This is a genomic window from Neoaquamicrobium microcysteis, from assembly GCF_008180155.1.
GTDB classification, from domain to species: domain Bacteria; phylum Pseudomonadota; class Alphaproteobacteria; order Rhizobiales; family Rhizobiaceae; genus Aerobium; species Aerobium microcysteis.
Genome location: NZ_VSZS01000057.1, coordinates 1 through 56,846, shown reverse-complemented (window position 1 = coordinate 56,846; position 56,846 = coordinate 1). Strand labels below are relative to the sequence as shown.

55 protein-coding genes and 1 tRNA gene (1 of these 56 running past the window's edge) are annotated in these 56,846 nt (G+C 64.2%); 38 read left to right on the top strand and 18 right to left on the bottom strand.

Features of this window, described 5'->3' with window-relative positions:
- From FY036_RS05835 to acnA, 3 genes are all read right to left on the bottom strand, one after another.
- On the bottom strand, positions 1-369 hold the 5' portion of the coding sequence (locus tag FY036_RS05835) for a DUF2794 domain-containing protein (protein ID WP_148913776.1). 18 nt of this gene lie to the left of the window's left edge; only the first 369 of its 387 coding nucleotides appear in the window; it begins with the start codon at positions 367-369; the stop codon falls past the left edge of the window.
- Between the two features lie 413 nt (positions 370-782).
- The gene (locus FY036_RS05830; protein ID WP_235897557.1) at positions 783-1,538 is read right to left on the bottom strand and encodes a DUF1223 domain-containing protein; all 756 of its coding nucleotides are present in this window, start codon (positions 1,536-1,538) and stop codon (positions 783-785) included.
- 301 nt (positions 1,539-1,839) lie between these two features.
- Entirely contained in the window at positions 1,840-4,530 is a 2,691-nt protein-coding gene (acnA, locus tag FY036_RS05825) for an aconitate hydratase AcnA (RefSeq protein WP_148913774.1), read from the bottom strand.
- Positions 4,531-4,809: 279 nt separating this feature from the next.
- On the opposite strand from acnA, the gene ccmA reads away from it, so the two are divergent.
- The 6 genes from ccmA to FY036_RS05795 all read left to right on the top strand — a co-directional run bounded on the left by ccmA (position 4,810) and on the right by FY036_RS05795 (position 7,978).
- Positions 4,810-5,418, top strand: coding sequence for a heme ABC exporter ATP-binding protein CcmA (gene ccmA, locus FY036_RS05820; RefSeq protein WP_148913773.1), 609 nt, complete (start codon positions 4,810-4,812; stop codon positions 5,416-5,418).
- 25 nt (positions 5,419-5,443) lie between these two features.
- Positions 5,444-6,109, top strand: a complete 666-nt coding sequence (gene ccmB / locus FY036_RS05815; protein WP_148913772.1) for a heme exporter protein CcmB — start codon at positions 5,444-5,446, stop codon at positions 6,107-6,109.
- An 18-nt stretch (positions 6,110-6,127) separates the two neighbouring features.
- Complete coding sequence (locus FY036_RS05810) at positions 6,128-6,382, top strand: toxin-antitoxin system YwqK family antitoxin (protein WP_148913771.1); 255 nt, start codon at positions 6,128-6,130, stop codon at positions 6,380-6,382.
- An 83-nt stretch (positions 6,383-6,465) separates the two neighbouring features.
- Positions 6,466-7,233, top strand: a complete 768-nt coding sequence (locus FY036_RS05805) for a heme ABC transporter permease (protein WP_148913770.1) — start codon at positions 6,466-6,468, stop codon at positions 7,231-7,233.
- The gene (gene ccmD, locus FY036_RS05800) at positions 7,230-7,400 is read left to right on the top strand and encodes a heme exporter protein CcmD (RefSeq protein ID WP_148913769.1); all 171 of its coding nucleotides are present in this window, start codon (positions 7,230-7,232) and stop codon (positions 7,398-7,400) included. The genes FY036_RS05805 and ccmD overlap by 4 nt, the downstream gene beginning before the upstream one ends.
- Entirely contained in the window at positions 7,397-7,978 is a 582-nt protein-coding gene (locus FY036_RS05795) for a DsbE family thiol:disulfide interchange protein (protein WP_148913768.1), read from the top strand. Before ccmD ends, FY036_RS05795 begins: the two co-directional genes overlap by 4 nt.
- Positions 7,979-8,052: 74 nt before the next feature.
- On the opposite strand, the gene FY036_RS05790 is transcribed toward FY036_RS05795, so the two are convergent.
- The 3 genes from FY036_RS05790 to FY036_RS05780 form a co-directional block, all read right to left on the bottom strand.
- Entirely contained in the window at positions 8,053-9,117 is a 1,065-nt protein-coding gene (locus tag FY036_RS05790; protein ID WP_235897549.1) for a Glu/Leu/Phe/Val family dehydrogenase, read from the bottom strand.
- A gap of 226 nt (positions 9,118-9,343) precedes the next feature.
- Positions 9,344-9,769, bottom strand: a complete 426-nt coding sequence (locus FY036_RS05785) for an OsmC family protein (protein WP_148913766.1) — start codon at positions 9,767-9,769, stop codon at positions 9,344-9,346.
- A gap of 66 nt (positions 9,770-9,835) precedes the next feature.
- Positions 9,836-10,294 (bottom strand): YbaK/EbsC family protein, encoded by a 459-nt coding sequence (locus FY036_RS05780; RefSeq protein ID WP_148913765.1) that lies wholly within the window; start codon positions 10,292-10,294, stop codon positions 9,836-9,838.
- Positions 10,295-10,442: 148 nt separating this feature from the next.
- Here FY036_RS05780 and FY036_RS05775 point away from each other — a divergent pair, with 148 nt between their 5' ends.
- The gene (locus FY036_RS05775; protein WP_148913764.1) at positions 10,443-10,640 is read left to right on the top strand and encodes a hypothetical protein; all 198 of its coding nucleotides are present in this window, start codon (positions 10,443-10,445) and stop codon (positions 10,638-10,640) included.
- Positions 10,637-10,990 (top strand): YciI family protein, encoded by a 354-nt coding sequence (locus FY036_RS05770; protein WP_148913763.1) that lies wholly within the window; start codon positions 10,637-10,639, stop codon positions 10,988-10,990. The genes FY036_RS05775 and FY036_RS05770 overlap by 4 nt, the downstream gene beginning before the upstream one ends.
- Here FY036_RS05770 and FY036_RS05765 read toward each other — a convergent pair whose 3' ends face one another.
- A complete protein-coding gene (locus FY036_RS05765) occupies positions 10,991-12,235 on the bottom strand; it encodes a ubiquinone biosynthesis hydroxylase (protein WP_148913762.1) in 1,245 nt (414 codons plus the stop codon). It lies immediately after the preceding gene.
- Positions 12,236-12,340: 105 nt separating this feature from the next.
- On the opposite strand from FY036_RS05765, the gene tesB reads away from it, so the two are divergent.
- The 3 genes from tesB (at position 12,341) to FY036_RS05750 (ending at position 15,203) form a co-directional block, all read left to right on the top strand.
- Complete coding sequence (tesB, locus tag FY036_RS05760; protein WP_148913761.1) at positions 12,341-13,216, top strand: acyl-CoA thioesterase II; 876 nt, start codon at positions 12,341-12,343, stop codon at positions 13,214-13,216.
- A 222-nt stretch (positions 13,217-13,438) separates the two neighbouring features.
- Entirely contained in the window at positions 13,439-13,777 is a 339-nt protein-coding gene (locus FY036_RS05755) for a P-II family nitrogen regulator (protein WP_148913760.1), read from the top strand.
- Positions 13,778-13,805: 28 nt separating this feature from the next.
- Positions 13,806-15,203 carry an ammonium transporter gene (locus FY036_RS05750; RefSeq protein ID WP_148913759.1) on the top strand — a complete coding sequence of 466 codons (1,398 nt, stop codon included), beginning with the start codon at positions 13,806-13,808 and terminating at the stop codon, positions 15,201-15,203.
- 77 nt (positions 15,204-15,280) lie between these two features.
- On the opposite strand, the gene FY036_RS05745 is transcribed toward FY036_RS05750, so the two are convergent.
- The 5 genes from FY036_RS05745 to FY036_RS05725 form a co-directional block, all read right to left on the bottom strand.
- A complete protein-coding gene (locus FY036_RS05745) occupies positions 15,281-15,616 on the bottom strand; it encodes a winged helix-turn-helix domain-containing protein (RefSeq protein WP_148913758.1) in 336 nt (111 codons plus the stop codon).
- A gap of 75 nt (positions 15,617-15,691) precedes the next feature.
- Entirely contained in the window at positions 15,692-16,798 is a 1,107-nt protein-coding gene (locus FY036_RS05740) for a molybdenum ABC transporter ATP-binding protein (protein ID WP_148913757.1), read from the bottom strand.
- Complete coding sequence (modB, locus tag FY036_RS05735) at positions 16,798-17,466, bottom strand: molybdate ABC transporter permease subunit (RefSeq protein WP_148913756.1); 669 nt, start codon at positions 17,464-17,466, stop codon at positions 16,798-16,800. Before modB ends, FY036_RS05740 begins: the two co-directional genes overlap by 1 nt.
- A complete protein-coding gene (gene modA / locus FY036_RS05730) occupies positions 17,467-18,255 on the bottom strand; it encodes a molybdate ABC transporter substrate-binding protein (protein ID WP_148913755.1) in 789 nt (262 codons plus the stop codon).
- A gap of 81 nt (positions 18,256-18,336) precedes the next feature.
- Positions 18,337-20,853, bottom strand: coding sequence for a heavy metal translocating P-type ATPase (locus tag FY036_RS05725; RefSeq protein ID WP_148913754.1), 2,517 nt, complete (start codon positions 20,851-20,853; stop codon positions 18,337-18,339).
- A gap of 146 nt (positions 20,854-20,999) precedes the next feature.
- On the opposite strand from FY036_RS05725, the gene FY036_RS05720 reads away from it, so the two are divergent.
- From FY036_RS05720 to FY036_RS05675, 10 genes are all read left to right on the top strand, one after another.
- Positions 21,000-21,197 carry a heavy-metal-associated domain-containing protein gene (locus FY036_RS05720; protein ID WP_148913868.1) on the top strand — a complete coding sequence of 66 codons (198 nt, stop codon included), beginning with the start codon at positions 21,000-21,002 and terminating at the stop codon, positions 21,195-21,197.
- Positions 21,198-21,214: 17 nt separating this feature from the next.
- On the top strand, positions 21,215-21,610 hold the full coding sequence (gene cueR / locus FY036_RS05715; protein ID WP_148913753.1) for a Cu(I)-responsive transcriptional regulator: 396 nt from the start codon (positions 21,215-21,217) through the stop codon (positions 21,608-21,610).
- A gap of 315 nt (positions 21,611-21,925) precedes the next feature.
- A complete protein-coding gene (locus FY036_RS05710; RefSeq protein WP_148913752.1) occupies positions 21,926-22,618 on the top strand; it encodes a GntR family transcriptional regulator in 693 nt (230 codons plus the stop codon).
- A gap of 6 nt (positions 22,619-22,624) precedes the next feature.
- Positions 22,625-23,485 (top strand): isocitrate lyase/PEP mutase family protein, encoded by an 861-nt coding sequence (locus FY036_RS05705; RefSeq protein ID WP_148913751.1) that lies wholly within the window; start codon positions 22,625-22,627, stop codon positions 23,483-23,485.
- Complete coding sequence (locus FY036_RS05700; RefSeq protein ID WP_148913750.1) at positions 23,482-24,204, top strand: SDR family NAD(P)-dependent oxidoreductase; 723 nt, start codon at positions 23,482-23,484, stop codon at positions 24,202-24,204. The genes FY036_RS05705 and FY036_RS05700 overlap by 4 nt, the downstream gene beginning before the upstream one ends.
- Complete coding sequence (locus tag FY036_RS05695; RefSeq protein ID WP_148913749.1) at positions 24,201-24,722, top strand: TRAP transporter small permease; 522 nt, start codon at positions 24,201-24,203, stop codon at positions 24,720-24,722. The genes FY036_RS05700 and FY036_RS05695 overlap by 4 nt, the downstream gene beginning before the upstream one ends.
- Positions 24,719-25,996 (top strand): TRAP transporter large permease, encoded by a 1,278-nt coding sequence (locus FY036_RS05690; RefSeq protein ID WP_148913748.1) that lies wholly within the window; start codon positions 24,719-24,721, stop codon positions 25,994-25,996. The genes FY036_RS05695 and FY036_RS05690 overlap by 4 nt, the downstream gene beginning before the upstream one ends.
- A 55-nt stretch (positions 25,997-26,051) precedes the next feature.
- Complete coding sequence (locus FY036_RS05685; protein ID WP_148913747.1) at positions 26,052-27,059, top strand: DctP family TRAP transporter solute-binding subunit; 1,008 nt, start codon at positions 26,052-26,054, stop codon at positions 27,057-27,059.
- 78 nt (positions 27,060-27,137) lie between these two features.
- Positions 27,138-28,562 (top strand): FAD-binding oxidoreductase, encoded by a 1,425-nt coding sequence (locus FY036_RS05680; RefSeq protein WP_148913746.1) that lies wholly within the window; start codon positions 27,138-27,140, stop codon positions 28,560-28,562.
- Positions 28,559-29,356 carry an HpcH/HpaI aldolase family protein gene (locus tag FY036_RS05675; protein WP_148913745.1) on the top strand — a complete coding sequence of 266 codons (798 nt, stop codon included), beginning with the start codon at positions 28,559-28,561 and terminating at the stop codon, positions 29,354-29,356. The genes FY036_RS05680 and FY036_RS05675 overlap by 4 nt, the downstream gene beginning before the upstream one ends.
- 237 nt (positions 29,357-29,593) lie before the next feature.
- Here the strand turns inward: FY036_RS05675 and FY036_RS05670 are convergent.
- Positions 29,594-29,683 (bottom strand) — tRNA-Ser (locus FY036_RS05670).
- A gap of 368 nt (positions 29,684-30,051) precedes the next feature.
- On the opposite strand from FY036_RS05670, the gene FY036_RS05665 reads away from it, so the two are divergent.
- The 6 genes from FY036_RS05665 (at position 30,052) to FY036_RS05640 (ending at position 36,265) form a co-directional block, all read left to right on the top strand.
- A complete protein-coding gene (locus FY036_RS05665; RefSeq protein ID WP_235897547.1) occupies positions 30,052-31,446 on the top strand; it encodes a hypothetical protein in 1,395 nt (464 codons plus the stop codon).
- Positions 31,447-31,604: 158 nt separating this feature from the next.
- Positions 31,605-32,909: an ABC transporter substrate-binding protein gene (locus FY036_RS05660; protein ID WP_148913743.1), complete on the top strand. Its 1,305-nt coding sequence runs from the start codon at positions 31,605-31,607 to the stop codon at positions 32,907-32,909.
- 78 nt (positions 32,910-32,987) lie between these two features.
- On the top strand, positions 32,988-33,869 hold the full coding sequence (locus FY036_RS05655) for a branched-chain amino acid ABC transporter permease (protein WP_148913742.1): 882 nt from the start codon (positions 32,988-32,990) through the stop codon (positions 33,867-33,869).
- On the top strand, positions 33,866-34,831 hold the full coding sequence (locus FY036_RS05650; RefSeq protein ID WP_148913741.1) for a branched-chain amino acid ABC transporter permease: 966 nt from the start codon (positions 33,866-33,868) through the stop codon (positions 34,829-34,831). The genes FY036_RS05655 and FY036_RS05650 overlap by 4 nt, the downstream gene beginning before the upstream one ends.
- On the top strand, positions 34,828-35,565 hold the full coding sequence (locus FY036_RS05645) for an ABC transporter ATP-binding protein (RefSeq protein ID WP_148913867.1): 738 nt from the start codon (positions 34,828-34,830) through the stop codon (positions 35,563-35,565). Before FY036_RS05650 ends, FY036_RS05645 begins: the two co-directional genes overlap by 4 nt.
- Positions 35,558-36,265: an ABC transporter ATP-binding protein gene (locus FY036_RS05640; protein WP_148913740.1), complete on the top strand. Its 708-nt coding sequence runs from the start codon at positions 35,558-35,560 to the stop codon at positions 36,263-36,265. Before FY036_RS05645 ends, FY036_RS05640 begins: the two co-directional genes overlap by 8 nt.
- Here the strand turns inward: FY036_RS05640 and pncA are convergent.
- Positions 36,262-36,861 (bottom strand): bifunctional nicotinamidase/pyrazinamidase, encoded by a 600-nt coding sequence (gene pncA, locus FY036_RS05635; RefSeq protein WP_148913739.1) that lies wholly within the window; start codon positions 36,859-36,861, stop codon positions 36,262-36,264. The two genes, FY036_RS05640 and pncA, sit on opposite strands and share 4 nt — an antisense overlap.
- Before the next feature lie 131 nt (positions 36,862-36,992).
- Here pncA and FY036_RS05630 point away from each other — a divergent pair, with 131 nt between their 5' ends.
- The 6 genes from FY036_RS05630 to FY036_RS05605 are packed head-to-tail and all read left to right on the top strand — an operon-like array spanning position 36,993 to position 43,979.
- The gene (locus FY036_RS05630; RefSeq protein ID WP_148913738.1) at positions 36,993-37,859 is read left to right on the top strand and encodes an FAD binding domain-containing protein; all 867 of its coding nucleotides are present in this window, start codon (positions 36,993-36,995) and stop codon (positions 37,857-37,859) included.
- Positions 37,856-40,591 carry a molybdopterin-dependent oxidoreductase gene (locus FY036_RS05625; RefSeq protein WP_148913737.1) on the top strand — a complete coding sequence of 912 codons (2,736 nt, stop codon included), beginning with the start codon at positions 37,856-37,858 and terminating at the stop codon, positions 40,589-40,591. The genes FY036_RS05630 and FY036_RS05625 overlap by 4 nt, the downstream gene beginning before the upstream one ends.
- A complete protein-coding gene (locus FY036_RS05620; protein WP_148913736.1) occupies positions 40,588-42,114 on the top strand; it encodes a 6-hydroxynicotinate reductase in 1,527 nt (508 codons plus the stop codon). Before FY036_RS05625 ends, FY036_RS05620 begins: the two co-directional genes overlap by 4 nt.
- Entirely contained in the window at positions 42,111-42,986 is an 876-nt protein-coding gene (locus FY036_RS05615) for a UPF0280 family protein (protein WP_148913735.1), read from the top strand. Before FY036_RS05620 ends, FY036_RS05615 begins: the two co-directional genes overlap by 4 nt.
- Positions 42,979-43,563 carry an amino acid synthesis family protein gene (locus FY036_RS05610; protein ID WP_148913734.1) on the top strand — a complete coding sequence of 195 codons (585 nt, stop codon included), beginning with the start codon at positions 42,979-42,981 and terminating at the stop codon, positions 43,561-43,563. Before FY036_RS05615 ends, FY036_RS05610 begins: the two co-directional genes overlap by 8 nt.
- Positions 43,560-43,979 carry a MarR family winged helix-turn-helix transcriptional regulator gene (locus FY036_RS05605; RefSeq protein WP_235897546.1) on the top strand — a complete coding sequence of 140 codons (420 nt, stop codon included), beginning with the start codon at positions 43,560-43,562 and terminating at the stop codon, positions 43,977-43,979. Before FY036_RS05610 ends, FY036_RS05605 begins: the two co-directional genes overlap by 4 nt.
- On the opposite strand, the gene FY036_RS05600 is transcribed toward FY036_RS05605, so the two are convergent.
- Positions 43,959-45,707, bottom strand: a complete 1,749-nt coding sequence (locus FY036_RS05600; RefSeq protein ID WP_148913732.1) for a hydantoinase B/oxoprolinase family protein — start codon at positions 45,705-45,707, stop codon at positions 43,959-43,961. The genes FY036_RS05605 and FY036_RS05600 overlap by 21 nt on opposite strands.
- Complete coding sequence (locus tag FY036_RS05595) at positions 45,704-47,764, bottom strand: hydantoinase/oxoprolinase family protein (RefSeq protein WP_148913731.1); 2,061 nt, start codon at positions 47,762-47,764, stop codon at positions 45,704-45,706. The genes FY036_RS05600 and FY036_RS05595 overlap by 4 nt, the downstream gene beginning before the upstream one ends.
- Positions 47,765-47,935: 171 nt before the next feature.
- Between FY036_RS05595 and FY036_RS05590 the strand changes: the two genes are divergently transcribed.
- The gene (locus FY036_RS05590) at positions 47,936-48,763 is read left to right on the top strand and encodes a ferredoxin--NADP reductase (protein WP_148913730.1); all 828 of its coding nucleotides are present in this window, start codon (positions 47,936-47,938) and stop codon (positions 48,761-48,763) included.
- A 9-nt stretch (positions 48,764-48,772) separates the two neighbouring features.
- On the opposite strand, the gene FY036_RS05585 is transcribed toward FY036_RS05590, so the two are convergent.
- Together FY036_RS05585 and FY036_RS05580 are read right to left on the bottom strand one after the other, a co-directional pair.
- Positions 48,773-49,912 carry a GGDEF domain-containing protein gene (locus tag FY036_RS05585; RefSeq protein WP_148913729.1) on the bottom strand — a complete coding sequence of 380 codons (1,140 nt, stop codon included), beginning with the start codon at positions 49,910-49,912 and terminating at the stop codon, positions 48,773-48,775.
- Between the two features lie 113 nt (positions 49,913-50,025).
- Positions 50,026-50,487: an Lrp/AsnC family transcriptional regulator gene (locus tag FY036_RS05580; protein ID WP_148913728.1), complete on the bottom strand. Its 462-nt coding sequence runs from the start codon at positions 50,485-50,487 to the stop codon at positions 50,026-50,028.
- 146 nt (positions 50,488-50,633) lie between these two features.
- Here FY036_RS05580 and FY036_RS05575 point away from each other — a divergent pair, with 146 nt between their 5' ends.
- From FY036_RS05575 to FY036_RS05560, 4 genes are all read left to right on the top strand, one after another.
- Complete coding sequence (locus tag FY036_RS05575) at positions 50,634-54,059, top strand: indolepyruvate ferredoxin oxidoreductase family protein (protein WP_148913727.1); 3,426 nt, start codon at positions 50,634-50,636, stop codon at positions 54,057-54,059.
- Between the two features lie 103 nt (positions 54,060-54,162).
- Positions 54,163-54,531: a YciI family protein gene (locus FY036_RS05570; protein WP_148913726.1), complete on the top strand. Its 369-nt coding sequence runs from the start codon at positions 54,163-54,165 to the stop codon at positions 54,529-54,531.
- Positions 54,528-55,787 (top strand): RNA polymerase sigma factor, encoded by a 1,260-nt coding sequence (locus tag FY036_RS05565; protein WP_148913725.1) that lies wholly within the window; start codon positions 54,528-54,530, stop codon positions 55,785-55,787. The genes FY036_RS05570 and FY036_RS05565 overlap by 4 nt, the downstream gene beginning before the upstream one ends.
- 292 nt (positions 55,788-56,079) lie before the next feature.
- Positions 56,080-56,846 (top strand): HAMP domain-containing protein (locus FY036_RS05560; protein WP_161601099.1); only part of this gene is annotated, 767 nt, incomplete at its 3' end.

Below are 56,846 nucleotides of genomic sequence, written 5' to 3'. Positions count from 1 at the left end.
GAGAGACTTGTCGAAGACGGTGAGCACGCGGGCGAGGTCGTGGCCGCGTTTCATGATAAGACCGCTTGCGGCTATGACGGAGAATGCGCCCTGCTTTCGCGCGAGAGCCGGCGTCTTGACGATCTGAAAGAGCGGCACTTCGCTGGTGCGCCGGAATACCGAAAATACCGCGCGGTCGCGCATGTGGTCGATCGCATAGTCGCGCCATTCGCCGGCACCGACCATCACGCTATAAATTTTGAGGATTTCGTCGAGCTCGCGCCGATGGAACGTTACAGGCAGATTCTCCCGGACACGCCTTGCCTCGTGCAGCGGGATCAGTATTGCGGAGTCGTCCCTATCCTCCGCGCCCGCGCCGTGATCGGTCATGCAGTGGCCTTTCGTGACAGTTCTACGACTGAAGAAAGGTCGTCCTTCCGGCGCTGAAATGCAAGCCCCTGACGGGTCGTCTATATGCGGATCTACCACCGGTTGCGGTGCGGCGACGCTACGTTTCCTCACGAACGATCACAAAGAGCCACAGCGTGTCGCCATTGGTGATGATCCGCCATATTTTGGCCGTCTTTTATCCAATCTCGCGCCCCAATGTGCCGCGACCATCCCCCTGTTGCCTGAGACGGTTCGGTCCGGCAAGGCCCTGTAACCCCAAGCCCCCCGCCCACGGGGCAAGGTCGGATCGAACCAACTCCAGGTCCAACCGGATCATCGACGGTACGACGATCCCAAAGCAATCACCGGTGCTGACTTCAGTGCCGGTTTTTGTTTTTGTGGGGCTGGCGACCTTACCAGTTTTGTGGACGGGTGATGATGGCTGCCCCGAGGATCGCGCCCGGCAGGCCGCCCTCCCGCCTTTCCTGCACCAGCACAGCGCAACCGCCGGCGCCTTTCTTGGCGATCTCGCTCATTGGAAGCTCGAAGCGCGCCTTGCTGCCATGCCACATGCCTGCGGTGTGGAAGCCCGCCACGGCGTTCCAGTAGGTGAAGCTGCGCCCCTTGTTCTCGCCGCGGGTGATCTCGACCTCGGTAGCCGAATTGAAATACACCAGCACTACATGGGCGTTATCGACCTTACGCTCCGCTGCTCCGGTCTCGATCACCACGGAGTCACCACTGTAGGAAACGTCCACGTCGATGACGAGGCCTTCCCGCGTGCCTTTCATGCGGTCGATCGCTGCGTGAACCTTGTAGTGCTTGGCTCCGTTCATCTGCTGGCGGCCGTTCACGACCGCCTGGGGCGTGTATACCGAGCGGTTGCCGAAGCTGCGGCTGTACTCCTGCTGCCGCGCGGTGTTATCGGGGCTCGCCAGCGTGTCGCGCCAGCCGAGGTAGTCCCAGTAGTCGACGTGATAAGCAAGGGCCACGACATCGCCGCTCGCGGCCAACTCGCTCAGCATCTCGTCGGCCGGCGGGCAGGATGTGCAGCCCTGGCTTGTGAAGAGCTCGACGACTGCCACGGGCCGCTTGACATGCTCCGCGGCTGTCGCGCCCCAGGGCAATACAAGGATAAGCAGAGCCGTCGCCAGCTTCAGGAGGTTCACGCCCAACGATCTTGTCCGAATGTCCTCACCGGGCCCGAAGGACCCGTCTTGATGCGCGCACATTAGGCAGGCCCAAGCTCAACGGAAAGTCACGTTGCGGTGAAAAATTTAGGCCAAACACCAATTTCGAGCGTCCAGTGCGAGGTTTGACGCTTCGAAGCTCAGCATCGGCGCCTTTGCAGGCCTGCGGAGCGTGGATTTTTGGACTCAAGAGCGGCCGGCTGGCGATTGGCTGCCAGTCAAAGAAAGGCCGCCGGCGTGATTGCGCCGGCGGCCTTCGATTTCGTGCTTTGCGGCGACCTTACGCGGCGAGGTCGCGGAGGACGTATTGCAGGATGCCGCCGTTCTTGAAGTAGTCGAGTTCGTCCAGCGTATCGATGCGGCAGAGGATCGGAACATCCTTTACCGAACCGTCGGCGTAAGCGACCTTCGCCACCATCTTCTGCCGCGGCGTGATGGTGTCGATGCCGTCGATCGTGACGGTCTCGTCGCCCTTCAGCCCGAGCGAAGCCCAGGTGGTGCCTTCCTCGAGCGTGTAGGGAACGATGCCCATGCCGACGAGATTGGAGCGGTGGATGCGCTCGAAGGACTGGGCGATGACCGCGCGAACGCCGAGGAGGTTCGTGCCCTTGGCCGCCCAGTCGCGCGACGAACCGTTGCCGTATTCGACGCCGGCGAAGATGACCAGCGGCACGCCCTCGGCCTTGTACCGCATGGCCGCGTCGTAGATCGACATCTCTTCCTTGGACGGATAGTGGATCGTGTAGCCGCCTTCCTTGCCGTTCTCGCCCAGCATGTGGTTGCGGATGCGGATGTTGGCGAAGGTGCCGCGCATCATCACCTCATGGTTGCCGCGCCGCGTGCCGTACTGGTTGAAGTCGGCAACGGCCACGCCGTTGTCAGTCAGATAGGCGCCAGCGGGTGATGCCGCCTTGATCGAGCCGGCAGGCGAGATGTGGTCTGTCGTGATCTTGTCGCCGAACAGGCCGAGGATGCGTGCACCCTGGATGGGTGCCACGCCGCTGGCCGAGCGGCCCATGCCCACGAAGTAAGGCGGGTTCTGCACATAGGTCGACTTGTCGTCCCAGGTGTAGGTCTGGCCCGACGGGGCCTGCACCGCCTGCCAGTTTTCGTCGCCCTTGAAGACGTCCGCATACTTCCTGGCGAAGATCTCGCGGGTGACGTACTTCTCGATGAACTCCTGGATTTCCTGTGTGGTCGGCCAGATGTCCTTGAGATAGACCGGCTTGCCGTCAGGCGTTTCGCCCAGCGGTTCGGTGGTCAGGTCCCGGGTCACTGTACCGGCCAGCGCATAGGCGACGACCAGCGGCGGCGAGGCGAGGTAGTTCGCCTGCACGTCGGGCGATACGCGACCTTCGAAATTGCGGTTGCCGGACAGCACGGCTGCCGCGATCAGGCCCTTGTCGTTGATGGTCTTGGAGATCGGGGCTGGTAGCGGACCGGAATTGCCGATGCAGGTTGTGCAGCCGAAGCCGACGAGGTTGAATCCGATCTTGTCGAGTTCGACCTGAAGGCCGGACTTTTCCAGATATTCGGCGACGACCTGCGAACCGGGGGCAAGCGAGGTCTTGACCCAGGGCTTCTGCTTGAGGCCGAGCCTGTTGGCGTTGCGCGCCAGAAGCCCGGCACCGATCAGGACCGACGGGTTCGATGTGTTGGTGCATGAGGTGATCGCGGCAATCGCGACGTCGCCGTGGCCGAGATCGAAGCTCTCACCTTCGACTGCATAGCGTTTGGCCGTATCGATGGTCTTCTTGTACTCGGTCTCGAGCGCGACGGCGAAGTTGGCTGCGATATCGCCAAGCGGCGCGCGGCCTTCGGGGCGCTTCGGGCCGGCCATCGAAGGCACGACCTCGCCGAGGTCGAGTTCCAGCGTGTCGGTGAAGACCGGATCCTCGATGCCATCCTCACGCCACATGCCTTGCGCCTTCGAATAAGCTTCGACCAGTGCGATGCGATCGTCGGCGCGGCTGGAGGTGGTGAGATAGCGGATGGTCTCGCCATCGACGGGGAAGAAGCCGCAGGTGGCGCCGTATTCCGGACCCATATTGGCGATGGTCGCGCGATCGGCAAGCGTCATGTTCGACAGGCCGGGGCCGTAGAATTCGACGAACTTGCCCACCACGCCCTTCTTGCGCAGCATCTGGGTTACGGTGAGCACGAGGTCGGTGGCCGTCAGGCCTTCCTTGAGCTTGCCGGTGAGCTTGAAGCCGATGACCTCCGGCAGCAGCATGGAAACCGGCTGGCCCAGCATTGCGGCCTCGGCCTCGATGCCGCCGACGCCCCAGCCAAGAACGCCGAGGCCGTTGATCATCGTGGTATGCGAGTCGGTGCCGACGCAGGTGTCGGGGTATGCGGTCGTTTCGCCGTCCTCTTCCTTCGTCCAGACGACCTGGCCGAGATATTCGAGATTGACCTGGTGGCAGATGCCGGTGCCGGGCGGCACGACGCGGAAGTTGCGGAATGCCTGCTGGCCCCACTTGAGGAACTTGTAGCGCTCCTCGTTGCGCTGGTACTCCAGCTCGACGTTGCGTGCGAAAGCCAGCGGCGTACCAAATTCATCGACGATGACCGAATGGTCGATGACCAGATCCACCGGAACCAGCGGGTTGATCTTCTGCGGGTCGCCGCCGAGCGCCGCGATCCCGTCGCGCATGGCCGCAAGATCGACAACCGCGGGAACGCCGGTGAAATCCTGCATCAGCACGCGCGCCGGACGATAAGCGATTTCGACGCCTGCGGTGCCCTTGTCGTTGATCCACGCCGCCACGGCGGAGATGGCGTCCTTGGTGACGGAGCGGCCATCCTCGTTGCGAAGCAGGTTCTCAAGCAGAACCTTCATCGAGAAGGGCAGGCGGCTTACGCCCTCGAGCCCGTTCTTTTCGGCTTCGGCGAGATTGAAATAGGTGTAATCCTTGCCGCCCACGGTGAGCGTTCTGCGGCAATTGAAACTGTCGAGTGAATTTGACACGTGCGATCCCTAACGTTCGGTTGCCGATTGGGTAACGGACGCCAGTGCATGCTCATCACGCGCAAAGGTGCGGGTACGGTCATTTCCGCTGTCCGTCCCCGTGCGACCCGGCCGTTCAAGGCGGCGCGCGCGCTGGTTCGGCGCAATATGGTTCCCGTGCCGACCGCTGGCACGGTTGCCCCGCATATAGAGAAATTCTTAAAATGATTCTAGAGCGGTTCTGGTGAAATTGCTGCGTGGCCCCTTCAGGTTTCGCGCCAAGACGAAAGCGGGACGGGCATGAGGCTGATTGCCGAAAATCTGTGCGGTGAACGCGGCGGCGAACAGGTCTTTCAAGGTATCGGCTTCGATCTGGGTGAGGGCGATGCGCTGCTCGTCACCGGGCCGAACGGATCGGGCAAGTCGACGCTGCTGCGTGTGGTGGCGGGGCTGCTGCCGGCATCGGGCGGGCTGATTCGCCTGGCCGGTGGCCGGGAGACATTTCCCGACGCGGCCTCCGCCTGCCACTATCTCGGCCATGGCAACGCCTTGAAGACCGCGCTGTCGGTGAATGAGAATCTGCGTTTCTGGCAGGAATTTGCCGGTGACCCGCATCTGTCCGTCGGCGAGGCACTCGATATGGTGGGGCTGCCACAGGTGGGCGACCTGCCCTACGGCTATCTTTCGACCGGGCAGAGGCGGCGTGTCTCGATCGCCAAGCTGCTGGTGAGCTATCGGCCGGTGTGGCTGCTGGACGAGCCCACGGCGGGACTCGACAAGGCTTCGGAAGCGCAATTCGCAGCGCTGATGGGCGCACATCTTGAAGATGGTGGCATCATCCTCGCCGCCACGCATATCCCCCTTGGGCTGGAAGGAGTTGGAGCGTTGCGGATGGGGGAAGGGCTATGATGCGCCGTCCGGGAACGAGCCCGACATGCTAGCCCTCTTCGTCCGCGACCTGCGCCTGGGCATCCGCGCCGGTGGCGGGGCGCTGGTGGGTGTCCTCTTCTTCCTCGCCGTCGTTGCCGTGGTTCCGTTCGGCGTCGGGCCGGACCTCAATCTTCTGGCGCGCATTGGCCCCGCCATCCTCTGGATCGGCGCGCTGCTTGCCTCGCTGCTCGGGCTCGACCGGCTATTTCAGGCGGATAGGGAAGATGGCTCGCTCGACCTGATGATCCTGTCCGATGCCCGCCACATGCTTGCCTTCACGGTGTTCGTCAAATGTCTCGCCCACTGGGCGGCCTCCGTACTGCCGCTGGTGATAGCGTCGCCGCTTCTCGGGCTGTTCATGAACATGGAGCCGACCGGCATAGCCGCGACGACGCTGACGCTGCTGGTCGGTACGCCTGCCATCGCCCTCATCGGCGCGGTCGGCGCGGCCGTTGCCGTATCGCTCCCGCGTGGCGGTCTGCTCGTCTCGGTACTGGTGCTGCCGCTGACCATACCCGTGCTGATTTTCGGGGTCACGGCTGCCTACGGGGCGGTCAACGATCCCAGCCCGTTCCTGCCGCCATTCCTCATTCTCGCCGCCCTGACGATGTTCTTTGCCGTCATCGGGCCGTTTGCGGCCGCGCTGGCGCTAAAGCATTTGTCGGATTGACCGCGAAGGAGGCATGGAATGCCCGACGCAAAGCAGCATATTCAGCGACACAGGGACGGATCGCTCTGGGCGCGTGGCCAGACGGTCGAAGGATTGGCGGACGGCTACTGGGAATGGTTTCGCAAGAATGGGACGAAGTTGCGTTCCGGACACTTCGACAACGGCGAGCAGGTCGGGGAATGGACGACCTACGACAAGGCCGGCGAACCCTACAAGGTGACCACGATCAAACCGGGCAAGGGCCAGAGTGCCAAAACCCTGACGCGCATTTGACCTCGATCACAATCGCTTCACCGCGAAGCTGCGACAAGAGCGGCGAATTGCGGACCAAAGCGACCGCGTTTATGTAGGCAGCCATGAGCGACACTGCGACACAACAAGGCGTCCGCTGGATCGACCTCGCCAACCCGACGCGCTTCATCGCGCTCGTGGATCGGGTTCTGCCCTGGCTTGCCGTCGTGACGCTGGTGACGCTCGCGGCAGGCCTGTGGATGGGCTTTGCCGCACCGGAAGATTACCAACAGGGCATCACGGTGCGCATCATGTATATTCACGTGCCGTTCGCGTGGCTGGCGATGATGTGCTACTCGGTCATGGCGCTTTCGGCGCTCGGCACGCTGGTCTGGCGGCATCCGCTGGCCGATGTATCGCTCAAGGCGGCCGCTCCCATCGGGGCCGCGTTCACTCTTCTTGCCTTGGTCACCGGCTCGGTTTGGGGCAAGCCGATGTGGGGAACGTGGTGGGTGTGGGACGCGCGCCTCACCTCCGTCTTCGTGCTCTTCATCATGTATCTTGGCATCATGGCGCTGACACGCGCGCTCGACGATCCGGGCAGGAGCGCCAAGGCGGCCGCCATCGTCACGCTGGTGGGCTTCATCAACATCCCGATCATCAAGTTCTCGGTCGACTGGTGGAACACGCTGCATCAGCCGGCGTCCGTCATCAGGCTCGACGGCCCGACGATCCACCCGTCGCTTTTGTGGCCGCTGCTCGTATGTGCGCTCGGCTTTACGCTTCTGTTCTTCACGCTGCACCTGATGGCGATGCGCACCGAAATATGGCGCCGCCGGGTGTCGGCCATGCGCCGCTTGGCTGCGCGCAATGCGGAGGCGACGGCCCCATGAGCGCACACGCCATCTACGTTGCTTCCGCCTATGGCATCTCTGCGATCGTGCTGGCCGGGCTGGCGCTGTGGATCATGATCGACCAGCGCGCGCGAAGGCGTGAGCTTGCCGCGCTCGAGGCGGCCGGCGTACGCCGCCGCTCCGACCCGCCGGCGAAGTCGACATGAGCACGCAGGCAGAAGGCGGCCAGCCGACGCGGCGGCCCCGCCGCTGGCTGGCGTTGCTGCCGCTGGCGCTTTTCCTTGCGCTTGCGGGCATCTTCATGGCGCAGCTTCTGTCAGGCCGCGACAGCTCGGTCGTGCCGTCCGCGCTGATCGACGCGGAGGCGCCCGATACGCCGCTGCCGCCACTGGACGGGACGGGCCTGCCCGGCCTCGATCCCGCGATGTTCGAGGGCAAGGTGACGCTGGTGAACGTGTGGGCATCCTGGTGCGCGCCGTGCCGGCAGGAGCATCCGCTGCTGATGCAGCTTGCCGCCGACGAGCGCGTCGAGATCGTCGGTCTCAACTACAAGGACCGCCCCGAAAACGCGCGCCGCTTCCTTGGCGAGTTGGGCAATCCCTACAGCGCGGTGGGTGTGGACGATTCAGGCCGTGCGGCGATCGAATGGGGCGTCTATGGCGTGCCCGAGACCTTCCTCGTCGGCAAGGACGGCAGGATCGCGTGGAAGCATGTCGGCCCCTTCACGCCGCAGAGCATGACGAGTGGCTTGATGCCCGAGATCGAGAAGGCACTCGCGCAATAGTCCGGCCGGGGCCGCATCTGTCGTGCGGTTTCCCGGTGCCGGCTCCCCTCAATTGACGGAACTGGGACGGTACGTCAGGCGGCGCAGGCGCGCCCGATCCGCTCCTCCGCCATCGCCTGTGCGATGTCGTTGGTCGGACGTCCCTCGGCGTGGGCGCGCTCGAAAATGTGCGTCAGTGTTTCAGGGATGCGCCGGACATGCGCCATCACCGCCTCGCGGTCATAGCCGTCGGCGTCAAGCTCCGCCGCCACGTTGATAAGACCACCGGCATTGATGACGTAATCGGGCGCATAGAGTACGCCGCGAGGCATCAGGTGGCCGGCGTCCTCGTGTCGGGCAAGCTGGTTGTTGGCAGCACCGGCAACGATCTTCGCACCGAGATGCGGGATCGTATCCTTCGATAGCACCGCGCCGAGCGCGCATGGGGCGAAAAGGTCTGCTTCCGCCGTCACGATGGTCGCGCTTTCCACGACGTCGGCGGCAAAGGCTTCCTTTGCCTGTCTGGCGCGTGTTTCGTCGATGTCGGCAACGATGAGCGAGGCGCCTTCCGCATGAAGCCGCTCGCACAGAGACCAGCCGACCGAGCCGAGACCCTGCACCGCGATGCGCAGGCCCTTCACACTGTTGCTGCCCAGCGCGTGCTTCAGCGCGGCTTTGACGCCGAGAAACGTGCCCAGTGCGGTGACGGGAGAGGGATTGCCGCTGCCGCCGGTGGTCGTTCCCGAAACGTTGGGCGTGCGCTCCCGCAGGAAATTGGCGTCGGCCAGCGTCAGGCCCACATCCTCGCCGGTGTAGTACTGGCCGTTGAGTGCCGCCAGCATCTCGGCATAGGCCTCCAGCATGGCGGGCGTCTTCTCGGTCTTCGGATCGGCCTTGATAACCGCCTTGCCGCCACCGAAGGGCATGCCGGCAATGGCCGACTTGAACGTCATCCCGCGCGAAAGGCGCAGCGCGTCGGTAAGGGCATCGTCGAATGTGGCGTGAGGCCAGACGCGGGTGCCGCCCAGTGCAGGACCCAGCGCGGTGTTGTGGATGGAGACGATGGCGGTAAGCCCGCGTGTCTCGTCCTCGCCCAGCCAGACATGCTCGTGGCCGTCGAACGCCGAAAGCCGCGCAGCCCTCTCCGTAATATCCGTCATTTTCAAGGTCGACGCTGTTTTCTGTGGGCGCAGCGTCCGCGCCTCGTGTGCGTGCAGCATGGCATTCCTCCCGAATGTTGCTCTGCTCGCGGATACTAGCGTGAAAACGCGGTTTTTGGTTTCGAAGTGTGCATTCCTCGCGATCTTCCGTTGCGGGTCCAATCGGTTCATCTTGCCTAATATGTCGCGGGCGGGTCTTTCGGCCCGCCCGCCCTAAACCTCAAACTCAGGCCAGCTTTGCGTCGAGAGAGACGTCGATCGCGCCCAGCGCCTTCGATACGGGGCAGCCTTCCTTGGCTTTGTTGGCAAGTTCCTTGAACTTGGCCTCGTCGATGCCTGGAACGGTTCCGACCAGGGTCAGCGCGCTACCGGTGATGCCCGTGCCCGGAACGAGCGTTACCACCGCCTTTGCGTCGAGCTTTTCGGCCGGTGTGCCGTTTTCGGCGAGAAAGTGCGAAAGCTGCATGGCAAAGCAGCCCGCATGGGCGGCGGCGATGAGTTCCTCCGGGTTGGTGCCGGATTTGCCGCTCTCGTCCTCGAAACGCGCCTTGAATGAGTATGGTTGGCCGGAAAAGACTCCGCTCTGCAGATCGAGCGTGCCGGCCCCTTCTTTCAGATTGCCTTTCCAGACTGCGGTTGCGTGGCGATCCATGATCGTCTCCCTGAATGGTGTTGAGGCTGCTGCCCGCCACCAAGATAGGGTACCGGCGCGGCGCGTCTACTGGCAGACGTCTACCCATTGCGCTCCGGTCAGCAATGCCAGTCGCTCCGGCGGGATGCGAACCGCCGCATTGGTTGCGCCCGCCGCCGGCACCACTTCATCGAATGCGCGTAGCGAGGCGTCGCAATAGACCGGCATGGGCGCGGGCAGGCCGAAAGGACACACGCCGCCGACGGGATGGCTCGTGATTTCGACCACCTCGTCTGCACCCAGCATCCTCGGCTTGCCACCGAACATCGCCTTGAACTTTTTGTTGTCGAGTCTTGCAGTGCCGCTCGCCACGATCAGCATCGTCTGCTCTCCGGAGCGCAGGCATATGGTCTTGGCGATCTGGGCCGGCTCGACCCCGTGCGCCTGCGCTGCAAGGTCCACCGTGGCCGAGCTTTGCCCGGTCACGATGACGGAAATATCCGGAGCTTTTTCGGCAAAGAAGGTGCGGACGGATTCGAGGCTCATAGGCCCGAACTAGCCGATGGCGTGGTGCCCGGCAATCCAACGCCAAAAATTTCGCATCCTGCGCCAGACAAAAATGTCGGCTCGGTGCGGTCGCGCCCGTCACTCCCGTGACAGCGCCATTTCGGCGCGTCAAATCGGAGTAACGATCATGGAACCCATGCTGATACTCGATCATCTGCGGCAGATGCCGCAGAGCCGTCAGCAGCGCACGGGGCTGCGCCTCGCGCGCGGCGCTTTCGCAATGCTGGTGGCTATACTGGCAGCGATTGCCGTAGCCTCGTTCGCGCACGATGCGAAGATGCGGCCATCGGTGGCCGACGCGCTGCTTACGGAGGCGCAGAGATGAAATTCGTCTGTCTTATCCATCACACGCAGGAAGCCTTCGCCCAGATGTCGCCGGCCGAACATGGCGCGATGGAGACCGATTCGGTGAGCTACGACCAGCAGCTCATGCGTGAGGGAAAGTTCGTCTTCGCCCATGCGCTCAAACTTCCTGGCGATGCGAAGACGGTGCGTACGCGCCGCAAGAAGCCTATAGTGACTGACGGGCCGTTTGCCGAGACTAAGGAGCAGATCATCGGGCTTATCGTTATCGAAGCCAGGGACATGGATGAGGCGGTCTCCATTATCGGCAAGCTGCCGCTTGCTCGCAGCGGCCATGTGGAAGTCCGCGAGGCCTACTCCATCCACGAGTAGTCAGATGGGCTCGCCTCGCAGAAGGCGCGGCGCTCGCTCGGAAAGTCCGGATGCCTGTCGGATGAAGAAATCCTTCATTCGCGGCATCCGCTCGACCAGCCCCAGCCCGAAATCGCGCACCGCCCGCAGCGGGCCGAAGTCGTTCGAGAACATGCGGTTGAGCACGTCCGTGGTCGCGCCCATCTGGAAGGTGTCGAACCGCCGCCACAGCTGGTAGCGCTCCAGCACGTCGATCGCGCCGATATCCTGCCCTAGCCGATCGGCCTCGACCACCACTTCGGCGAGTGCGGCGGCATCCTTGAAGCCGAGGTTCAGGCCCTGCCCGGCGATAGGGTGGATGCCGTGTGCTGCGTCGCCCGCCAGCGCGAAGCGCGGCTTGACGAAATCGCGCGCAAGGGTGAGGCCGAGCGGCCACGCGCGCGGCTTGTCGGCCACGCGGATTTCCCCAAGCTTGAAGCCGAAGCGCGTTTCGAGTTCTGCCTCGAAGACGATGTCGTCCTCGGCCACCAGCCGGTCGGCATCCTCGGTCCGTTCGGTCCACACGATGGACGAGCGGTTGCCGCCCTTCTCATCCGGTTTGAGCGGCAGGATTGCGAAGGGGCCGGCGGGCAGGAAATGCTCTTCGGCGCGGCCCATATGCGGCCGCTCGTGATGGACGGTGCAGACGATGCCGGACTGGCCATAATTCCAGCTCACCGTCCTGATGCCGGCCATGTCGCGCAGGCGTGACCGCACGCCGTCTGCCGCAACCAGCAGGCGCGTGCGCAGGCCGATGCCATCGGCAAGGTGAACGATGGTTTCCTGCACCCCTTCCTCGAAGCCCGAGACCCCGACGCCTTCTATCAGATCGATATCCAGTTGGACCGCGCGCCGCCGCAGCGCGGCGTTGAGATCACGATTGGCCACCATATGGGCGAATGCCTCGCCGGGCGCGACCTCGCCGTCGAAAGTAAGCAGCACCGGACGCACCGGATCGGCCGTTCGCGAATCGGTGACGATCATCTCGGTCATCGCCTGCGCGTTGGGAGCGATCTCCTCCCAGCATCCAAGCTGGTCGAGCATGCGCGTGGCGGCAGCGGCGATGGCAGAAGCGCGTGTGTCCTTCTTCCACACGCCCGCGGGCGCTGCATCGACCACGGCGATCGAAAGGTTCGGGCGTGCTTGCGCGATGCCGACGGCAACCGCAAGCCCCACATACCCGGCGCCGGCCACGATCACGTCGAAGCGATTGTCACGCGCATCCATCTTCAGTTCCTTTCTGTCGGTCGCCAGACCCCAACCTGCGCCGCCTTGACTTGTTCCGGCCTTATGTCGGAAACGAAGCCGGTTCGATATCCGGAGACATACCAGATGACGCAGGCGATGCAGGAACTTCTCGAGATACTCGACCTCGAGCAGATCGAACACAACCTGTATCGTGGTCGCAGCCACAAGGTAGGTTGGCAACGCGTATTCGGCGGGCAGGTCATCGGCCAGGCGCTGGTTGCAGCCCAGCGAACGGTCGTCGAAGAACGCCTCGTACACTCGCTCCATTGCTACTTCATGCGACCTGGCGACCCCTCAGTTCCCATCGTCTATCAGGTCGACCGGCTCCGCGACGGCGGCTCTTTCACGACGAGGCGGGTGACGGCAATCCAGCACGGACACGCGATCTTTTCGCTCGAATGCTCCTTCCAGATCGAGGAGGAAGGGCTGGAGCACCAGATGCCGATGCCGCTCGACGTGCCGCCGCCCGAGCAGCTGCGCTCGCAATTCGAGCTCTTGGAGGAAACCGGCCACGAAGTGCCGGAGACAGTGCGCAAATTCTGGGCTCGGGAGCGGCCGCTGGAGATCAAGCCGGTCAACATCGAGCACTATACCAGCCGCGAAAAGCTGCCGCCGCGCCAGAATGTCTGGGTGCGCGTCAACGGTTCCGTGCCGGACGACAGGCGGCTGCAGGCTGCGATCCTCGCCTATCTGTCCGACATGACCCTGCTCGACACCTCGACCTTCGCGCATGGGCGCATCGGGTTCGACCCGGAAATCCAGATGGCGAGCCTCGACCACGCGATGTGGTTTCACCGTCCTCACCGGCTCGATGACTGGCTGCTCTATACTCAGGACAGCCCCAACACGATCGGTTCCCGCGGGTTCTCGCGCGGGTTCCTCTACGCACGAGACGGGTCGCTCGTCGCTTCGACGGCGCAGGAAGGTCTGGTGCGCCTGCGTACGAGGCCTCCAAAATAGTCGAAATGGTGCATTTGCATATTTTTTAAGCAATTGAATTGCTGCACCTGCGAACGGCTACGCGCCGTTGCGACTCATTTATCAGCATTTACAAAGGATTAAGCCGCTGTCGGGGCAACTGGCACGCGGCTTGATTCACCTTTCGCACTCCTCGGCTGTCCAGGCAGTCCGGCGAAGTCACGGCAAACGCGGGGGATCCGCATAAGCGAAGGGTGAAACCTTATGAAAATCGTGATGGCAATCATCAAGCCGTTCAAGCTCGACGAGGTGCGCGAGGCGCTCACCGCCGTCGGGATACAGGGCCTGACCGTCACCGAAGTCAAAGGCTACGGGCGGCAGAAGGGTCACACGGAAATCTATCGCGGCGCGGAATACGCCGTTTCCTTTCTTCCCAAGGTGAAGATCGAGGTGGCCGTCGGTGCCGACCTCGTGGAAAAGGCCGTGGAGGCGATCTCCGGCGCGGCCAAGACCGGGCAGATCGGCGACGGCAAGATCTTCGTCTACGGCATCGATCAGGCCGTGCGCATCCGCACCGGCGAAACAGACACCGACGCGCTCTGAGCTGCACGGTCCATCCATGGAGATTGCTATGAGAATTCCAACTGTTCCTACCGCCGCGCGGTCGCTGCTGGGCGTGGCGGCACTGGCGGCCGTGCTGGCGATCGAGCCGGCTCTCGCGCAGGAAGCTGCTGAGGCGGCAGAAGAGGCTGCGGAAGCAAGCGACGTGCTCGTAGAACCAAGCACTCAGGTCAAATTCATCCTCAACAGCCTGCTGATGCTGCTGGGCGGCATCCTGGTGTTCTGGATGGCAGCCGGTTTCGCCATGCTGGAAGCCGGCCTGGTCCGCACCAAGAACGTGTCGATGCAGCTTCTGAAGAACATCGCGCTCTATTCCACCGCGTGCTTCATGTACTACCTGATCGGCTACAGCATCATGTATCCGGGCGATGCGTGGATGATAAGCGGCATACTCGGCGCGTTCGGCACGGCCGGCCTCGAGGCAGTCGCAGTCACGGCCGATGCCGCCGACGACATCACCTACGCGACGACAAGCTCGGACTTCTTCTTCCAGGTCATGTTCTGCGCAACGGCTGCCTCGATCGTCTCGGGCACCGTCGCCGAGCGCCTGAAGCTGTGGCCGTTTCTCGTCTTCGTCGTGGTTCTGACCGCACTGATCTACCCGATCCAGGCATCGTGGAAGTGGGGCGGCGGGTTCCTCGACGAGATGGGCTTCCTCGACTTCGCCGGTTCGACCGTCGTTCACTCGGTCGGCGGCTGGGCCGCTCTGGCGGGCGCCATCCTGATCGGCGCACGCAAAGGCAAGTACAACTCCGATGGCTCGGTCAACCCTCTGCCGGGTTCGAGCATGCCGCTGGCCTTCCTCGGCACCTTCATCCTGTGGATGGGCTGGTACGGCTTCAACGGCGCGTCGCAGCTTGCCATGGGCACCATCGGCGACATCGCCGATGTCGGTCGCGTGATGGCCAACACCAATGCCGGTGCGGTCGGCGGTGCGCTCGCCGCGCTCATCCTGACGCAGTTCCTCTACAAGAAGGTCGATCTGACCTTCGTGCTGAACGGTGCGCTGGCCGGTCTCGTGTCCATCACGGCCGAACCGCTGACGCCGAGCCTCGGCGCTGCGACGCTGATCGGTGCGGTCGGCGGCGTGATCGTGGTGCTGACGGTGCCGCTGCTGGACAAGTTCCGCATCGACGACGTGGTCGGCGCGATCCCGGTCCACCTTTTCGCCGGCATCTGGGGCACCATCGCCGTCGTGTTCACCAACGGTGATGCGAGCATCGGTACGCAGCTAATCGCCATCGTCGTGGTCGGCGTGTTCGTCTTCGTCACCAGCTTCGTCCTGTGGGCGATCCTGAAGGCGGTCATGGGCCTGCGCCCGACCGAAGAAGACGAAGTGCTTGGTCTCGACAAGGCGGAAGTCGGCGTCGAGGCCTATCCGGAGTTCGGTGCGGGTACTATTCGCTAAGCGCTCTCATTATCCCGTCGTGGCGGCTCCGTAGGCCGTCACACATTGAGGCCCGCGCCATCGGCGCGGGCCTTCTTTCATCCGATCTCGCGCTGCAGGGCCTGCAAGTGCTCCGATGCGGCCGCTTCTGCAGCCCGCTCGATCGCCCGGTAGCGCGTGACGAGTGCCATGCCCACGGTCGTCAGGCCCGCACCGCCGCCTTTCGCTCCGCCTTTCTGGGCTTCGACGACAGGCTTGCCGAAAAGCTGGTTCAGCTCCTCGATCAGCCCCCAGGCGTGCTTGTAGGACATGTTCATCTGCCGCGCGCCGGCGGAGATCGATCCGAAGGAGGCGATGTGCTCCAGCAGCTCGATCTTGCCGGGTCCGATGCGACCTTCCGGATCGAGATCAATGCGCAGGCTGAGCGAAGGCATGGCGGTTCCTTTTCGCCGGCAGGCGGCCGGATGCCGACCCCCTCGCCGATCTAGCGCGTCGGGCGCGCAGTGTCATTACGCGACGTCGTGGCCGTTGCCTACGGTGACATCGCCGCGCGCCACGGCCATGGATTTAAGGATCGCAAAGCAATGCGCGCCCGGCACCAGTTCGAGCGTTCGCGCCGAGCGGGCGGTGATGCGCGCCAATATCTCGTGCCCCCTGATGTCCAGCCGCACGATGGCCCCCGGCCCTTCGCCGACCGCGACATCGGTCACCACCGCCGGAAGCGCATTGAGGGCAGATAGCCCTTCAGGCCTTTGGCGCGCTACGATCACCTCATGGGCAAGGATACGCACCCGTACGCTCAGGCCCGGCCCGCCCTCGACCTTAGGCAGCCAGATGGGGCCGGCAGGGGTTTCGAACCGCGTCAGCCCATCATCCTCCTGTGCTTCCAAAACTGCCGGAAGGCTGGAGCCGACATCGCGCAGCCCCATGGCCCGCAAGGCGACAGGGTCGAACAGCACATCGGCGGCCGCGCCGGAGCGCACGATCTTACCATGCTCGATCACCACCATCCGGTCGGCAAGCATCCGCGCTTCCTCCATGTCGTGTGTCACCAGCACGGTGGGCATTTCCAGATGCGCGCGAAGCTGTCGGATTTCTTCGTAGAGCCGTTCGCGCGTCGCGCGGTCGACGGCAGAAAACGGTTCATCGAGCAGCAGCGCCGCCGGCTTCCGGGCCAGCGCCCGCGCCACCGCCACACGTTGTTGCTGGCCGCCGGACAGGGCTGCGGGCCGGCGTTCTTCCAGCCCGGCAAGGCTTACGAGTGCGAGCAGCCGTCGCGCCTCCCGCTCCCTCTCTGCCACCGGGCGCCCTTCCATCGCCGCCATCACGTTCCCCAGCGCTGTCATGTGCGGGAACAGAGCATAGGACTGGAAGACGAAACCTACAGGCCTGCGAAACGCGGGAACGTTGACCCGCTCTTTTGTATCCAGCCACGTATGGCCGTTGCCCGTCACCTTTGCCTCGGTTGGGGTCCACAGGCCGGCGATGGTTCGCAGCATCGTCGATTTGCCGGAGCCCGAATGCCCCACCAGCGCCAGCAGTTCACCTGGCTCGACGCGGAAGGCAATGTCCAGCGGAATGGGCCCCGCTGCCCGTGCCATGACCTCCAGCGCCATCAGGAAAGCCTCCGGCCGACACGCGCCGACAGCCAGAACGTCACCGTGATCGTCACCAGCGAGATCGCCAGCAGCACGGCCGACATGATGCCCGCCGAACGGTCGTCGAAAGCCTGCACCCGGTCATAGATGGCTATGGCAATGGTCTTGGTCTCGCCGGGAATGGACCCGCCTACCATCAGCACGATTCCGAACTCCCCCAGCGTGTGGGCGAAGGTCAGAACCATGGCCGTCACCAGCCCCGGCCAGGCGAGCGGCAACTCCACCTTCCACAACGAGCGCCAGGGCGAGAGGCCGCAGCATTGCGCTGCCTCGCGAACCTCGACCGGAATGGCCTCGAACCCGCGCTGCGCCGGCTGGATGGCAAAGGGAAGGTTGAAGATGACGGACGCGACCACAAGCCCTTCGAAGGAAAAGACGAGCTGGTGACCAAACGTCTCGCGCCAGAACTGGCCGATGGGGCTGTTGGCCCCAAACGCCACAAGTAGGTAAAAGCCGAAGACGGTCGGCGGCAGCACCAGCGGCAGCATCACCAGGGCTTCCACCAGCCCTTTTGAGCGGAACTGACGGTAGGCGAGGAAACGTCCCATCAGGATGGAGATAGGCAGCAGGACGACGACCGTCCAGCCCGCGAGCCGCAGCGACAGCCAAAGCGCCGTCCAGTCCATTCACTCTCCCTTCGGAAGGACGAAGCCGTATCTTTCCATGATTTCCCGTGCCGGCGGCCCCTGGAGATAATCGTAGAAAGCCTCCGCCGCCGGCCCGGCATCTTTGAGCAGAGCCATACGCTGACGCAAGGGCTCATGCCAGTCTTCCGGGATGAGTTCGAAAGTCCCGTTGCCGCCGACTTCGGCCGCAAGCGCCAACGAATAGGCGATGATGCCGCCTTCGGCATTGCCAGAAAGCGCGAATTGCGCTGCCTGGCTGATATTCTCGCCCAGCACGAGATGCGTCTGAAGCGCTTCCCAGAGTCCCTTGTGCTGGAGGGCTTTACGTGCGGCCACTCCGAATGGAGCGTGTTCGGGATTGGCGATGGCGAAACGGGAAATCTCGCCCGCCTCGAGTGCGGAGGCGAGGCCATCGAGGTTTCCGTCCACGCGCAGCGGCGATCCCGTGGGCGCGATGATGACGATACGCCCCACCGCATAGATCATCCCTTCGTCGCGGGTCAGCCCTACATCGTCCAGCCCGGCGATGGTCGTATCGTCGGCCGAAAGAAAGAGTTCGAAGGGTGCGCCCTGCCTGATCTGTCGCGCAATATTCCCAGTTGACCCTATCGAAAGGCGCACTTGCGATCCGGTATCTTCCGTGAACTGCTCCGCGATTTCCTCGATGGCGAATTGCAGATTTGCGGCCGCGGCAACGACAGGCACTTCATTTTGCGCCAGAACGGGGGCGCCAGACAAGCCTGTCGCAAGCGCCAGACCGTAAAAAAGGTGTGTAACACTCTTCAGCATCGTCTCCTCCGTTATATTCACGAGGGAATAACGACACGATTTGCGAGGGTTTGCAACGCCCGCGATTGCAGACATTTCGAATCACCCCCCGGCGTCTTCCGCCACGACACGGAATCGGCGCAGACGGAGCGCGTTGCCGATCACGAAGACGCTGGACATCGCCATCGCGCCCGCCGCCAGTACCGGGGAGAGCAGCAGCCCGAACTGCGGATAGAGGATGCCGGCCGCCACGGGAATCAGCGCGGTGTTGTAGGCGAACGCCCAGAACAGGTTCTCGTGGATGTTGCGTATCGTGGCCCGCGAGAGCGCTATGGCGTGAGCGACCCCCTCCAGGTTGCCCGACATCAGCACCACGTCCGCCGCGTCGATGGCGATGTCCGTGCCGGTGCCGATCGCGATGCCTACATCGGCTTCCGCCAGCGCCGGCGCGTCATTGATGCCGTCGCCGACATAGGCGAGGCTGCCATGCTCACGCTTCAGCCGCCGAACCGCCTCGACCTTGCCTTCGGGCAGAACCTCTGCGACGACATCATCGATGCCAAGCCTTCGCGCGATGGCCTGTGCCGTGCGGCGATTGTCTCCGGTTATCATCGCCACCTTTAGACCCTGCCGGTGGAGGGCTGCGATCGCCTTCGGCGTGGTCGGCTTGATCGGATCGGCAACGGCGAGAATGGCGGCAAGCTTTCCGTCGATCGCCGCAAAAAGCGGGGTTTTGCCATCTTCGCCCAGCGTGGCCGCCGTTTCGGCGAAGAGCGAAACGTCGAGCCCGAGCCTTGTCATCAGACGGTCCGCGCCCACCTCCACCTGCCGTCCGCCGACCTCGGCCTTCACGCCGAAGCCGGTAACGCTTTCGAATGCCGAAACATCCGGGAGAGCAAGCCCTTCTGCTTCCGCCGCCTGCACGATGGCGCGCGCGATCGGATGCTCGGATCTGGCTTCCACGGCGGCAACCAGCGGCAGAACTTCCGCGCGGTCGAACCCTTCCGGCACATGAATATCCGTCAGCGCCGGCCTGCCTTCCGTCAGCGTGCCGGTCTTGTCGACCGCCACAACGCCGATGCTTTTCAGACTTTGCAGCGCCTCGCCCTTGCGGAACAGCACGCCCATTTCCGCGCCGCGCCCGGTGCCGACCATTATGGATGTCGGCGTGGCAAGGCCCATCGCGCAGGGGCAGGCAATAATCAGCACAGCCACCGCGTTGACCAAGCCGAATGTCAGCGCTGGTTCTGGGCCGAAAGCCAGCCAGACGACGAAGGTAAGCGCGGCGGCGGCCATCACCGCCGGCACGAACCACATCGTCACGCGGTCTACCAAAGCCTGGATGGGCAGTTTCGACCCCTGCGCCTCCTCGACCATGCGAATGATCTGGGCGAGCATCGTGTCGGCGCCAACGGCGGTCGCGCGGAAGGTGATCGCGCCAGTCTGATTGACCGTGCCGCCAACCACCCTGTCGCCATGGCCCTTGCCAACCGGCATAGGCTCCCCCGTTATCATCGATTCGTCGATGAAGGACTTGCCTTCCACCACCTCGCCGTCCACGGCGATGCGTTCGCCGGGCCGAACCGCAACGAGATCGCCTGCCACAACGTCTTCGATCGGCACCTCGACCGTGCGGCCGTCGCGGCGCAGATGCGCGGTGCGGGGCTGCAGGCCGACCAGTCGCCTGATGGCATCGGAAGTGCGTCCCTTGGCCCGTGCTTCCAGATATCGACCCAAGAGAATGAGCGTAACGATGACTGCTGCCGCCTCATAGTAGACGTTGACCGTTCCCGACGGCAACAATGCGGGCGCGAACGTGGCTACCACCGAATACGACCACGCAGCCAGCGTTCCCACGGCCACCAGCGAGTTCATGTCCGGCGCGCCTTTCAGGAGCGCGGGGATGCCGATGCGGTAGAAGCGCAGCCCCGGCCAGAAGAGCACGATGGATGTGAGCACGAACTGGAGATACCAGCTCTCCCTCATGCCGATCGTGCCCATGACGAAGTCGTGGATCGCCGGGACGAGGTGGGAGCCCATTTCGAGCACGAAGACTGGAAGCGTCAACGAAGCGGCAATGGCCAGGTCGCGCTTCAGCTTTTCTTCTTCCCGCTTTTTGCGTTCTTCATGCGCCTTGCCGTCATCGGCGCCGGCGATCGCGCGGGCGCCGTAGCCGGCCTGCTCTATCGCGCCGACCAGCGTTGCCGTCCCCACACTGCCTGCCGCAGTCACTGCGGCGCGCTCCGTGGCGAGGTTGACCGTGGCCGCCTTTACGCCGGGCACTGCCTTCAGCGCCTTTTCCACCCTTGCAACGCAGGATGCGCAGGTCATCCCGTCGATCGAGAATGTCTGCGTGCGAGCCGCTAGGTCGTAGCCCGCATCTTCCACAGCCTTGGCCAGCACCGAGGCATCGACCGGCCGTGCCAGCGTCACTTCGGCGCGTTCCGTTGCGAGATTGACGTTCGCAGTCGCCACGCCTTCGACGCGAGAAAGCGCCTTCTCGACGCGGGCGACGCAGGACGCGCAGGTCATGCCTTCGATCTGGAGCGTCACCTTTTCGGCCTTTGTCGCCGTGGTTTCGCCTGTTGCGGATATCCGCGCGTTCACCGTCTGCTCCATGACAGGTTCATCGCACCCTATGTGGGGCTTCCAGTCGATGGAAGGTCAACGCCCAACGGTGCAATAATTGTAAGTGCGACCCTTGACCTTCCCGTCACTGGAATCCCTATCTTCGTTTCGATCGAACGCTTGCGAAGGACATGGCGATGAAGTTCCGGATCGACAACATGAACTGTGGGGGATGCGCAAAGAGCGTCACGAAGTCGATCCATTCGGTCGACCCGGGAGCATCGGTCGAGATCGATCTGGAAACGAAGAGCGTCACCGTAGGTTCTTCACATGATGAACAGGCGTTTCGTGGGGTGCTCGAGGACGCAGGTTTTCCGTCGCAGCCGATGGCCTGATCGCGAGGAAAGATGAGATGAACATAGGAGCCGCCGCGCGCCAGTCTGGCCTGCCTGCCAAGACGATCCGCTACTATGAAGAGATAGGGTTGTTGCGTGCCGACCGGGCGGCCAACGGCTACCGCGATTATTCCACCGAGGACATCCACCGCCTGCGCTTCGTCCAGCGGGCGCGAAGCCTCGGTTTTTCGGTTGAAGAATGCCGCCAGCTTCTTTCCCTCTACTCCGACCGTGACCGCGCCAGCGCCGACGTGAAGGCGATCGCACAGGAAAAGCTGGGCGAGATCGACCGCAAGATCGCCGAACTCACCGGCCTGCGACATATGCTGGGCCATCTGGTGTCGAGCTGCCACGGCGACGACCGCCCCGATTGTCCGATCATCGACGGGTTGGCCGGCAAGGTTACACACTGAGCGGACGCAGGGCCTCGGCCTGACAGTCTGGCAGCGTGAAGATTGCCGGTCGTCGGGCCCTCCAGCGGTGCTCGCCTGTGCCACACGGCTGCGCGACCACCTCCTCCCGTACCCGAACCTTACTTTCCTGCCCCTCCCGACGCGGCTCCAGCCCTCGCCGGATGCGCATTCTATTCGGCCAGGTCTGGGCCGCGTGGATATCCAATCTGGACGCGATGGCGGGCGGGCAGACGCTCGCTTGAAGAAAACGGTAGCGAAGTCCGAAATCCTGTTGTATGTAACACATAACAGAAGCCGGACAGGAGGAGGTCTCGGTTGTCAGGCGCTCGCCAGTTACGCATCAAGCAACCCCAATCGATCTCGCAGATGGTCGTCGAACGATTGCGCGAAGCGATCGTCGACGGCCATTTCGGGCTTGGTGAAAACATTTCCGAAGACAAGCTCGCCGAGGCGTTCGGCGTCAGCAGGACCCCGGTGCGCGATGCGCTGTCACAGCTTCAGAACTCGGGGCTCGTGGTCGTGCGGCCCAAGCGGGGAAGCTTCGTCTTTTCCCCGACGCTTGCCGATGTCGAGACGCTTTGCGAATACCGGCTGATGCTGGAAATGCAGGCATTACGCCTGTCGTTGAAGCGCAATCACGCACAGCTTGTCAGTACGATCCAGTCGGCCGTGGCCGCAATGACTGATGCGCTCGAAGCCGGCGATCAATTCGCCTATGCGCGCGCCGACGCCGCGTTTCATCGGGCATTTTTCGAGTCCTGCGGCAATCGGCTGATCGAAGACGCCTATACGGTCGCCGAAGGTCAGCTCGGCGCGATCCGCAGTTCCCTGAGCGTAGCTTACGGCCGCCCCGGCGATCAAAGCTATGCCGAGCACAGGCAGATGGCCGACCTGATCGTCGCGAAGGATGCCGACGCCCTTGCCGCCATCATGGATGAGCATGTCTGGCGAACGCTGCGTGTCGCCCGCGATGCACTGCCCAAGGAAGAGGGCGGCGGGAGCCGGTAGGAAATCATGACCCAGGCAAACGAATTGCGCCGCCTTCTGCAAGGCGGAAGGATCATCGCGGCCCCCGGTGCCCCGGACAGCCTAAGCGCCCGGCTTGTGCAACGTGCCGGCTTCGAGGCCATCTACATGACAGGTTTCGGCGCGACCGCGACGCGGCTCGGCACGCCCGACATCGGGCTTTTGACGCAGACCGAGATGACGGAGCATGCCCGCAACATGACCCGCGCGGTTTCGATCCCGGTCATCGCGGACGCGGATACAGGGTATGGCGGGCCGTCGAACATTCATCGCACGATGCGCGAATACGTGCAGGCAGGCGTCGCCGCGATCCATCTTGAGGATCAGGTCGCTCCCAAGCGCTGCGGCCAGATGGCCGGCGTGAAGTTGATGGGCCGCGAGGAATCCGCGTTGCGGCTGAAGGCGGCGATCTCGGCACGCGGCGAGGACGATCTCGTCATTATCGGGCGCACCGACGCCCTGCAGGCTGAGGGCATCGACGAAGCGCTTTACCGGGCGAAGCTCTATCAGGATGCGGGCATCGACCTCGTTTTCATCGACGGGATCAAGAGGATCGCTGATGTCGAGACCGTGGCAAGGGAGCTGGCGGGGCCGAAGGTTGTGTCCATCGTCGATGGCAACGAGACCACGGCGCTGAAAACGGCCGATCTGCAGGAGATGGGTTTCAGCGTCGTTTTCTATGCGCTTACAGCGCTTCTGAGTGCCACGCGGGCTATGGAAGACGCCTTCGCACAGCTGCGCGCGACCGGCGCTCCGGAGGGCGGGCCGGCCAAGCACAGCTATGCCGAATTCTGCGAGATGGTCGATCTTGGCTTCCACCAGAAGCTCGACGAAAGCTACGGACAATGACGGCCGTCGTGCTCATAACCGGTGGTGCGGCCGGCATAGGCCGCGCCATCGCGGATGCCGTGGCGGCCGAGGGTGCGCGCGCCATCCTGTGGGATGTCGATGCTCAACGGCTCGAAAAAGCGGGGGCCGATCTCGGCGACCAGGTGCGCACCCAGCGCGTCGACGTGTCCGACACAGATGCCGTCGATGCTGCTTCGGCAGAACTTCGCGACGACTGGGCACCAACCCATCTCGTCAACAATGCCGGCATCATCGGCCGTCGCATGACGCTGGCGGAGGTCGATCCGGCCGAGGTCGATCGCGTCCTCGCTGTCAACGTCCGCAGCGCGTTCGTCGCGACACGTGCTTTCCTTCGCATGCGCGCCGAGCGCGCGGATGCGGCGATCGTCAACCTCTCGTCCATAGCTGCCGGCAATGGAGGGGCTGCCGGCAATGCAGCATACGCGGCCAGCAAGGGCGCTTTGCAGTCTCTGACGTTCGCGATGGCGCGCGAGTTGGCGCCGGCGATCCGCGTCAACGCGCTCGCGCCGGGCATCATCGACACAGATATCCAGAAGGATGTCTTTGCCGATCGCGACGAGATGAACACCCGCATCGCAACCATACCGCTTCATCGCCTCGGCGAGGCCGTCGATGTGGCGCAGGCCGCCGTGTGGCTCCTTTTCCGCGCCACCTACACGACCGGCGAGGTGATGACCGTTTCGGGAGGAAAGAAATGATCGAACGAACGATCGACCTGTTTTTCAAGCTGCTTGAGGCGGTTCTCGTCGCCCTCCTGGCCGGGATGACCGTCATGGTCTTCGCCAACGTCATCCTGCGCTACGTTTTCAGCTCGGGCCTCGACATCTCCGAAGAACTGTCGCGCTTTTTCTTCGTTTGGCTGATCTTCATCGGCGCGATCGTGGCCATGCGCCATCACGCCCATATGGGCTTCGACCTTCTCGTGACCGCATCGAGCCCCGGCATAAGGCGCGTGCTGCTGTTCATATCGAACGGTCTCATTCTCTTCGTGTGCTGGCTGCTCCTGAATGGAGCGTGGCTGCAGTCGGGGGTCACTGCGACCGACCGCTCGCCGGTGACCGGCCTGTCCATGATCTTCGTCTTCGGCATCGTCATTCCGTCCGCCATCGGCATTGGCATTATCGCAATCCACCGGATGATCGGTGCCGTGCGCGGGTCATATGATCCCTATGCCGCGGCCCGTTCGCCCGAAGCCATGGCGGAGCATGCGGTATGACCCTCGCGATCTTCATCGGCACTCTGGGGGCCACGCTTGCTGTCGGCGTTCCTGTCGCCTTTGCGCTCATCCTGTGCGCCTTGACGATGGGCATCTATCTCGACCTGTTCGATACGCAGATCATCGCTCAACGCCTGGTCGTCGGCGCAAACAGCTTTCCGCTGCTCGCGATCCCGTTCTTCCTGCTCGCAGGAGAACTCATGAATGCGGGCGGCATGTCGAAGCGCATCATCGCTTTCGCAAGCTCCTTCCTCGGCCATCGCCGCGGCGGCCTCGGCTTCGTCGCGATCCTGGCCGCCGTCATCATGGCCAGCCTTTCAGGATCGGCGGCAGCCGACACCGCAGCGCTCATCGCAATGCTGCTGCCCATGATGCGCGCGGCAGGCTACGACCAGGGCCGCTCGGTCGGCCTGATGGCCGCCGGCGGAACAATCGCCCCGATCATTCCGCCCTCGATCGCCTACATCATCTTCGGCGTCGCGACGAATGTTTCGATCACCCAGCTTTTCCTCGCCGGCATCGTGCCCGGCCTGATGATGGGTGTCGGCCTCGCCATTGCCTGGGCGATCGTATCGCGCAAGGACAATGTCGATGTGATGCCACGTCAGGGCTGGAGGGTGCGCCTGCAGACGCTGGGTGCTGCCGGCTGGTCGCTCGGGATGCCGGTCATCATCCTCGGCGGCATACGGTTCGGCATCGTCACGCCGACGGAGGCGGCCGTTGTGGCGGCAGTCTATGCGATCGTCGTCGGGGCGATCATGCACCGCGAGCTGACCGTTCGCGCGACATACGAAGCGCTGCGCAACGCTGCCGTTACCACGGCCGTGGTGATGCTTCTGGCCGCAGCCGCACTGACGACGGCGTGGTTCATCGCGATTGCCGACCTTTCCGGCGTCGTCATGGATCTCGTCGGCCCGCTGGCGGACAATCCCAAGCTGCTGCTCGCAGTCATCATGCTGATCATCCTCGTCATCGGCATGGCGCTCGACATGGGGCCGACCATCCTGATCCTGGCTCCGGTCCTGCTGCCTGTCGTGACTGCAGCGGGTATCGACCCGGTCTATTTCGGCGTGCTGTTCGTCATCAACTGCGCCATAGGCCTCATCACGCCGCCGGTCGGCATCGTCATGAGCGTGGCGAGCGGTGTGGCGCGCATACCGCTGCATGAGGTGATCAAGGGCTCGCTGCCGTTCATCAGCGCGCAGGTCATCGTCCTGTTCCTGCTCGTCATGTTCCCGCAACTCGTTCTCGTGCCGCTGGAATTCCTGCGGTGAGGCTCTGGGCGCGGTGAAATCGTTCACTGCGCCTCAATTCTGGAGGAAACTGAAAATGAAGCTGAAGATTTTCGCCGCCGCCCTGATGGCTGCAACCGTGTTCGCCGGCACCGCGTCCGCCGAATTCAACAGCCGTACCATCAAGGTGTCGAACGGCGCACCCAAGGACCACCCAGTGGCCGCCGGCGTCGATGCCATGTCTGCATGCCTAGAAGCCGGCTCCGACGGCAAGATGACCCTGCGTGGGTTCTATTCTGGCGCGCTGGGCGACGACCTCGACGCGACGCAGTCCACCCGCTCCGGTTCGATCGAGATGGTCGTTGCCGGTGCCGATGCGCTCGCCGGCATCGAGCCGGCGATGAACGTGTTCGGCCTGCCATTCCTCTTTGCTTCCGACGAGGAAGCCGACGCGGTCCTGACCGGTCCGTTCTATGACTATGTCAAGGAGCGGATGCCCGGTCATGATCTCATCCTGCTCTCCTTCTGGGAGAACGGTTTCCGCAACACGACCAATTCCAAGCACCCGATCACCAGCATCGAGGACTTCCGTGGCCTCAACTTCCGGGTCATGCAGAACAACATCTTCCTCGATACGTTCCGCCGCCTCGGTGCCAACCCGGTTCCGATGGCGTTCGGCGAAGTCTTCACCGCGCTGGAGACCAAGGCTGTAGACGGCCAGGAAAATCCGCTGCCGCTGATCGAAGCTGCCAAATTCTACGAGGTGCAGAAGTATCTGACGATGACGCGCCACGCCTATTCGCCGACGCCCGTCCTGTTCTCCAAGCGCGTCTGGGACAGCTACACCCCACAGGAGCAGGAGCTTCTCCAGACCTGTGCCACCGAGGCCCGCACCGCCCAACTCGAGCGCAGCCGCGCCGCGGCGCTGGAGGCGCTGGATGCGCTGAAGGGTCATGGCGTGGAGGTCGTCGAGACGCTCGACGAGGCCGAGATGGGTCGCCTGCGCGAAGCCATCCAGCCAGTGTACGAGGCCAACAAGGATGCGATCGGCGAGGAAGCCTTCACGCTCGTTCAGGACCAGCTTGCCGCAATGCGCGGCGAATAGGCTGCATCCTCCCAAGCCGGCGGCGCGGCGCATGTCGCGCCGTCGGAACTTCTTCCATATCCCAGGACCAGCCACGACATGACCGCTCATCCCCGCGCCGGCGACTGCATCGAAGCGCTTTGCGCAAAGTTCGACCGAAACACTGTTCTGGTCGGCGAGGACATCCCGGCCCGTAATATGGCGGATACGAGCTTTCTGCCGCGCCTGCGCCCGCTCGCCGTCGTCCGGCCAGACACGCCGCAAGGTGTCGCCGACGCGTTGGCCATCTGCTCGGCGCACGGCGTCGCAGTCGTTCCCCAAGGCGGTATGACAGGACTGGCCGGTGGTGCCCATCCGATCGAGGGTGCGATCGCATTGTCGCTGGAGCGCCTGCAGGGCATCGAAGAAATCGACCGCGCCGCCGCGACCATGACGGTGCGCGCGGGCACGCCGCTCGAAGTGATCCAGAAGGTCGCCGATGACGCCGGCTTCTTCATTCCGCTTGATCTGGGCGCGCGTGGAAGCTGCGCCATTGGCGGCAATCTGGGAACCAATGCCGGCGGCAATCGCGTGATACGCTACGGCATGGCGCGGGAGATGGTGCTCGGCATCGAGGTGGCGCTTGCCGACGGTACGTTGATGACCAGCCTCAATAAGATGATCAAGAACAATGCCGGTTTCGACCTGAAGCAGTTGTTCATCGGGTCCGAAGGCACGCTTGGCGTCATCACGCGGACCGTGCTCCGGCTTCACCCGCAGCCCGGATGCACGATGGCGGCCCTGTGCGGAGTGGACGACTATGAGAGCGTTGTGAAGCTGCTCAGCGGTGCCCGTCGCGGGCTTGGGCCTCTCCTTTCGGCCTTCGAGGTGATGTGGCCGGACTACTGGCACGCCGCAACGGTGCGTGTGCCTGGCGTGCGGCGCCCGGTGGAAGGCGACCATGCCTTCTACGTGCTTGTCGAAGCACAGGGCCTCGACGAGAAGCTGGACGGCGAACGGTTCCAGACTTGGCTGGAGAGCCAGTTCGAGACCGGCCTCATCGCCGACGCCGCGATTGCCCAAAGCAAGGCGGATGCGCTGGCGTTCTGGCGCACACGTGACGCGGCCGGCGAATTCCAGACGGTGCTCGGCCCGCATTGCGCGTTCGACATCGGCCTGCCAGTCGCGGCCATGGATGATTTCGCACAGGCATGCCGGTCGCGTCTGGAAGCTGAGGTGCCGGGCTGCCTGTCGGTCTATTACGGCCATATCGGCGACGGCAATCTGCATATCGTCGCTCTGGTCGAGGGCGCTGCCACGCAGCCCTCAAGCCGCATCAACCGGATCGTCTACGAGACGGTGCGCGCGTTTGGCGGCACGGTTTCGGCCGAGCACGGCATCGGCACGATCAAGAAGCCGTATCTCTCATTTTCCCGCAGCCCCGAGGAACTAGCCCTGATGGCAACCATCAAGAAGGCGCTCGACCCGCACAACATCCTCAACCCCGGAAAGGTCATCGACCTTAAAGCGGAGGCCGCATCGTGAACGCGATCAAAAAGCGCATTCTCGCAGGTGAAACCATCACGGCCGCCTGGTCGGAAATAGGCAGCCCGGACAATGCCGAGGCCATGGCCATGAATGGCTGGCCAGTCATCGTGATCGACGGTGAACACGGGATCGGCGGCATCGAGGAGGCGGTTCACGTCGCACGCGCGGTGGAGGCTGCGGGCGGCGAAGTCGTCATGCGGGTTCCGGACGGTTCGGAGACGACATTGAAGCGGGTTCTCGACCGAGGTATCCGCTCCCTGATCGTGCCGCAGGTCAACACGCCTGAATACGCACGCGCGATTGCCGAATTCTGCACCTATCCCTCCCGCGGGCGCAGGGGATACGCCGCCCCCATCCTGCGCGCTTCGCGATACGGCGCTCGCGCCGACTATGCGGCCAACGCGCATGAGGAACTGCTGCTGATGGTCCAGATCGAGCATCATGAGGCGGTGGACAATCTGGCGGCCATCGCGGCGGTGCCCGGTATCGACGTGCTTTTCGTCGGGCCGAACGACCTCGCCGCCTCGATCGGCAAGATGGAGCGCATGCTGGAGCCGGAACCGCAGGCCCTGCTCAAGCGCATCGAGGATGGGGCTGCGGCGGCAGGCAAGCCGCTTGGCACGATCGTCGGAGCCGGGCGCAACTTCGCCGATCTCGCGAGGCTCGGCTATCGCTTCATCATCGGCCCGAACGACGTGTCGCTCATCGTCAATGGTGCCCGTCAGGCTGCGGCGGAGCGTGATACGCAACTCGGCAGCGTGACCGGTCAAACGGCCGTCAGCCGATATTGATGCCGCCATAAGAACCTCCATCGCTACGGTGTCATCCTTTGCGACCGTGACGATGCCGGCGGCGAATATTTCCGGCTCTACAGCCGAATGTTCGGCGACGGGTTTTTCTTCCAGACCGTGTAACAGCGCAACGGCCAGAAGGGCAATGCGCCCCAAACGCCCATTCCGCATCGCTGCCCAGAAGAGACTGATGCAACCAGCGGGCACGCCGAAGCTAGGATGATTTGAATATCAAGCTGGCGGAGAGGGAGGGATTCGAACCCCCGATGGGCTTGCACCCATGCCGCATTTCGAGTGCGGTGCATTCAACCACTCTGCCACCTCTCCGCGGGGCGTGGTCGGCCTTGCGGCGCGGGCGCACACATAGCGACTGTAAAGCCTGCCGACAAGAGCAAACTCGCACAGTTTTCGTTGCATCGACCAAGCAGGTGACTGTTCTGCGAACCTGTCATGCCGGCGGCCCGTTGGAGTGTGAACGAACGTTCCACCTTCCAAATCTCCGGAAATCGACGCAGCTCCCGTAAATCGATCGGTCGCACGTTATTCTGCCGATGACAATCCGGCGCCATTTGCGGCAGGGCCGTTTCCATGACCTCCAAACGTGTCTAGTCTCCGGCGGTGTGCAAGGGGCAGCCACCAACATGCTTTTTTCAAACCGAACACGCGGGATGCGGCCAGCCGGGAGATGGGGCATCGTGTTCGGACTGGCAGGCCCGGCTCTCTTCCCGGCCGAGGCGTTGGCCCATGCCGCAGACCGTGGCCATGTACTGCTGCTTCCCACGGGCTACTACCTTCTGGGAGGCGCTGCCGCCGTCGCGCTGACATTTCTGGCGCTGGCTTTCATGCCGCCATCGCTGCTGGAGGGGCTGGCGCGGGTCAGACTCGCGATCGGCTCTGTGCCCACACGCCTGCGCATGGTCACAAGCGCCGCGACGTTCCTGCTTCTGATCGGCCTCGTCACCGCCGGCATTCTCGGCAGCCGCGACCCCCTTTCAAACCCGCTGCCGCTTGTGTTCTGGACGGTCTTCTGGATCGGGCTGACGTTGCTCCAGGGCGTCGTCGGCAATCTCTGGTGGTGGATCAACCCCCTCTACGCCCCTTGGCGCGCACTGACGGGGCTGACGGGCCACCGCGAGGGGTTCGTCCCAATGCCCGACAGATTGGGTTACTGGCCGGCGGTGGCGCTTTTCTTCGGCTTTGCGTGGTTCGAGCTGGTCTACCTAGCGCCCGACGATCCCGCGCGACTGGCCACGGTCGTGACCATATACTTCTCCGCAAATCTCGTAGCTGCCCTGGCCTTCGGCTACGAGGAGTGGACGCGGCGTGGCGAATGCCTGTCAGTGTTTCTGGGCATGATAGCCCGCCTTGCGATCGTCGAGGGCAGCAAGGTCGAGAGTGGCCGCCGTCGCATCGCACTCTGCCTGCCGGGCGCGAAGCTCGTGTCTGCGGAACCGCTGCCGCCCAGCGGCACGCTGTTCCTGCTGCTGGCGCTGAGCACGGTATCGTTCGACGGGCTGATGCGCACCTTCCTCTGGCTCGGCCTGTTCGGCGTGAACCCGCTCGAATTTCCCGGCCGCAGCGCGGTGACCGGCATCAGCAGCTTTGGGCTGCTGGCGACCTTCGTCGTGCTCGGGGCGGCCTTTCACGCGGCGGTTGCTCTGGGCGAGAGACTGGCCGGCGCATCTGAAAGCATCTCGTCGGCGGCGGGCGCGCTGGTGTGGTCGATCATCCCCATCTCGATGGCCTACCACTTCTCTCATTACCTCACCAGCTTCGTCATCAACGGCCAATATGCGCTGGCCGCCCTGTCGGACCCTTTGATGAGCGGCGCGGATCTCTTCGGCACCGCTGGCATGCATGTGCAGGCGGGCATGCTCATGGGCGCGGAGCGGGCGTGGCTTGTGTGGAACCTGCAGGCGGCGGCCATCGTCGGCGGGCACCTGCTTGCCGTGCTCGTCGCGCACGCGGTGGCGTTCCGGCTGTACGGCTCGGCGGATGCCGCAACGCGCAGCCAGGTTCCGCTGGCCGTGCTGATGGTGCTCTACACCGTTTTCGGCCTGTGGCTTCTCTCGTCGCCCACGGCTGCGTGAGGCCGAAGATTTCCCTGTCGCCTTCCGTTGCGGAATTGATCTGTTGCCACTTCCAAGGAATGGTGATTTAGTTTGTACACATGCAATTTTCTGCAGTGCGGAAATGCATCGTAAACGGCGGAACGCTCGTCAGCAGGCAGACGTCAAGGGGAACCCAGATGACCGATATTCGTAAGCCTTCCAGCCTTCTCACATCCACGATTTCAAGACGAAACGCGCTCAAGGGACTCGGCGCTGCGGCCGCCATCGGCACCGCGCCCGGCTTCGTGCGCTACGCGCAGGCCCAGTCGTCTGCTCCGATCAAGATCGGCTTTCAGGCGCACCGCACCGGCATCGGCGCCGCCTACGGCCGCTGGTACGAGCGCACGACGGCTGCGGCCGTCAAAGCCATCAACGACGCCGGCGGCATCAACGGCCGGCCGGTCGAGATCATCACCGAGGACGACGGCACCGATGCTGCGCGCGGCGCGGAGGTGGTGGAGAAATTCGCCAACCAGCACCGCACCGACATCGTCTACGGAACGCTGTTCAGCCACGTCGTGGTCGGCTCGGCCCCGGCCGCGGGCGAGCTGAAGATACCCTACTACGTGGTCAGCGAGGGCTACCATGTAGCGTCAGGCAAGATGAACCGCTACGTGCTTCAGCCGGGCATCACCGACGTGCGTGCTCAGTGTCGCTCGGTCGCGCCTTGGATCACGTCGAATGTCGGCAAGAAGATCACCATGATCTATCCCGACTACGCATTCGGCCACGATCACCGCGACTTCTTCGGCCCGGCTGCGGCCGAGCAAGGCGGCGAAGTGGTCGCACAAATCCCGATCCCGCCGACAGAATCGTCGTTCACGCGCTACTTCCCGCAAATCCCCGCCGATACCGACGTGATCTATCACGTGATGGTCGGGCCGGCGGTGCTCACCTTCGTCAAGGAACTGGGAGAGTTCTACGGCGGCAGCGGGCCGAAGCTGTTCGGCTTCATCGACAGCCTCGAGGCGGTAAACATCAACAGCCCCGGGCTTGAGTTCCTTGAAGGCAGCCATTTCTGGGAAGGCATGCCGCGCTACCTGCAGGAAGACGCTACTGATGCCGAGAAGGCCTATCGCGAGGCTGTCGGGCTCGACGAGACAGGCGCCAGCGTCAACGATGCCAACGACGTATCGACGGCGGCGCACATGTTCGGCTGCTGGGAGACGCTGCACATTATCAAGGACGCGATGGAGGCGGCCGACTATCGCGGGCCTGAGGATCGCGCCAAGCTGATCGAGGCTACCGAGGCGATGACGGAATTTCCGGAAGGGCCTGCACATCCGCAGGGCGCCAAGGTGTTCAACGGCAAGATCCATCAGGTGTTCGGCAGTCAGAGCATCTCGGTCGTCGAGAACGGCAGGCTCAACGTCGTGCATCGTACCTCCATCGAGGACGGCATGTACGAGCCGGAAGCGGACTACACCACACAGCCGCTTTGATCGCCGGTTGCGGCTTTCGCAACTCAGTTGGACATGAAGCGCGGACGCTCCGCCCGCGCCAGGGAAAACGCGTTCTGAATGGCTTTCGGACCCTACTTCCTGCTGGCAACCCTTGAAGGCCTCGTCACGGCGGCGGTGCTTGCGCTTACCGCGCTGGGCCTGTCGCTGGTCTTCGGCGTGATGCGCGTGGTCAACGTCGCGCATGGCGAGTTCTTCATGCTCGGCGCGGTGCTGGCGTGGGCCGTGTCCACGGCTTTTGCCGGACATCCGTCCATCGGCTTCGCCGCGGCGCTGCTGGTCGCGCCGTTGGTAGTCGGCGGTGCGGCGCTGCTTTCCGAGCGGCTGGTTCTGCGCCGGCTGAACTACGATCCCGAAGCGACGATCGTGGCCACCATCGGCATGCTCTATATCATCCAGCAACTCGCGCTTACCTTCTACGGTGCCGATGCGAGGCCGGTTCAGGCTCCGTTCAACGTGCGCATCCAGCTGCCTTGGTTCGGCTATTCCGGCTACAAGCTGTTCGTCATCGGCGCTGCCATCGTGCTGATGCTGGCGACATGGTTCGTGCTGACGCGCACCAAGGTCGGTCTCCTCATGCGCGCCACGCAATATGACAGTGAGACGGCGCAGGCTTTCGGCATCCCGGTCGACCGCGTCTATGCAGGCGTGTTCGCGCTCGGTGCGATGCTGGCGGCTGTCGCAGCCGTGCTGATCGTGCCGATCCAGCAGGCGCATTACCTGATGGGCCGCGACCCGCTGCTGCTGTCCTTCATCGTCGTCATCATCGGCGGGCTTGGTTCGCTGCGCGGCACGGTGATCGCGGCATTGCTGATCGGACTGTCCGACGGCATCATCTCGGTTTTCTTCTCGCCGACGCTGGCCAAGATGCTGGCGACGGGCCTTGTCGCCATGGTGCTGGTCTTCCGCCCGCAGGGCTTGTTCGGGGTGCCTGCACGATGAGCGCCGTCGGCAGCAACACACGTGTCTGGGCGCTGCATCTGGGGGTTATCGCCCTGCTCCTCGCGGCAAACTTCGTGCTGCCGGAATATCATCGCGGCGTGTTCTCGCGCGTGCTGGTGCTGGCGACCTTCGCGATGGGTTACAATTTGCTGTTCGGCTATACCGGCCTGCTCAGCCTCGGCCACGCCATGTTCTTTGCGGCAGGGCTCTACGGGGCCGGGCTGCCTGTCTACCATCTGGGCTGGAGTGTCCCCCTATCATTTGGCACCGGCATCCTTGCGGGCGGGACGCTTGCGCTCGTGATCGGCGTGCTGGCGCTGCGCACCACGGGTGTGGCGTTCATGATCGTCACGATGATGTTCGCTCAGGTCTTCTACCTGACCACGCTCTACTTCACGACATGGACGCGCGGCGAGGAAGGGCTGGTCCTGTCGCAGGCGATGCGGACAATCGACCCCGCGGGGCTCGACATCAGCCTCAGCAATCCGTCTACCCGCTACCTGATCGCGCTGACGCTGTTTTCAGCCGTCCTGCTCCTGATGTTGCGGCTGGTGCGCTCGCCCTTCGGTCGCACGCTGGTCGCGATCCGCGAGAACGAGGAGCGCATGCGGATGCTGGGCTACGACGTCTTCCGCGCCAAGCTGACCGCGGTCGTGCTGTCGGGACTGTTCTGCGCTTCAGCCGGCGCGGCCTACGGGCTGCTCTTCGGGTATGTCGGCTCCGGCTTCGCGTCCATCCAGTATTCCATCCTGCCGCTGCTGTGGGTGCTGCTGGGTGGCGCGGCAACGACGCTCGGGCCGCTGGTCGGCACGCTCTTCATGTTCTACATCATCGACTACACTTCCGGCTTCACCACGGCCTACCTGCTGCTGGTCGGCGTCGCGCTGATCCTGCTCATCCTGTTCTTCCCCAAGGGGCTTCTGGGCACCGTGCGCGAAAGGTGGCTGAAATGGCTGCCGTGACCCCGCTGATCGAAACCCGGGCGCTGTCGCGGCATTTCGGCGGGCTAAAGGCCGTCGAGGCGGTGGACTTTACCCTCCAGCCCGGTGAGATCCGCGCGATCATCGGGCCCAACGGCGCCGGCAAGACCACCTTCGTCAGCCTGATCTGCGGCCGCATCGCGCCGAGTTCCGGTTCGATCGCGCTGGATGGGAACGACATCACCCGATTGCCGGCACACAAGCGCGTGCTGGCCGGCATCGCCTACACGTTCCAGATCACCAGCATTTTCCCGAAGCTGACGGTCTACGACAACGTCGCGCTCTCGGTACAGCGCAGGCTTCTGAAGGCGGGGCGTGTCGTGGCGGGCGAACTCGACGCCGGCGTGGCACAGGCATTGGCGCGTGTGGGGCTTGCCGATCGTGCGCAGACCCTTGCCGGCAATCTCGCCTACGGCCACCAGCGCCTTCTGGAAGTGGCGATGGGTCTGGCGCTGGAGCCGCGCCTCCTCATCCTCGACGAGCCCACGCAGGGTCTCTCCGACGGCGAGATCGAAGGCTTCATCGCGCTCGTGCGCGAGATCGCGAAGGAAGCCACCGTACTTCTGATCGAGCACAACATGCCCGTGGTCATGCAGCTTGCGCAAAAAATCACGGTGATGAATTTCGGCCGCGTGCTGGCCGAAGGCAGTGCAGAAGAAATCCGCGCGAATGCGGCGGTGCAGGAAGCGTATCTAGGGACCGGACGCGATGGCTGATGCGCTGAAAGTCGCCGGGCTGGACGCCTTCTACGGCGAGGTGCAGGTGCTGCGCGGCTTCGAGCTTTCGCTGCTCAAGGGCGAGGTGCTCTGCCTGCTCGGGCGAAACGGCGCCGGCAAGACCACCGCGCTCAAGGCGATCATGGGACTGGTCTCCGTGCGCGCGGGATCGGTCTTGAAGGACGGGCAGGATCTGTCAAAGCTTTCTGCGCACGAGGTTCCCAAAGCCGGCGTCGCCTACGTCCCGCAGGGCCGGCGTCTCTTTGCCGAGATGTCGGTCGATGAAAATCTCGAGATCGGCCTCTCGACGCGAGGCAAGGGCAGGCAGACGCGCGAATCCGTGCTCGAACTTTTCCCTGTCCTGCGTGAGCGCCTGTCACAGCGTTCGGGTACGCTGTCGGGCGGCGAGCAGCAGATGCTGGCGATGGCGCGTGCGCTATGTCTGGAGCCCGACGTGCTGTTGCTCGACGAGCCGACGGAGGGGCTGATGCCGTCGATGATCGGGCGCATTCGCGAAGTCGTGGCCGGCCTGCGCGAGCGCGGCGTCTCGACCATTCTCGTCGAGCAGCGCGTCGATGCGGTGCTGTCTCTGGCCGACCGCGTCGCCTTCATCGAAAACGGGCAGAACCGCGAAACGGTGGGTGTAGAACAGGTCCGCGTCGACCCGGGTTATGTCCGGCGCTATGTCGGCGTGAGCTAGCCCAGCCTGACGCCCTCGGCAGCCATTTCGTCCTTCATCGCGGCCAGCGATCCGTCCAGGTCGATCGCACGGCAGGCGTCGAGAAGTACTGTCGCCGAAAAGCCCGAGCGCACCGCGTCGAGCGCGGAGTAGGCCACGCAGAAATCGGTAGCCAGACCGACCAGCGTCAGGTCGGATATGCCGCGTTCGCGCAGATAGCCGGCAAGTCCCGTCGGCGTACGATGGTCGTTCTCGAAAAACGCCGAGTAGGAGTCGATGCCTGGGCGAAAGCCCTTGCGGACAATCAACTCGGCCTTGGTCCATTCCAGCTGCGGATGAAATTCCGCTCCGGCCGAACCCTGGACACAGTGGTCGGGCCACAGCGTCTGCTGGCCATAGGGCATCTCCACCGTCTCGAACGGGTTCCTGCCTGGATGCGTCGAAGCGAAGGACGAGTGTCGGGCGGGATGCCAGTCCTGCGTCAGCACGACGTGGTCGAACTCGCCGATCAGCCGGTTGACGAGCGGCACGATCTCGTCGCCGCCTGCAACCGCTAGCGCGCCGCCGGGACAGAAATCCTTCTGCACGTCGATGACGATCAGTGCCTTGTCGGCCATGGTGTGTTTCCCCTTGTGCGCGGACGTTGCGACAGGCTTACGGCGAATTGCCGGCTTGGCAAGAGGCGAGTTCGGATATCATTTGCATACGAACGAATTTCGGCGCATGCTTCCCAATGGGAGCAGGAACGATGCGATACGCGAAACCGAAGTCGACAGACGAGGCACTCGCGCTACTGGCAGAAGGGCGCTGGCGTCTTCTGGCCGGCGGCACCGACTTTTATCCCGCGCAGGGCGCACGACCCATTCGCGAAGACATACTCGACCTCAACGGACTGTCCGACCTTCGGCACGTATCGGAAACGGAGACCCATTTCGTCTTCGGCGCGCGGGCAAGCTGGACCGATATCATCCGCGCGAAGCTTCCACCTGCGTTCGATGCGCTGAAACTCGCCGCCCGCGAGGTGGGTTCGGTACAGATCCAGAACGCAGGAACCATCGCGGGCAACCTCTGCAACGCTTCGCCGGCGGCGGATGGCGTGCCGCCGCTTCTGTCTCTCGACGCCGAGGTCGAACTGCGCTCCTCGGACCGTGCGCGGGTATTACCGCTTGGCGATTTCATACTGGGCAATCGCCGCACTGCGCTCGGCCCGGGCGAAATGCTCACGGCGGTGCGGGTGCCGAAGCGATCCGCCGCCGGCCATTCGCATTTCGTAAAGCTGGGTGCCCGCCGCTATCTGGTGATCTCGATTGCCATGGCGGCGGCCCGCATCGTGACGGACGAAGACGGCCGGATCGAGGAAGCGGCCATCGCGGTCGGTTCCTGCTCGGCGGTAGCTGTGAGATTGACCGCACTGGAGGCGGCGCTGCGGGGCGAGGTGGAGGGTGGTGCGCTGCATCACCTCATCAACGCGCATGATTTTGATGAGTTGTCGCCGATAGACGACGTGCGCGCGACGGCCGAATACCGCCTTAACGCCGCACGCGAGATCGTTTGGCGCGGTATCGCGCTCGCGCTCGCGTCTTGTGCTTCGGTGAAAGAGGGGGTGGCTGCATGAGCATGGCGTCCATCCCCCTGTCGATCGAGGTCAACGGGCAGCCGTATAGTGTGGAGGTGCCGCCCGTCATGCGGTTGTCGTCGCTTCTGCGCGACGAACTGCACCTGACCGGGACAAAGGTAGGATGCGATGCGGGCGATTGCGGCGCGTGCACGGTTCTGGTCGATGGCGCGCCGGTCTGCTCATGTCTCGTTCCTGCCGCCGGTGTCGACGGCGCGCGAGTGACCACCGTGGAGGGACTGGCGAACGGCCGGCTTTCCGCCCTGCAGGAATCGTTCCTGCGTCACGGCGCGGCACAATGCGGCATCTGCACGCCCGGCCTGCTGGTCACGGCCACGGCGCTGCTGGAAACGAATCCGAAGCCCTCCGAACAGGAGGTGAAGGACGCGCTCGGCGGCGTGCTTTGCCGCTGCACCGGCTATCGCAAGATCGTCAAGGCGGTGATGGAGGCGGGCATCGCCCCGCCCCAACCGGCCAGCGGCGGGAGTGGCGTCGGCGCGTCCGTCCCACGGCTGGATGGCGAGCCCAAGGTCTGCGGCTCGGAACTGTTCGGCGCCGACGAGCGGCCCGAAAATGCGCTGGCGGTTCTCGTCATCCGTTCCCCGCATTGGCATGCGCGCTTTTCGTTCGGCGATCTCGATGCCTTCGTCGAAAGGCATCCGGGCGTCGTGGGCGCCTTCACGGCAAAGGACATTCCGGGGCGCAACCGCTTCGGCGTCATCCCGCCCTTCGCCGACCAGCCGGCGCTGGCAGAAGGCGTTGCCCTGTTTCGCGGCGAAGCGGTAGCGGTCGTCGCCGGAGAGCCCGAGGCGATCTCGCAACTGGATATTTCCGCGTTTCCGATCACATGGGAAGAACTGCCCCACGCGCTGACCGTGCCTGAGGCGCGCAACGGTTTCGCGCCATTGCATCCTGGCCGCGAGGGCAACATCCTCCTGCAAGGAGTCGTGGAGCGCGGAGACGTGGACGCGGCGTTGGCCGGTGCGGCGGTAACCGTCTCCGGCTCGCTCGAGACCTCGTATGTCGAGCATGCCTACATCGAGCCGGAGGCCGGCTATGCCTTCATGGACGGCGATACGCTCGTCATCAAGGCATGCACCCAATCGCCGGTGATGGATCGGGACGATACGGCGGCTATCATGGGAAGCTGCGCAGACAATGTTCGGATCATACCCAGCGCCACAGGAGGCGGTTTCGGCTCGAAGCTCGATCTGTCCGTCCAGCCCCTAATCGCCCTAGTGGCGATTAAGACAGGTCGACCGGCAGCCCTCGTCTACTCCCGTCAGGAATCCATGGCCTCCACGACCAAGCGCCATCCCGCCCTGATGAATGCCACCATCGCCGCGGATGCGGACGGGCGCATCGCGGGCATGGTTTTCGAAGGCGATTTCAACACCGGGGCCTATGCGAGCTGGGGGCCGACGGTGGCGACCCGTGTGCCGGTCCACGCGTCTGGTCCGTATTTCACGCCCAACTATCGGGCACTCGGTCGCGCAGTCCACACCAACGGCCCCATCTCAGGCGCGTTTCGCGGCTTCGGCGTGCCGCAGGCCGCGCTCATGCAGGAAACGCTTTACGACGAACTGGCGGAGAAGCTCGGCATCGACCGTCTGGAGTTTCGCCTGAACAACGCGCTGCGGGACGGCCAGGCAACGGTCAGCGGTCACGTGATGGAAACCGGCGTCGGCATCGCCGCCTGCCTCGAAGCGCTCTCGGAGCCGTGGCAAAGGGCGCTTGTGGAAGCAGACGCCTTCAACGCCGCCAACGAAGCCACGAAGCGCGGCGTCGGCGTGGCCTCCTGCTGGTATGGCTGTGGCAACACCGGCATTCCCAACCCGTCCACGATGAAGATGGGCATCACCGCCGACGGGCGGCTGGTGATGCATCAGGGTGCTGTGGATATCGGGCAGGGCTCCAACACGGTGATACCGCAGATCGCCGCCGAAGCGCTGGGGCTTCCGCTGGATGATTTCACCTTCGTCCATGGCGACACGGCGTTGACGCCCGATGCGGGCAAAACCTCCGGCTCGCGCCAGACCTATATTTCCGGCAAGGCTGCCGAACTGTCGGGCAAAGCCCTGCGGGAGAGAATACTGCGCTATGCCAACGTCTCCGATGCAGCCCGGCTGTCGCTGGACGGCGGCGTGCTGACCCTTCGGGAAGGCGAGGCCAGCCGCACCATCGCGCTCGCCGATCTACCCGCCGACGAAGACGGGTTCGTCTTTGCCGCATGTGAAAGCTACGACCCGCCGACGGTCCCGCTCGACGCGAAGGGACAGGGAAAGCCCTATGCCGTCTACGGCTGGGGCGCGCAGATTGCCGAGCTCGAGGTCGACATGAAGCTCGGGACCGTGAAGCTTTTGAAAATCACCGCCGCCCACGATGTCGGCCGGGCGATCAATCCGCTGCTGGCAGAAGGCCAGGTCGAGGGCGGTATCGCGCAGGGGATCGGCCTTGCGCTTATGGAAGAGTATGTTCCCGGTCGCACCGAAAACCTGCACGATTATCTCATCCCGACGATCGGCGACGTGCCCGAGATCGAGACGATCCTGATCGAGGTGCCCGACCCGGAAGGGCCGTATGGCGCAAAGGGGCTTGGCGAGCATGTCCTGATCCCCACCGCGCCGGCTATCCTCAACGCGATCCGGCATGCCTCGGGCGCCAGGATCGAGAAGGCGCCGGCAACGCCCGACCGCGTGCTCAAGGCGATCCAGAAGGCGCGGGCGTCATGAGCGAGCTTTCAGAGCGTTTCGAGACACACGATCCCGGCGAGGCAAAGGCCGGCGAAAAGCTGCGCTGCGATGCCTGCCCGGTGATGTGCTACATCGCCGAGGGGCGCACCGGCGCATGCGATCGCTACGGCAATTTCGGTGGCCGTATCGTGCGCTGCGATGCCGTAGCGGTGCTCGACTACCGGGTTGAAAACGGCGGCGAGGTCGTCCCGCTCGCCAGCGAGGAGTGGGACGGCAATCCGGTCAATCGAGCCCGCCGTTTCGTCAGCGGCATTGGTGCTGGAACCACCTATCCCGACTTCAAGCCCGCACCCTTTATCGTCAGTCAGGAAGTCGAAGGCGTCGATCTGGTCACCGTGGTGACGGAGGGCATTTTCTCCTACTGCGGGGTCAAGGTGAAGATCGACACCGACCGCCATATCGGGCCCGAGACCGCCACGGTGTTTTCGCAGGGCGAGCCGGTCGGCCACGTGACGACGGCCGAATACGGCTCGCAGATGCTGTCGCTCGGCGGCGTGCGTCACCTCACCGGCGGCTCCAAGAGCGAAGGTCGCGTGACCTGCGATACGATGCTGGCGCTGTGCAACAAGCAGGCGGTGGAGCTTTCCATCGACGGCGGGTCGACCGTGGTCGTGCAGGCGGGTCAGCCGCCGGTCATCGACGGGCGCGCCGAGCATCGCATGCGGGTGGGGTGCGGGTCCGCCACCATCGGCATGTTCGCCACGCAGTGGAAGGATCTGGTGGACGAGGTGGTGGTTGTCGACGATCACATCACCGGCGTCGTATCCGAGCATCAGGCCGGCAAGGTCATTGGCTGGCCCGATACCGGTATCAAGATCATCGGGCGTCGCTCGACGCCGGGTCGCTATTTCAAGGTATCCGAGCCCGGCCTCGGCTGGGGCGGCACCACGCTTACCGACCCCTTGGAAATACTCGGTCCGTGGAACCAGAAGAAGGGCGCAAGGCCCGGCCTGTCGCTGCTCATGGTGTCCACCACCGGCGAACAGTTCGCCTATTTCGAGCTGGACGATGGTCTCGTTCCCGTCGAGAAGCCGTTCCCAGATCGCTTGCGCAAGTCGGTCGATCTGATCGAGGACAATTGCGAGCCCGCGCTCTGCACCGTGCTTTTCATGGGCGGGGCCGGCGGCTCGCTTCGCGCCGGCGTGACCGAGAACCCGGTGAACCTGACGCGCTCGGTCCAGGGGTTGCGGACATATGTCACCTGTGGCGGTGCGCCCGTGTACATCTGGCCGGGCGGCGGCATCACGCTGATGGTTGACGTGATGCGCCTGCCCGACAACGCCTTTGGCTATGTCCCGACGCCGGCGCTGGTGGCGCCAATCGAGTTCACCCTGCGCCGGGATCATTACGAGGCGTTGGGTGGCTATGCCTCGCAGGTTCGCTCGGTCGAGGATGTGCTGGCGGCTGGCGGCGAGTATTTCAACGAGCGGACGGCGACAGCCGCGCCGGCTGGCAACACCTGGCCGCCTCTCGCCCAGCTTCGTCGCGAGCGCCCACAATGATCGGCCCTCAGGCGGCGATGCTTTCGGACGGACGGCGGCTGCATCTCAATCACGGGCCGATCGACCTGATCGTCGAGGCGTTCGGCGACCCTATGGAAGTGGATGCCGCTTATAGGCAGGCCAAGCTTCGTTTCGATACCGTTCTGATCGAACTCGTCGGCGAGCTTGCCGAATTGCGTCGTCCGGCCTGCGCCAACCCTCGCTCTTTCACCGGTGCGACGGCTCGGCGGATGGAACAAGCGGTCTGCCGAATGTCCGGCCGGTTCATCACGCCCATGGCAGCCGTGGCCGGCAGCGTGGCCGATGAGGTTCTGGCGGCAATGACATCCGGTCGGCGCCTCGACCGCTCCTATGCCAACAATGGTGGCGACATCTCGTTTCATCTCGCGCCGGGCATGCAAATGAGGGCGGCAGTTGCCGGCACCGGCCATGGCTTTGCCGACAGGGTGACGATCCGGTTTGAGGATACGGTTCGCGGCATCGCCACCAGCGGCTGGCGCGGGCGCAGCCATTCACTGGGCATCGCCGATGCCGTCACCGTCCTAGCGCGTGACGCTGCCTCGGCCGATGCCGCCGCGACGCTCATCGCCAACGCAGTCGATCTGCCCGGCCATCCGGCGATCAAACGAATGCCGGCAAACGACCTTGCACCCGACAGCGATCTGGGGTCACGAATGGTAACCACTGCGGTTAGTCGCCTGTCTGCCACAGAGACGGCCGATGCTCTGGAAGCCGGGCTTCTTGTGGCGGAAGAATTTGTCGGGCGCGGGCTTGTCTTGTCGGCTGCACTGTTTCTCAACGGCGAGCACCGGGTGGCCGGCACGCTCCCGTCCGACCGAAACTCCACGGGGAGGGAGCTGGCCCATGCCTGAATTTGCCATCCGCAAGATTGCGGTGTTCACCGAGGAAATCCTGCATGACGGCGGACCGAAGCCGGACACGGCGCGCCGCCGCGGCGCAGCGATGGCGCTGGTGAAAAACCCGTTCGCCGGTGGCTACGCGGACGAGCTTCAATCCGCGATGGACGATCTGAAGCCGCTCGGTCGGATGCTGACGAACAGGCTCATTGCCGCGCTTGGCGGCGACACCGCGGCGATCGACGGTTACGGCAAGGGCGCGATCGTCGGGACGGCGGGCGAGATAGAACACGGCGCGCTGTGGCATGTTCCGGGAGGTTATGCGATGCGCGAACGGCTGGGCGTTTCGAAGGCTATCGTGCCCTCGGCGATGAAGGTCGGCGCCTTCGGCAGCCGGCTCGACGTGCCGCTCGGCCACACCAATGCCGCCTACGTTCGCAGCCATTTCGACGCAATCGAGGTCGCCGCGCCGGACGGGCCACGCCCGGATGAAATCCTCTTCGTGCTGGCCATGGCCTGCGGCCCGCGCATCCACTCGCGAATGGGCGGGCTGGAGGCTTGGCAGGTCAAGGGCGAGGACGGCCTTCGGTGAGTGGCGACCGGCCTTATCATCTGGAAGACCAGATCGGCTTCGTGCTGCGCAAGGCCAGCCAGCGCCACATTGCGATTTTCGCGCGCCACATCGGCGAGCTGACGCCGCCTCAGTTCGCCGCTCTGGCAAAGCTGGCCGAGGTCGGCGCGACCTCCCAGAACCAGCTGGGCGCGCTGATCGCCATGGATGCGGCCACCATCAAGGGCGTCATCGACCGCCTGAAAGCGCGGGGCCTCGTCGATCTCACCAAGCATGACGAGGACAAGAGGCGGCTCGTCGTCAGTCTCACGGCGACCGGACAGGAAGCGGTCGAACGGCTGTTGCCGCTGGCGCGGCACATTACCGAACAGACCTCCGCACCTCTGAACGAGCGCGAGATGGCGACGCTGATGCGCTTACTGGCGAAGATCAGCTGAGCGCAGCCGCACGGTCGCTTGCTCGCTTACTGTCCCGTTTTCGAGCACGACCGCGAACAGCCGCTTCGCGTCGTCGGCCGTGTAGTATCCGAGCTCCACGTCGCGCCGCACGGCCTGAGGGTCACGCATCCGTGGATCGCCGTATCCACCACCGCCGGGCGTGCCGACACGAACGCGGTCGCCGGCGGAGAGCGGAATGTCCTGCTCCTTCGAAAGATGCTTTGGCACATGCGCCTCGCCGTTGCGGAAGACGGTTACGGTGTTGACCGCCCCGTCATCGCCGCCCAGAGCGCCCTGCGGCCCGTAGCGGCCGTGATCCATGACGAAAGAAGCGCGCGCGTCGCCTCTCAGCAGCTCGATCTCGTAGTCGAGGCCGAGCCCGCCGCGCTGCTTGCCCGCCCCTCCCGAGCCTTCGCGCAGGCGATAGTGGTTGTAGAGGATGGGGTAGGCCTGTTCCATGATCTCAACGGGCGGCGATTTGGAGATGCCGATCGTGGAGCACCCGTTCGAAAGCCCGTCATGGTCGGCATTGCCGCCATAGCCGCCACCGGAAAGCTGGTAGAGAACGAAGGGCCGCCCGCGCTGGGGGTCGAAGCCGCCGAGCCCGAAATTGCCGCTCGAGCCAGCAGGCGCGGCCGTCACCTTGTCGGGCAGCGCCTTCACCATGGCAGAGAAGACGGCCTCGGCGATGCGTTGGGATACTTCCGCCGCGCAGCCCGAAACCGGCCTTGGGTACTGCGCGTCGAGGAACGTTCCTTCCGGCCGCAGGATGACCAGCGGCTCGAACGCTCCCGCGCTGATCGGCACATCCGGAAAAATGTGGCGCATGGCGAGATACACCGACGAATGCGTCGTCGCCAGAACCGAGTTCATCGGGCCGAGGCAGGGCTCGCTCGATCCCGAAAAATCGAAGGTGAGCGTGTCGTCCTTCTTCTCGACAGCGAGCCTGATCTCCAACGGCTCATCCACCACCCCGTCCGAGTCCACGAAGGCGACGCCGAGATAGGTGCCGTCATCGATGGCGGCGATGCGGGCGCGCATCTGCATGGCTGCGCGTCGGCGCAACTCCGCGATTGCCGTTACAACCGTATCGTCTCCGTAACGATCCAGGATTTCAAACAACCGGTCCCGCCCCACCTGCAAGGCGGCCGCCTGTGCCTTGATGTCGCCGATGCGCTGCTCGGCGATGCGGATGTTGGACGTGATGATGGCGTAGATTTCCGGGTCCAGCACGCCCTTCTTGAACAGCTTGACCGGCGGCAGCCGCAGCCCTTCCTGCTCGACCGCGGTGGCGGAAGCCGAAAAGCCGCCCGGTACCGCGCCGCCGATATCGGGCCAGTGGCCGGTATTGGAGACCCAGCAGAATATCGCGCCGTTGCGCCAGACCGGCATGGCGAAGCGCACATCCATGAGATGCGTACCGCCAAGGTAGGGATCGTTGACGATGTAGATGTCGCCTTCTTCCGGCGGCAGGACGCGGCCCTGCGCGATCATCTCAATCACCGTGCGCGTCGAATACTGCATGACGCCCACGAAGACCGGCAGGCCGCCCACCCCTTGGGCGATCAGCGAGCCGTCCTCGGCCGAGTAGATGCCGTCGGAGCGGTCGTTGGCCTCGGCGATGATCGGCGAGAAGGCGGAACGGGAGAAGGCCAGGTCCATCTCATCGCAGACCTGCTGCAAGGCGGCCTCGATGACGGAGAGCGTAATGGTGTCGAGCGCGCTCATCTTGCCACCTCGATGATGATGTTGCCGTCAGCGTCTCCCGTCGCCCGGTCGCCGGGTTCGATGACAGTGGTGGCGTCGAGCTGCTCCAGGATCGCCGGGCCTACGATATGTGCATCGAGCGGCAGTTTCTCGCGCGCGTAGACCGGCGTGTCGATCCACTCGCCGTCGAACCAGGCGGGGCGGGTTTCGGTCCGCGCCGCATCCAGTGTCGCCTCGCGCCCGGCAGGGTCGATCAGCACCGACAGGTCGATCTGCTTGCGCTCGCCGATGACGGAGGTGTTCAGATTGACGAGATTGGCGCGGATTTCCGGCAGCGAGACCTTGAAACGCGCGAAATAGGCCTGCTCGAAAAGCGTCTGCACTTCCTGCCGCGACACAGTCGCGCCGGGCAGCGAGACGTTGATGAGATGGGTCTGCCCGACGAACTGCATGTCGGCCGAGTGCATGACGCGCACAGTCTCGGGCCGCACCGCTTCCTTGGCGATCAGGGCGCGGCCTTCGTCGGCCTGTTCGTTCAGGATCGCGGCAAGCAGGCCCTCGTCCAGATCGGCGACCGGCCGGTTCACCGTGCGCACGAAGTCATGGCGCATGTCGGCCACCACGCAGCCTAGCGCGTTGGTGATGCCTGGGCGCGCCGGCACGATCACCCTGGGGATTGAAAGCTCGCGCGCCAGAGCGCAGGCATGCAGCGGGCCCGCGCCGCCGAAGGCAAACAGCGCGAAATCTCGCGGATCGTGCCCCTTGGCGACCGACACCATGCGGATCGCGCCGGCCATCTTCAGATTGCCGAGCCTCAGCACGGCACCTGCCGCCGCAACGCCGTCCAGGCGGGCCCTGCGGCCGATCCGGTCTTCAAAGATTTGCGCAACCGTGCCGACGGAGACCGGGCTGTCCACCGCGAGCAGCTTGTTCGGGTTCAGTCGACCCAGGACGAGGTTGGCGTCGGATATGGTGGGTTCGATCCCGCCGCGGCCGTAGCAGATCGGACCCGGCGTCGCGCCCGCGCTTTCCGGGCCCACGCGGATGAGCCCCGCATCGTCGATCCTAGCGATCGAGCCGCCGCCCGCGCCCACCGTGTGCACATCGACCATCGGAACGTGGATCGGCATCGCATATTCGATCTCGATCTCGTTCGACACTGCGGGCCGGGCGTTGCGGATCAGCGCAACGTCGGTGGAAGTGCCGCCCATGTCGTAGGTGACGACGTTGGCGAAGCCGGCACGCCGCGCGGTATAGGCGGCCGCCATCACGCCCGAGGCGGGGCCGGACATCACCGTCTTGGCGGCCTCTTCTGTCACGAAGCGGGCGGAGATCATGCCGCCATTGCCGTTCATCACCAGAAAATCACGGCCGTAGCCGCGCGACCGCAACTCGTCGGCCAGCCGGCCGATGTAGCGCTTGAGGATCGGCTGGACGGATGCGTTGACCGCCGCGGTAACGCCGCGTTCGAACTCGCGTGCTTCCGAAAGCAGAGAGTGGCCAGTCGTCACGTGCTCGTTCGGCCACATCTCGCGTGCGATCTCGGCGGCGCGCAGTTCGTGTGCCGGGTTGGCGTAGGCATGGAGGAAATGGATGACGAGGGATTCGCAGCCTTCCTCGATCAATCGGCCGATGGCTGTGCGCAGCCCGTGTTCGTCAAGAGGGATGCGCACCTTGCCTGAAGCTTCAAGCCGCTCGGAAACCTCAAGTCGCAGGTTGCGCGGGATGACGGGTGCGAAAACGCCGGTCATGCCATAAGGCTGCGGCCGCGTGCGACGGCCAAGTTCGATCACGTCGCGAAAACCGGCGGTGGTAATCATACCGGTCCTGGCAAGGCGGCGTTCGAGAACCGCATTGGTAGTGGTCGTCGTGCCGTGGACGATCAGGTCGATCTCGGATATGGGTCGCCCGGTCGCTTCGAGGGCGGACACAACGCCGAAAGCCTGGTTGTGAACGGTGGTCGGAACCTTGCCGACGCGCACGCGGCCACTATCTGGTTCCAGCAGCAGCAGGTCGGTAAAGGTGCCTCCGACGTCGATACCGGCGACAATGCCGTCTGCAGCTTCTTTCTCAGTCATGCGGGATTTCCGAAACGGAGAAACTGCCGAAGAAGCACAATTTGGAATACCGCCCTATGCTCTGATCTTGACGCAATAATCATTTGTATACTAATAATCTCGGGTGGCAAGCGCAGACCTTCCACCCGCCGAGACCTTCTTCCGGCCACCCGTCAGCACAGGATGCCATCGATGAACACAGCCGCGCGCCAGGACATCGGCACCGCACGCCCGATCGAGTTTCCCATTCCAGCCGGCGTTCATGCCGAGCGCGTGGTTTCGGTGAGGCATTATACGGATCGCCTGTTCTCCTTCCGCATCACGCGTCCGCAGAGCTTTCGCTTCCGCTCGGGCGAGTTCGTCATGATCGGGCTGCCGAATGCGGAGAAGCCGGTGTTCCGGGCCTATTCCATAGCAAGTCCCTCGTGGGACGAGGAACTGGAGTTCTTCTCCATCAAGGTGCCCGACGGCCCGCTGACGCAGCACCTGCAGAAGATCCAGCCCGGCGATACCGTTCTGATGCGCCAGAAGTCGACCGGCACGCTGGTGCTGGATGCGCTGACGCCGGGAAGCCGTTTGTGGATGATCTCGACCGGCACAGGCATCGCACCCTTCGCCAGCCTGATGCGCGACCCCGAGACCTACGAGAAGTTCGAGCAGGTCATCCTCACCCACACCACGCGCGATGTCGCGGAGCTCGCCTATGGCGAGGAACTGGCGCGCGACCTTGGCGCCGACCCGCTGATCGGCGAACTCGTCAACGGGCGCTTCGTGCACCATGCGACGACGACTCGTGAGGCCTTCGTGCGCATGGGCCGCATCACCACGCTGATCGAGAGCGGCCAGCTGTTCAGGGATACCGGCACCTCGCCCTTCGACCCCGCAGTCGATCGTGTGATGATCTGCGGCTCGATGGACATGATCCGCGACGTGAAGACGCTTGTTGAGGGTTTCGGGCTCACCGAAGGCTCGAACAACAAGCCGGCGGAATTCGTCGTCGAACGCGCCTTCGTAGGCTGACTTCTCGCCTCAGGCTACGGCCTGAAGTTCCGCCACGACCCTGTTGCGGCCGCCAGCCTTCGCCCGGTAGAGCGACGTGTCGGCACGATGCAGCACTTCCTCGAAGCTTTCGCCGTTATTCTCCACGAGTGCGACGCCCGCGCTGGCGGTGCCTGAAAGCGGCCCCTTGGCGGTAGCAACCTCGTTCTCGGCGAAGATGGCGCGAATGCGTTCCGCGGTGCTCGTGGCGAGCTTGAAGGATGCGTCGCGCAACACCAGCACGAATTCCTCGCCTCCGGTTCGCGCGGCAATATCGCCGTCGCGCAGATTCATCCGCACCGCGTCGGAAAAGCAGCGCAGCACCGCATCGCCCGCCGCGTGGCCATGGCGGTCGTTGATGGCTTTGAAGCCGTCGAGGTCGAACGCGATGATCGCGTGGCCGGGGCGTAGGTCCTGCGTCGCCATGCTATCGAAGAGGGCGCGGCGGTTGAGCAGCCCGGTCAACATGTCGGTGCGCGCCTCCAGCCGATGGCGTCTTGCCGCGCGGGCATGGTTCAGGCCCAGCGAGAGTGCGCCGATGCCGGTTATGCCGACGATGCACATGATGGCATTGAAGTGCTCGGCCCAGTTGTCCGGCCGGGCGCCCATGATCCATTCTGCCTCATGCATGAGGATGGTGCCGCAGGCGAAGAACGATAGCGCCGCCAGCATATAGAGCAGGCACAGCACCGCCATCGAAGAGGGCGCTTCCGAGCGCGCGTTCCAGTACTGGCCCGCCGTTGCGGCGAGGAAGCCGCCTGCCAGGAAATTGTAGATCATGATGCCGAGGCCGTCGAAGCCGAGCAGTATCGGCAGCGTCACCGGAACCACCGTCAAAAGCAGCGCGCTGACCTGCAGGAGCGAGGTTTGACTGCCGGTAAACTGTCGGGCCGCGACGAACACGATCACGAAGCCGACCACTTCCATGGTGAAGGCTGTGGCCACGATGGCCATGTTGTCGGGCGGCATAACCGAATAGAGGATGACGCCGCATCCCAGCAGCAGCATGCCCGCCGTCCAGCCGATAAGAAAGCGGTCGTCGCGATTGTGCAGCCAGACGCTCAGCATGGTCAGTGCAAGGGCGGCCGCACATATGCCGGCCGATATGAAAAGGGAACTCTGGTCGATCACTGATGCCGTGTCCGGATGGAGGATCCGCTTGTATCATGCGGCACATGGCCGGACCGTTTCAGTCTCGCGAAAGATGCCTGTGTGGTGAAGAATGTCTTACGCGCAAGCCGCCGTCATAGCGGCACAGCGGTCTCCTGCTTGATGTCCTTGAGCACGAGGTTGGTGCGGACATTCGCGATCCCCGGCAGGCGGAAGAGAAAGCCTTCGAGGAAGCGGTTGTAGGCATCCAGATCCTCGCAAACCACACGCAGGTGATAGTCGGCGTCGCCGGTGGTGGCGAAACAGTCGAGCACCTCAGGGCGGCGCTGGACCTCGGCAATGAAGGTATCGACGTGCCGGTGGTCGTGGCGCGTCAGCATGACATGGGCGATGGCGTGGAATTTCTGGCCGGTTCGGGAAGCGTCGACGATAGCCGCGTAGCGGCGGATGACACCTGTTTCCTCGAGCGCACGCACGCGCCGCCAGCACGCCGAGGGCGACATGCCTGCCTCGTCGGCCAGCTCCTGGTTCGAGATGCGGGCATTAGTCTGCAGGACGCGTAGCAGGCGCCGATCCTGTTCCGTCAGTTCATCCATCGAGCGCCTGCCAGTCGGTCATTTCTTTCATATTCTCCTTCTGAACGAAAGGATATGCCAAGAACGATCTGATTGCGAGGCATTCTGGAAAGTTCTGCCAGACCAACGGCGCTATCATGAGGATAGGCACCTGCAAGGAGGCACCCATGACCGCGCATCCGCCGCTCCGCGATCTCAAGCGCTACCGCCTCGAAGACCGCTACGCCCAGAATTCCGGCCGCGTGTTCATGACCGGCACTCAGGCTCTGGTGCGTATCGCGCTGGATCAGGCGCGGCGCGACCGCGAAGCGGGATTGAACACCGGCGGCTTCATCTCCGGCTATCGGGGCTCGCCGCTTGGTGGCGTCGATCTCGAATTGTGGAAGAACAAGAAGCTCGTGGCCGATGCCGGTATCGAGTTCCTGCCGGCGGTGAACGAGGATCTGGCGGCCACAGCAGTTCTGGGCTCCCAGCAGGTAGAGACCAACCCCGACCGCAAGGTCGAGGGCGTTTTCGCCATGTGGTACGGGAAGGGCCCCGGCGTCGACCGCGCGGGCGATGCGCTGAAGCACGGCAACGCCTACGGCTCGTCGCCTCATGGAGGCGTGCTGGTGGTGGCGGGCGACGATCACGGGTGCGTCTCGTCTTCGATGCCGCATCAGTCCGACGTGGCGTTCATGGCGTGGTTCATGCCGACGCTTAACCCCGCCAGCGTGTCGGAATATCTCGCGTTCGGCGAATGGGGCTACGCGCTGTCGCGGTACTCCGGCATGTGGGTGGGCTTCAAGGCCATCTCGGAGACGGTGGAATCGGCCGCCTCTTTCGATCTCCTGCCTGATCGCCGTTTCGAGACACCCGACTTCACGCCGCCATCGACAGGGTTGCACTATCGCTGGCCGGATCTCCCCGGCCCGCAGATCGAGGAGCGGATGGAGGCCAAGAAGCAGGCCGTGTTCGCCTTCGCGGAAGCCAATCGGCTTGACCGGCACATCTACGACGTGAGACGTGCACGCTTCGGGATCGTGACCACCGGCAAGGGCCATCTCGACCTGATGGAGGCGCTGCGGCTGCTGGGCATCGGCGAGGCGGAGTGTCGCGAACTCGGCATCGACATATACAAGGTCGGCATGGTCTGGCCGCTTGCCCGCCGCGACGCGCTCGACTTCGTGCGCGACAAGGAAGAGGTGCTGGTCGTCGAGGAAAAGCGCGGCATCATCGAGAGCCAGTTCAAGGAATATTTCTACGACTGGCCAGGCCACAAACCGCGCGTCATGGTGGGCAAGCGCGACGAGAACGGCGAACGCCTCATCCCGTGGACCGGCGAACTGTCGCCACGCCAGCTCGTGCCCATAGTGGCGAAGCGGCTCGACGGTGTGTTTCCGGACCAGGGGTTCATGGAGCGCGCGGCACGGATAACGCAGGCTCCGGCCATCTCGATCAGCGTCGAAGGGGCAACCCGCACGCCGTATTTCTGCTCGGGCTGCCCACACAACACGTCCACCAAGGTGCCGGAGGGTTCCAAGGCGCTGGCCGGCATCGGCTGCCATTTCATGGCGTCATGGATGGACCGCGAGACGACGTCGCTCATCCAGATGGGCGGCGAGGGCGTGAACTGGGCGGCTTCCTCGCTGTTCACCGGCAAGGGCCACATCTTCCAGAACCTCGGCGAGGGGACCTATTACCACTCCGGCTCGATGGCGATCCGGCAGGCCATCGCGGCGAAGGCGAACATCACCTACAAGATCCTCTACAACGACGCCGTCGCCATGACCGGCGGGCAGCCGGTGGACGGGCCCGTCTCCGTCCATGCCATCGCGCAGGAGGTGCGGGCCGAGGGTGTGGAGCGCATCGCGCTCGTCAGCGACCAGCCCGATAAATTCGCGGTCCGGGATTTTCCAGCCGGCACCACCATCCACCACCGGCGCGACCTCGACGCCGTCCAGCGCGAGTTGCGCGAGGTGAAGGGCGTTTCCGTCCTGATATACGAACAGACCTGCGCGACCGAGAAGCGCAAGCGCCGCAAGCGCGGAACGATGGAGGACCCTGCCCGGGTCGTCGTCATCAACGAGCTCGTCTGCGAGGGGTGCGGCGACTGCTCCGTCGAATCCAACTGTCTGTCGGTCGAGCCCATCGAGACGGAGTTCGGCACGAAGCGCCGCATCAACCAGTCTTCCTGCAACAAGGACTTCTCGTGCACCAACGGCTTCTGCCCCTCCTTCGTCACGCTCGAGGGCGCAAGGCGCAGAAAGAAGACGGGCGCAGAATTGGACCTCACCGCACTTGCGGCCTGCCTGCCCCAGCCGGAACTGCCGGCGCTCGACCGGCCCTACGATCTGCTCATCACCGGCGTCGGCGGGACCGGCGTCGTTACGGTCGGTGCGCTGGTCACGATGGCCGCGCATCTGGAGGCGAAGGGCTCGTCGGTGCTCGATTTCACCGGGTTCGCGCAGAAGTTCGGGCCGGTTCTGTCCTTCGTCAGACTGGCGCAGAAGCCGGAGGCGATCAATCAGGTGCGCATAGATAGGGGCGCGGCCGACGCGCTGATCGGCTGCGACATCGTCGTCTCCACCTCGCCCAAGGCATCGGCCAGTTACCGCCCGGGCATGAAGGCGGTCGTCAATCTGGCGAAGATGCCGACCGGCGATATTGTGCGCAAACGCGATGCCGACCTCGCCGTTGATCGGCGGCTGGGCGCGATCCGTGAAGTGAGCGGCGAGGGTGGGCTGGCCGCCATCGACGCCAACCATCTGGCCGAGCGGCTGATGGGCGACACCGTGTTCGCCAACGTGATGATGCTCGGCTTTGCCTGGCAGCAGGGCCTCGTGCCGCTGGGCGGCGCTGCGCTCGCACAGGCCATCGTGCTCAACGGCGTTGCCGTCGAGGCGAACCACAGGGCCTTCCTGCTCGGCCGCATCGCCGCCGTTGTGCCGGAAAAGCTCGGCGAACTGATCGCGCCCGCGAAGGCCGGCGGCGAGACGCTCGACGAGATCGTTAGCCGGCGTTCTTCGTTCCTCGCCGACTATCAGGATGCGGCCTATGCTGGCCGTTACCGGAAACTGGTAGAGCGCGTTCGCAAGGCGGAGGGGCTTTTAGGGTCCGAGCGCTTGACGGTTGCGGTGGCGCGTTCGCTGTTCAAGCTCATGGCCTGCAAGGACGAGTACGAGGTGGCGCGCCTGCATATGCAGACCGGCTTCGAGGCACGGCTGGCTCAGGAGTTCGAGGGCGATTTTCGCATCGTGCATCATCTCGCGCCGCCCTTCCTCGGCGGCGAAAGGGACGCGCGCGGACGCCCGCGCAAGCGCAGCTTCGGCCCGTGGATCAGGACGCCGCTCGCCCTCCTGGCGCGGATGAAGCGGCTGCGGGGCACCCCGCTCGATCCCTTCGGCTACACGGCCGAGCGGCGCGTGGAGCGCGAATTGATCGGTTGGTACGAGCGAAAGGTCGAGGCCGCCCTTGCGCGGCTGTCATCGGAGACACACGAGGCACTGTGCGCGCTGATGGAAAAGCCGATGCAGATACGCGGCTACGGTCCCGTCAAGGAGGATGCGGCGCGCAAGGTGAGAGCCGAGATGGAGGCCGGATTGCCGGGCTAGGCTTCCCGCTCCCACCTCTTGATCCAGCCGGCGAAAAAATTGGACCGGCCTGTCTGCCGGGAGCATAGTCGCGCGTCCTTGAACCGAACGATGAGGAAGCGTCATGCTTTATGCCCTTCTCTGCTACAACAACGAGGCGGCGGTCTGCGGTCTTTCCAAGGAGGAAGACGACGCGATGATGGGCCGCGTGCGTGCGGCCGAAGAGAAGATCGTCGCAAAGAGTTCCTTCGGGCCACGCCTGCGGCTGATGCCCACCACGGCCGCCACCTTCGTCAAGGCCGGGCAGGACCCGATGGTGATCGACGGGCCGTTCGCCGAGACCAAGGAGCAGCTTCTGGGCTTCTGGATCGTCGACTGCGCCTCGCTCGAAGACGCGATCGACGCCGGCAGGCATCTGGCGCGCGAACGGGAATTCGGCGGCATCGAGGTGCGGCCGATCTCCGCCTACCTACCCCCTTCGGAGGCAAAGTGAACGACCTTTCCTGGATAGATCAGGCCCTTTCCGCGGTTCGTCCGCAGGTCGTGGGCGCGCTGATGCGCTATTTCCGCGATCTCGATACGGCCGAGGAAGCCTTTCAGGAAGCCTGCCTTCGGGCGTTGAAGAACTGGCCTCGCAAGGGGCCGCCCCGCGATCCTGCTGCATGGCTGATCTTCGTCGGCCGCAATGCGGGCGTGGACGATATCCGCAAGCGCAGCCGCCAGCAGGCGCTGCCGGACGAGGAGGTCCTGTCGGATCTGGAAGACGCCGAGCCGTCCATGGCCGAGCGCCTCGACAGCGCCGACTATCGTGACGACGTGCTGCGGCTGCTCTTCATTTGCTGCCATCCCGACCTGCCCTCCACGCAGCAGATCGCGCTGGCGCTGCGCATCGTGTCCGGCCTCACGGTGGAGGAGATCGCCAGCGCCTTCCTCGTATCGGAAGCGGCGATGGAGCAGCGCATCACCCGCGCCAAGCGCAAGGTGGCCGCCGCGGGCATAGCGTTCGAGACGCCTTCGGCCGCCGAGCGGGTGGAGCGCATCGCCACCGTCGCCGCCATGGTCTACCTGCTCTTCAACGAGGGCTATTCGGCCAGCGGCGGCGAGGCCCATATCCGCGAGCCGCTCTGCGACGAGGCGATAAGGCTCGGCTACCTGTTGCTGCGCATGTTCCCGGCCGAACCTGAGCTGATGGGGCTGGTCGCCCTGATGCTGTTCCAGCACGCCCGCGTGCCCGCCCGCCTCGACGCCGAGGGCGAAATCATCCTGCTTGACGATCAGGATCGCAGCCTGTGGCGCGGCAAGCTCATCGACGAAGCCGCAGCCCTGATCGAGAAGGCCGCCCGTCACAGCCGTCCCGGCGCATACCAGATTCAGGCCGCCATCGCCTACGAGCACGCCAAGGCCAGACAGGCGAGCGACACCGACTGGTCTGCGATCGGACAGTACTACCGCATGCTGGAAGTGCTGAGCCCGTCGCCGGTCGTGACGCTCAACCGGGCCGTCGCGGTGTCGAAGCATGAGGGGCCTGCCGCCGCGCTCGACCTGATCGAGCCGCTTGCCGGACCCCTTTCCGGCTATTTCCATTTCCATGGCGTGCGCGGCGCGCTGCTGCTCGAACTGGGTCGCGACCGCGAGGCGCGCGGCGCATTCGAAAAGGCGATCTCCATCGCCAAGACGCCGGCGGAGGCAGCCCATATCCGAAGGCATCTCGACCAGCTTCAGCTGCGCGTCGTCGGTGCGTTGTCCTGATTAGCCCCACACTTCGATTCGCTCTCGAAACGATCTCGGCGGATTACCCGAGCGCCTCTCGTGCAGCGGCGACCGTGACACCTTATGATGGGCAAGGTCCGATTCGGACTCGAAACAAATTGCCCCTCAGCGCCGATATCCTTAACTTTTAGCGGTTCAGGCAAGGGTTTATTAGGCGCTTATTAAGTTTGTCACGACATGAGTGAGGTGCACGCTCGGGGGAATGGGTGTGCGCGGGGAGCTCCGGAGCGTGAGACGCACCGGGGCGGGATCACGAGACTTGGGGGTCGCCGTGTCGTTCACAAATCTGAAAATCGCGCACAAGCTGGGGCTCGCTTTTGCAGCCGTCATCACGACCATCGTGGTCATGACGGCCGTCATCTTCTGGAACCTGCAAAGGCTCGAAGATGCGGTGTATGCCGAAGACAGGGCGGGCACCTCCATTGACATCATCACCAATGCGCAATTCAGGCTTGCGCGGCAGGAAAACTCCTATCGCGGGTTCCTGCTCACCAACAACGGCTACTATCTCGAACGGCTGGCCGCGCATCGCGCCGCCTTCGACGCCCACCTGACGCAGCTTCGACAGGCCAGAGCGGGCCATGAGGGTGAAGCCGAGATCGCAGCCCAGCTCGATGCCGCCACAGCCGCAATGGATACCTGGCAGCGCGAGGTCGTGGACGAGGGTGTGACGCTCTTCGCGAACCCCATCTTCCGATACAAGGTTCTGGACATGATCGGCCCGGACGGGCAGGCCGACCAGCACATGTCCGTCGTCGAGGACGCGATGGATGCCCTGCTCGAATACGAGCGCGCAGAGTCCGCGAGTGCCATCCAGTTGCGCGATGCCGCAACCGTGCTCACCGAGCGCGTGCTCTATGTCGGTGTCGGCATTGCAGTCGTCATCGCGATCATGCTCGGCTACTTCTTGACGCGTATGATCGCCTCGCCCGTCACGTCCCTGACGGGTGTTATGGGTCGTCTTGCGTCTGGCGACAACGCGGTCGAGGTTCCGGCGGTTGATCGCGGCGACGAGATCGGCGAGATGGCGAAGGCGGT

Coding starts and splice junctions, on each gene's coding strand:
- FY036_RS05700 (WP_148913750.1), top strand. CDS start 23,482: ATGACGGCCGTCGTGCTCATAACCGGTGGTGCGGCCGGCATAGGCCGC.
- pncA (WP_148913739.1), bottom strand. CDS start 36,861: ATGGCCGACAAGGCACTGATCGTCATCGACGTGCAGAAGGATTTCTGT.
- FY036_RS05685 (WP_148913747.1), top strand. CDS start 26,052: ATGAAGCTGAAGATTTTCGCCGCCGCCCTGATGGCTGCAACCGTGTTC.
- FY036_RS05630 (WP_148913738.1), top strand. CDS start 36,993: ATGCGATACGCGAAACCGAAGTCGACAGACGAGGCACTCGCGCTACTG.
- FY036_RS05795 (WP_148913768.1), top strand. CDS start 7,397: ATGAGCACGCAGGCAGAAGGCGGCCAGCCGACGCGGCGGCCCCGCCGC.
- modB (WP_148913756.1), bottom strand. CDS start 17,466: ATGGACTGGACGGCGCTTTGGCTGTCGCTGCGGCTCGCGGGCTGGACG.
- ccmA (WP_148913773.1), top strand. CDS start 4,810: ATGAGGCTGATTGCCGAAAATCTGTGCGGTGAACGCGGCGGCGAACAG.
- cueR (WP_148913753.1), top strand. CDS start 21,215: ATGAACATAGGAGCCGCCGCGCGCCAGTCTGGCCTGCCTGCCAAGACG.
- FY036_RS05570 (WP_148913726.1), top strand. CDS start 54,163: ATGCTTTATGCCCTTCTCTGCTACAACAACGAGGCGGCGGTCTGCGGT.
- FY036_RS05690 (WP_148913748.1), top strand. CDS start 24,719: ATGACCCTCGCGATCTTCATCGGCACTCTGGGGGCCACGCTTGCTGTC.
- FY036_RS05695 (WP_148913749.1), top strand. CDS start 24,201: ATGATCGAACGAACGATCGACCTGTTTTTCAAGCTGCTTGAGGCGGTT.
- FY036_RS05580 (WP_148913728.1), bottom strand. CDS start 50,487: ATGGATGAACTGACGGAACAGGATCGGCGCCTGCTACGCGTCCTGCAG.
- FY036_RS05790 (WP_235897549.1), bottom strand. CDS start 9,117: ATGACGGATATTACGGAGAGGGCTGCGCGGCTTTCGGCGTTCGACGGC.
- FY036_RS05755 (WP_148913760.1), top strand. CDS start 13,439: ATGAAAATCGTGATGGCAATCATCAAGCCGTTCAAGCTCGACGAGGTG.
- FY036_RS05610 (WP_148913734.1), top strand. CDS start 42,979: ATGCCTGAATTTGCCATCCGCAAGATTGCGGTGTTCACCGAGGAAATC.
- modA (WP_148913755.1), bottom strand. CDS start 18,255: ATGCTGAAGAGTGTTACACACCTTTTTTACGGTCTGGCGCTTGCGACA.
- FY036_RS05615 (WP_148913735.1), top strand. CDS start 42,111: ATGATCGGCCCTCAGGCGGCGATGCTTTCGGACGGACGGCGGCTGCAT.
- FY036_RS05705 (WP_148913751.1), top strand. CDS start 22,625: ATGACCCAGGCAAACGAATTGCGCCGCCTTCTGCAAGGCGGAAGGATC.
- FY036_RS05595 (WP_148913731.1), bottom strand. CDS start 47,764: ATGACTGAGAAAGAAGCTGCAGACGGCATTGTCGCCGGTATCGACGTC.
- FY036_RS05660 (WP_148913743.1), top strand. CDS start 31,605: ATGACCGATATTCGTAAGCCTTCCAGCCTTCTCACATCCACGATTTCA.
- FY036_RS05625 (WP_148913737.1), top strand. CDS start 37,856: ATGAGCATGGCGTCCATCCCCCTGTCGATCGAGGTCAACGGGCAGCCG.
- FY036_RS05805 (WP_148913770.1), top strand. CDS start 6,466: ATGAGCGACACTGCGACACAACAAGGCGTCCGCTGGATCGACCTCGCC.
- FY036_RS05640 (WP_148913740.1), top strand. CDS start 35,558: ATGGCTGATGCGCTGAAAGTCGCCGGGCTGGACGCCTTCTACGGCGAG.
- FY036_RS05590 (WP_148913730.1), top strand. CDS start 47,936: ATGAACACAGCCGCGCGCCAGGACATCGGCACCGCACGCCCGATCGAG.
- FY036_RS05620 (WP_148913736.1), top strand. CDS start 40,588: ATGAGCGAGCTTTCAGAGCGTTTCGAGACACACGATCCCGGCGAGGCA.
- FY036_RS05745 (WP_148913758.1), bottom strand. CDS start 15,616: ATGCCTTCGCTCAGCCTGCGCATTGATCTCGATCCGGAAGGTCGCATC.
- FY036_RS05575 (WP_148913727.1), top strand. CDS start 50,634: ATGACCGCGCATCCGCCGCTCCGCGATCTCAAGCGCTACCGCCTCGAA.
- FY036_RS05785 (WP_148913766.1), bottom strand. CDS start 9,769: ATGGATCGCCACGCAACCGCAGTCTGGAAAGGCAATCTGAAAGAAGGG.
- FY036_RS05680 (WP_148913746.1), top strand. CDS start 27,138: ATGACCGCTCATCCCCGCGCCGGCGACTGCATCGAAGCGCTTTGCGCA.
- FY036_RS05775 (WP_148913764.1), top strand. CDS start 10,443: ATGGAACCCATGCTGATACTCGATCATCTGCGGCAGATGCCGCAGAGC.
- FY036_RS05650 (WP_148913741.1), top strand. CDS start 33,866: ATGAGCGCCGTCGGCAGCAACACACGTGTCTGGGCGCTGCATCTGGGG.
- FY036_RS05720 (WP_148913868.1), top strand. CDS start 21,000: ATGAAGTTCCGGATCGACAACATGAACTGTGGGGGATGCGCAAAGAGC.
- FY036_RS05765 (WP_148913762.1), bottom strand. CDS start 12,235: ATGGATGCGCGTGACAATCGCTTCGACGTGATCGTGGCCGGCGCCGGG.
- FY036_RS05655 (WP_148913742.1), top strand. CDS start 32,988: ATGGCTTTCGGACCCTACTTCCTGCTGGCAACCCTTGAAGGCCTCGTC.
- FY036_RS05810 (WP_148913771.1), top strand. CDS start 6,128: ATGCCCGACGCAAAGCAGCATATTCAGCGACACAGGGACGGATCGCTC.
- FY036_RS05770 (WP_148913763.1), top strand. CDS start 10,637: ATGAAATTCGTCTGTCTTATCCATCACACGCAGGAAGCCTTCGCCCAG.
- ccmD (WP_148913769.1), top strand. CDS start 7,230: ATGAGCGCACACGCCATCTACGTTGCTTCCGCCTATGGCATCTCTGCG.
- FY036_RS05740 (WP_148913757.1), bottom strand. CDS start 16,798: ATGGCGCTGGAGGTCATGGCACGGGCAGCGGGGCCCATTCCGCTGGAC.
- FY036_RS05780 (WP_148913765.1), bottom strand. CDS start 10,294: ATGAGCCTCGAATCCGTCCGCACCTTCTTTGCCGAAAAAGCTCCGGAT.
- FY036_RS05600 (WP_148913732.1), bottom strand. CDS start 45,707: ATGAGCGCGCTCGACACCATTACGCTCTCCGTCATCGAGGCCGCCTTG.
- FY036_RS05725 (WP_148913754.1), bottom strand. CDS start 20,853: ATGGAGCAGACGGTGAACGCGCGGATATCCGCAACAGGCGAAACCACG.
- FY036_RS05750 (WP_148913759.1), top strand. CDS start 13,806: ATGAGAATTCCAACTGTTCCTACCGCCGCGCGGTCGCTGCTGGGCGTG.
- ccmB (WP_148913772.1), top strand. CDS start 5,444: ATGCTAGCCCTCTTCGTCCGCGACCTGCGCCTGGGCATCCGCGCCGGT.
- tesB (WP_148913761.1), top strand. CDS start 12,341: ATGACGCAGGCGATGCAGGAACTTCTCGAGATACTCGACCTCGAGCAG.